The sequence below is a fragment of the Streptomyces sp. NPDC019224 genome, from assembly GCF_040632605.1.
Classification (GTDB): domain Bacteria; phylum Actinomycetota; class Actinomycetes; order Streptomycetales; family Streptomycetaceae; genus Streptomyces.
Window position 1 is genome coordinate 1 of sequence record NZ_JBEYCF010000034.1, and the last position, 56153, is coordinate 56153.

Below are 56153 nucleotides of genomic sequence, written 5' to 3' on the forward strand. Positions count from 1 at the left end.
AACAACACCCCCTCCTAAACTACTTCCCAAAACCCTCCCCTCTACTTTTGTTGTTTGGGGGGGGGGTGGGCGGGGGGCGCCCGCCCCCCCCCCCACCCCGGTGCTGCTACGCGGACGGGTCGAGTGCCTCAGTCGTCATCGCCGATGTCGACCATCAGGCCGAACTCGGGCAGTTCTTCGGTGACCTGCTCGATCTCCGGCTGCTCCATGGGATCCACTCCTTCGATGGGTTCATCCGTGATGGACGGCTCTCGCCGCCGGTCGGCCAAGGGGCTACCCAGCGGCCACCACGTTGAAGAACACGGAGGGGGGAAGCAGCCGCAAATCCGCCACCGTCGAAAGCTCTCGCTTCTCGCACCGCCATGCAGAAAAGTGCTGAAGTCCGTCCAGGAGGCACGGCTGCCAGTGGCGGATGTGACAAGGGGGGCACGGGTGTACAACGCGCCGGGTGGCGTGACTGCCCGTCGATACCCATTCCGCCGAAAGAAAGTGTCCTGATAGTCACCGTATTGACACAAGCCCGGCTTCCAGTCGCCCCATCCCGGTCCGCCTCCCCCGGCGCCACCGGCCCACGCCGACGGCGGCCGCCGGCAGGCGAAGAGGAAGGGGCCCTGATCGCCCGCCCGGACCCCGGCTGCGCCCGCTGCCTCGGCGAGCAGGCCATGGCCCCCCTCAAGGGCCGGCGCCTCCTGCGGAAGCTCCGGTGCAGGTTGCGTCCGTGACGAGGCTCCTGGTTTCCCTTCCCTGTCGGACCATTCCCCGACCAGGGCAGAGGGGAGGAGCGGGTCTGTAAGATACGAACTGGACGGTTTATTTACTCTCCCCGCGTTCGACACCCCAGGAGGGAGGAGGCAGAGTGGCTGAGCAGCTACGGGCCATCCGTACCCGGCAGACGATTCTTTCGGCGGCGGCCAAGATTTTCGAGGAGCATGGGTACCAAGCAGCCACGATCTCCCAGATCCTCACCGAGGCAGGGGTGACCAAGGGCGCGCTGTATTTCCACTTCCACTCCAAGGAAGATCTTGCCCAGGGCGTTCTCTCCGAGCAGGACCAGCGCATCATCGTGCCGATACGGGCGTCCAAGGTGCAGGAGGTCGTGGACGTTGTCATGCTGCAGGCCCACCGGCTCCAGACCGACCCGATGGTGCGAGCCGGTGTCCGGCTGGCGATGGACCAGCTGACGCGGAACCTCGATCGCAGCGGCCCCTTCCTGCGGTGGGGCGAGGTCGGTCTCGGGCTGCTCCAGCAGGCGCAGGCCCAGGGCGAGTTGCTGCCGCACATCTCGCCGCCGGAGACGGCCGAGGTCATCGTGGGCTCCTTCGCGGGTATCCAGTCCATGTCGCAGGCCGTGTGCGAGTACCGCGACCTGGTGGTGCGGGTGTCCGCCCTGATGCGCCATCTGCTGCCCAGTGTGGTGGTGCCGTCGGTGCTGGCCTCGCTGGACCTGTCCGAGGGCCGGGGGGCCAAGGTGTACGAGGAGGCCCTGAAAGCGGCCGATCTGCGCGACGTCCTGGAGACCGCGAACTGAGAGCAACGGCGTGCCCCGAATCCCGTCGGTCCGCCCGGCAGGGGCGCCCGGTCCGAAGTACGCGGTCGGCCCCTGCCCGAGCGCGCAGTCGCCGGGCGCCCGGGCGAGGTAGCCGTCGGGCCGCAGCAGCGCCGCCTCGTACGGCACGTCGGGGGTGGGCCGCACCTCGACGATGCGCAGGATTCCCGCCCGGTCCCGGGTCGCTTCCCGGCGCGGAAGACGGCTGGGCCCTCGCACCCCGCGGCCATGACCCGTACACCGTCTTCGTCCTGGACGACGTCGGTGACACGGGGGCCGCGCAGGATGCGCGCCCCGGCCCTGCGCGCCCGGGCCTCCAGGTGCCGCTCCGGGCCGGTCTGGGCGCACTTGAGGACGGGAGCCGGTTCGTGCGGGGGAGCGGTGACGGCCAGGCCGGGGCCCCGCGAAGCGGAAGGTGCTGGAGGTGGGTTCCGGCGCGTACGAGGGGTGCGGTCCGCCCGGCAGACGGCCTCGGCGGGCCGGCGACTGCACCGCCCGGGCGTGCAGCGGGGTCGTCTTGGGCTGGTCGGAGACCTCGGTCCTGGGTTCGAGGAGTGCGGCGTGGACGCCGTACGCGGCGAGTTCGGCCGCGACGAGCATCCCGACCGGACCTCCGCCGGCCACGACCACCTGGGCCCGGATGGGAGGTTCCCCTGCGCGGCCGTACCTTTCTGGCCGAGGTCCTCACCGACGGGCACGAATATACCGGGCATGCTGTTTTTTTTATCTGTCCCGGCCGAGGTCCGGCCCCGGTGCGGAGGCGGGTGCAGGGCTATGGCCGCAGCTCCCGGGCGGCGGACGAGGACATCGAGCCGCCATCCGAGCGTCGGTCTTGCGCCCCTTGCTGCCCGGCGCCAACGTCCGTACGTCCACGGCCTCGGCCGGCACGCCCCGCGCGTACAGCTCCTCGGGTTCGGTGACGCCGGCTCCACCCCTTCGCGGATGTGCGCCGCGAAGGCTCTCGACGAAATCGCCGGAACGCCCTCATGCCGGCACCAGCGCTTGTACGCCGCGTAGAGCTGCGCCTGTTCGGCCCGGAGCCCGGCGTCGAGCCGGCAGGTCTCGCCGACGAAGCGGCCGGGGTGGCCCTCGGTCTCCACGTACCCGTTCGTCGCGATGCGTACGCGCTCGGGGCCGGAGAGGTCCTTGTCGCCGCCCGGGCAGCGGCGGGCGCCCTCGATCAGCCGGTTGAGGATGGCCGGGCCCTCCTGTGCGACCAGGATCTCCGCCAGGTTGTCGATCGTGCGGTCGTCGGAGACGACCCATTCGAACGGGATGAGGCGTATGCGCCGCCAGAACGCGAAGCCGCCCGTGCCGACTTCGGGGCGGTGGTTGCCCAGCGCCACATCTTGTGCGTCGCTCGAAGCCGAAGAAGTGGTTCTTGCCGGAGCCGAACAGGAACGGCATCACCTGCTCACCCGCGTCACCGGTGAGGGAGTAGCCGAGCAGCAGTCGCCGGAAGGAGGTCATCTCCTTTCCCTCCGGGCCCTCGCCGAAGGCATCGGCCAGGAAGCGGTCCCGGCGCGGCGTGGGCATCGCCCGGTCGGCTGAGCCGGGTGCGGTTCGGCGGCGACGGACGGCTGGGTGGCGCGGTTCCCGCGGATCCGGTCGTAGACGGCCCGAGCATGTTCTGCCCGAGCGGCCTGGGGCCCAGGGCCGGCCGCGAGACGGCCCGCTGGAACAGTGCGCCGCCGTGACGAGCCGGGCGATCCCGAACGGCTCATCCTCCTGCGAGGATCCGGCCCAGCCGGACGGACGCCTCGCTGATGGCGGTGGAGTGTTCCGCACCGGTGTCGACGACCTTCGCGAGGAGCTTCGACCAGCCGTTCAACCGGCCGCTGGGCGCGCATCCCGCGCCGGGATGCGGGGTGCGGACCGGCAGCACGGTGTGTGTGATGCCCGGCGAGACACCGTCAAGCCGCAGGCCGCCTTCGATTCCTGCCGCGGCACGTACGTCCACCACTGCCATCCGCTCGACCGGTCGGCGAGGGGCATGAGGGCGCAGCTGCGGATCCGCTGACCCGTCGCCCCCGGCCACCACCGTTCAAACATCGCTCGACGACCGCTGGAGGAACGCTCGCGATCCTCTCCAGGGCGGCCCAGCGGCCCGCCGAGGGAGGGGAAGTACCTCTATCCTCGTGAACAGCGCGCCTTGGCAACCTACTTACGAACCGGACCAGAGCGAGGACGTACCGATGACCCCCGATCCGCATGTGCAGCAGTACGGCCCCTCCGGTGCGCAGGCCCCGTCCCAGCAGCAGGGGGGCAGGCCCGGCGACGTCCCCGCGCCGCAGCCGGCCGGCCGGCCGAGCAAGGCCGCGGGCCGGCTGCACATGGTGTCGGTCCTCACCCTCGGTCTCATGGCCGGCCTGTTCTTCGCCTACGACGTCTCGGTCATGCCCGGCCTCGCCAAGACCGACGACCGCACCTACGTCGCGGCGATGCAGCAGTTCAACGCGGAGATCGACGGCAACGGCCTGTTCGCCCTCATCTTCATGGGCGCGATCCTCGCGGCGGGCCTCGCGGCGTTCCTGGAGTTCCGCCGGGGACACAAGACCATCGCCCTGTGGGCCGGGCTCGCCGCCGTGCTGTACCTCGCCGTCCTGATGCTCACGATGGGCGTCGAGATCCCGCTCAACACCCAGCTCGCCGACCTCGGCGACCCGGCCAAGGTCCACGACTTCGCCCTCGTCGACAAGTTCAAGGGAACCTGGGAGACGGTCAACATCTGCCGTACGCTCCTCACCACGGCGGCCCTGGGCTGCGCGGCGTACGCCGCCAGGCTGCACGGCCGCGCGGAGGCACTGCTGACCGCGGGCCGCTGAGCGCGACCGGCTGGCAAGGGCGGGCACGGGGCGAAGGCCCGGATCCCGCCCTTCGCCGTGTCAACTGCCGCCGTGCAGCACGAGGGCCCAGACCGGCAGTCCGGTGGCGGCGGTGCACAGCAGCGCTGGAGCCCGGCCGCGAGCCCCGTGAAGAGGAGGGCCCCGATGCAGCCGAGCACGAACCACCCGTTGAGGATGGCCACGTCGACCCGCCGCATCACGTCGATGAGCGTGCGGTCCCGCGCAGCGCCGGCATGGCGGAGACGGCGAAGCCGTAGAACAGCCCGCTGACCAGCCCCGTCGTTACCGTGGCCGCGATGAGCGCGAGCGTTGGCGCGATCTCCATGCCCGGCCCTTCAGCTTCTGCCGGTTCGGCGGTGCTTGCTCAAGTCAACTCTCCTCTGCGCAAAGGGAATGCAACAGGAAGGTCAAGTGCCGGAGCCCAGGGTGGGGGTGCCCGCGGCGGCGGGATGTGATGGTGGCATCCTGCCCGGGTGGATGATCTCGTCGGTACGCAGACCCCGGCCCGCCGCCTCACCGACCCCGCCGAGGCGGTCGCGGAACTCGAACGGGTGCTGCCCGGCCTCGCGGCGCACCGCCTGCCGACCCCGCCGGGCGTCGACTGGCCGCGCCTGGAAGCCGCGCTGGGGACGGCGCTGCCCGCCGACTACAAGCTCCTGTGCGACCGCTACCCGGCGTTCGAGCTGAGCGACTTCCTGAGCGTCGGACGCCCGACACCGGGGAACGAGGTCGCCTGGGCCGAGGACACCGACGACCTGGAGATCCTCGCCGAGTGGTGCGAGGACGCCGACCTGACCCTCCCCCTGCGCCCGTACCCAGCCCCCGCCGGCCTGCTGCCCTGGGCGTCCTCGAACCAGGGCGACCTCTTCCTGTGGACCACAGGCCCGGGCGGCCCCGGGGACTGGACGGTGACCGTCGCCTCCCGCAACGGGGCCTGGTGGCACTACACCGGAGGAGCCGTGCAGTTCCTCGCCGATCTGGCCGGCGGCGTCCTGGAGCCCTGGGCCCTGCCGAGGATCCGCCCCGAGATCACCTGGGTCCACCGGCAGTAGGGCGCCCGCGGGCCGGGACTCCGCGCCGGCAGCCTCCGGTGCGGAGGCCGGGCTGGCACCATGAACCCATGGATACGGGGGAGTACAGCGCTCTCGTCGTACGCCGCGCGCTCGCGGCGGAGGCGGAGGCCCTGGCGGGGATCGACGCGGTCGCGGCCGGGGGCGACGCCGGACGGCGGGCGAGCATCGCGACGTGGTGCGAGCGGGGACTGGCGTACGTGGCGCAGGACGGGTCCTTTGGCCCGCTCGGGTACTGCGTGCTGGAGTACACGTTCTTCGAGCAGGGCTTCGTCACCATGCTGATGGTGGCCCCGGAGGCACGCGGCCGGGGTGTGGGGCACCGGCTGCTGGACGCCGTGGCGGCCACGTGCACCACCCCGAAGCTGTTCACCTCGGCCAACGTGTCCAACCAGCCGATGCAGCGGCTGCTCCAGCGCGCCGGCTGGACCCCGGCGGGCCTGCTCCACGGCCTCGACGAGGGCGACCCCGAGCTGTTCTACCTCCACCGGCCGCGCAGCGGCCCCGCGTACCCGTGACCCGGTCCGCCCTCGGCCCTACCCCACCGGCGCCGACTTCCGCCCGGCATCGGCACCGGCGTCCGCAGTCCTCCCCGCACCCCGCAGCCACGTCAGCGACAGCAGGCCCGCCCCGGCCATGACGGCGGCCGCCCCGACGGCCGCGATGCTCATCCCGTGCGTGAAGGCGTCGCGCGCCGCCGTCAGCACGGCGTCGGCCGACGCGCGCGGCAGCTGCGCGGCGACGGCCGTGGCGCCGCCCAGCGTCTCGCGTACCGCGTCGGCCTGCGGTACGCCGGAGGGCAGCGCTCCGGCCATGTCCCGGCTGTAGGCCGCCGCCCCGACGGACCCCAGGATCGCCATGCCCAGCGCGCCGCCCAGCTCCTGGCCCGACTCCAGCACGGCCGCCGCCGCCCCCGCGCGCTCCGGCGGGGTCGCGCCCAGGGCGAGTTCGTTGGCCAGCGTCATCGCGGTCACCAGGCCCCCCGCGTACAGGGAGGCACCGGCGAGGGTGAACCAGAGCGCGGAGTCCGGCCGGACCTGGGACAGCCAGAGGAACCCACAGGCGGAGACGAGGAACCCGCCGCCCATCACGTACGCCCGGTCGACACGTTGCGCGAGCGCGGCGCCGGCCGGGGCCGCCCCGGCCACTCCCACGGCCGGCACCAGGCTCCACAGCGCGGCACGGAACGGGCTCAGGCCGAGGACCGACTGCAGGTACTGGGTGAGGAAGACGGCCATCCCGACCGTGGCGAACATCGCGAGGAGATTCGCGAGCACCGGCCCGCCGAAGGTCCGCGGGACGCCTGAGTAAATCGTAGGCTCCTCCCCATGCCGAACTCGCCTCCGTTGACCGAATCGCTGCTCTCCGCCGTGGGCGCTCTCCCCGGGCAGGCCGAACCCCTGGACAGCAGCCCGCGGTTCCGGGTGCGGCGGGCCGACGGGCGGCCGGTGATCGTCAAGCGGATCACCGACGAAGGGGATGCCGGCACCGACGCGGACGCGCGCTTCGCGCGCGAGCTCGCCGGACTGCGCCTGGCGGGCCGGGGCACCGGGCCCGCCGTGGCCCCCGAGGTGCTCGCCACGGACCCTCGTCGCGCGTGCCGACGGGGGTACGGCGGACCAGCTCGCCCGGTGCCCGTGGAGGACTTCGAGTGGGCTACGTCTCCGCCCGCGAACGCCTCGTCCACCGCCTGGTCGTGGTCGCCGACCTGCCCTGCCTCCCCAACCTCACAGGGCAATACGACCAGGGACCTCTTGCAGGTCAGGGTCGGGTCCGCAGCCCCTGGCACGGCACCCCCGGGTGCTCATCACCCGTACGGCCCGATTCGGTGCGCGCACGCTCCGGGTAAGGACGGCCCGTCCACCCCCGAGAGCCTCCTGGAGGCATCCGTGCCCGACGTGAACAGTCCCTACAAGCCCGGCACCCCCTGCTGGATCGACCTGATGGCCCCCGACCAGCAGGCGGCCCTCGACTTCTACTGCGGCCTCTTCGGCTGGCAGGGCGAGGTGGGACCGCCCGAGCAGGGCGGCTACGCCGTCTGCACCCTCAAGGGCAAGGCGGTTGCCGGGATCATGAAGGCGATGAACCCGGACGGTACGGTGCCGGACCCGATGCCGCCGACAGAGTGGACGACATACTTGTCGACGGACGCCGTCGACTCCACCCTCGAGTCCGTGACCGACGCCGGCGGCACGGTCCTCGTGGGCCCGATGGACGTCATGGACCTCGGCAGGATGGCCGTGGCCACCGACCCGGCGGGCGCCGTCTTCGGCCTCTGGCAGCCCGGCACGTTCGACGGCGCGGGCATCGTCAACGAGCACGGCGCGCTGATCTGGAGCGAACTGACCACGCCCGACCTGGCGGCGGCCTCCGCGTTCTACTCCGCCGTCCTGCCGGTGACGACGGCGCGCTCCGAGATGGAGGGCGCCGAGGGCTACGTGGAGTTCCAGGTCGCCGGACGGGCGGTGGGCGGGATGATGGACATGAGCAAGCTGCCGCCGGGCGCCTCGCCGCACTGGCAACCGTACTTCGCCGTGGACAACGTGGACGACATCCAGGCCGCCGCCGTCCGCGCCGGAGCAACCGTCCTGGCCCCCGCCTTCGACATGGTCGCCGGTCGCATGGCGATCCTGGCGGACCCCCAGGGCGGCTCGTTCTCGGTCCTCACCCCAGCGATGCAGGAGGGCTCGGCCTGACGTGAACCGGGCGCGCGGAGGACATGGTCCTGCCGCGCCCCGGTCGGGAACGGTCGGGGTGAAGGGCTGTCCGGATCACTTGGGCGTGGGCCTGGACTTTTTGGGCGGGGAAGGCCGGTGTGCGGGGGTGGCGCCGCTTCGGTCCGTCCTCGGGCAACGACCCGAAGCTGAAGGATCCGTTCGGCCGGTACGTGCTGACCACGTTCGTGAGGGGCACCAATTCGGCGAGTGCTCCCTCCACGAACTCGGCATCCGGCCCGAGGTGTACGAACCCAAACTCGACGTCGACTTCACCCAGCTCCGTGACCAAGACCTGACCGCCGTCGGCGGAGGGGTAGCGGTTGGCCATCGAGCAACCCGTTTCATAGGCGGTCGCTCGTGAAACAGACGATTACCCAGCTGTTCACCTGGGCCCCCTGGCGGGCTCCCCCTGTCGCACCGGTAAGGGCAAGGGGGCGATCCAGTACCACGCCGCCCGCTTCCGCCTCGTGCCCCGACTCGCCAAGGTGCTCAGCGTGCCAACCGTCACGACAAGGACCGTTGCGGTCACTGGTCCGGGCTGTGCGCGGACGCCTCCTTCGAGGCGGTGGCCGACGCCGGGACGACGGCGCGCTGCGGGCCCGGGGAGCCCTCCGCAGCCCCGGACCCCGTCAGCCGCAGGCCGGTGAACACGGCGGTGGCCAGGGTGATCGCGCCGGCCGTGGTGAAGGCGCTGTCGAGGCCGGCCTCGAAGGAGGCGCCGCCGGACTGCCGGGTGCGGACGACGGCTCCGAGGAGGGCCACGCCGAGCACCGCGCCGATCTGCCGGGTCGTGCTGCTGATGCCCGACGCGAGGCCGCCCTCCTGCGGGCTGACGGCCTGGATGGCTGCTCCGGTCAGCGGGGACATGGTCAGGGCGAAGCCGGTGCCGGCGACCGCCAGCCGCCACCACACGTTCCCGTAACCGGTGTCGGCGTGCACCGTGCCGAGCGCCAGCAGTCCCAGGCCGGCCAGGGCCAGGCCGGCGGTGACCACGACGCGGAAGCCGTACCGGGCGGCGAGCCGGCCCGCGTACGGGCTGACGACCACCATGGAGAGGGACACCGGCAGCGTCTGGAGACCGGCGCGCAGGATCGAGCTGCCCTGGACGTACACGAAGAACTGGGAGAAGAAGAACGACGAGCCCATGAGCGCGAACCCGACCACGGCCATGGCGGTGTTGGACACGGTGAACAGCCGCTCCCGGAACAGCCGAAGCGGCAGCATCGGCGCGGAGCGGCGCGCTTCGACGGCCACGAAGACGACGAGGAGGACCGCCGCGGCGGCGAAGCCGCCCAGGACCGGCGGCGAGGTCCAGCCGCGGGCACCGCCCTCGATCAGCCCGTAGGCCATCGTCCCCACCCCCAGAACGGACAGCACCGTCCCCGGCACGTCGATGGCGGGGGCGCCGGGATTGCGGCTCTCTTCGAGGCTGTGCAGCCCGGCCACCAGGAGGATCACGCCGAGGGGCAGGTTGACCAGGAAGATGGCGGGCCATCCGAACGCGTCCGTGAGCGCGCCGCCGGCCACCGGGCCCGCGGCGAGACCGATGCCACTGATTCCGGCCCACAACCCGATCGCCCTGACGCGTTCCCGCGGCTCCGGGTACGCGGCGGCGAGCAGGGCGAGCGAGGCGGGGCTCAGCGCGGCGGCCCCGATGCCCTGGAGCACCCGGCCGGCGATCAGCCAGCCGAGCGAGGGCGCGACGGCACACAGCGCCGAGGCGGCGGTGAACACCGCGACGCCGGTCAGGTAGACCCGCTTGCGGCCGAACCGGTCGGCGAAGACGCCGCCGGACAGCAGCAGCATGGCGACGAGCAGGACGTACACGTCGACGATCCATTGCAGACCGGTCAACCCGGTGTGCAGGCGGTGCTGCATGTCGGGCAGCGCCGCTCCGACGATCGTGTTGTCGAGCAGGACCATGAACTGGCCCAGGCAGGTCACCGTGAGCAGAACGGCCCGGTGCGAACGACTTCCTACGGCCGCAGGCGCGACTGTCATGCGGATTCCTCTCGGTCGGCATCCGCGGCCGGCGGACACCGGACGCTTTAACGCAGCCGAAAGCTGCGTTTGGCGACTCTAGGGCGGCCGGTCATGTAAACGCAAGCAGCTACTGCGTTAAGGTGGTGGGATGAACGAGCAGGAGCGGGCCCGGCGGCCCGGCGGGCGCAGTGCCCGCGTCGGCGCGCAGGTGCATCAGGCCGTCACCGAACTGATCGGCGAGCGCGGTTACGGCAACTTCACCGTCGGCGAGGTGGCGGCCCGCGCGGGCGTGGCCGACAGCAGCGTCTACCGCCGGTGGGGCAACCTGGAGGCGCTGCTCGGCGACGTGGCGCTCACCCGCCTCAACGCGCGGTCGCCGATGCCCGACACCGGCAGCCTGGCCGGCGACCTGCGTACGTACGCGGCCCAAGTGGCCCGCGAGATCACCGGCCCCGACGGCCCGGCGGTACTGCACCTCGCCGTCGCCCTGGCCGGTACGGGGGAGCAGGGCGTGCGGGCGCGGGAGAACCTCCGGACCGAACGCACCCGGCAACTGCAGTCCATGCTCGACCGCGCCCGCGAACGCGGCGAGGACGCGCCCGACGCCTTCGAGGTGCTGGACCACGTCATGGCCCCGATGTACATCCGTGTCCTGTTCGGCATGGGTCCGCTCACCCCGGAGTACGTCGACGCACTGGTCGACCGGCTGCTGGAATTCCGGCCCGCCACCCCTGACCGGCCCTCATGAGTGGCTGGGAGTCACCTCGGGCTCCGGGCGCGCCGTACGGCTCCGCCGCCCCGGAAGCAGCAGCGGCGTGGCCAGGATGAGCACCCCCGCCACCGCGAGGGCCGTACGCGGCCCGGTGACGTCGGCGAGCAGTCCGGCGAGCGCGGTGAGGACGGCGATGGACGCCTGCTGCCCGATCGACCAGGCGGTCAGGGTGCGAGCGACGAGGTGCTTGGGGGTGTGTTCCAGCCGGTACGTGGAGAGCACCGGCCCGTACAGGCTCATGTTGACGATGATGGCCAGCTCGACGGCCATCACCGTGACGAGCCCGACGACACCCGGCCGTACGAACACCAGCCCGATCAGCCAGACCGCGCGCAGGGTGCCGACGGTCCGGAAGACCCGGTCGCGGCCGAAGCGGGCGACGACCCGGCGGGCCAGCCGCGAGCCGATGAGCCCCCCGAGGCACGGGGCGGCGAAGGCGAGACCGTACTGCCAGGGCGGGAACCCGAGCCGGCGCAGCAGGAGCACGGCCAGCAGGGGCTCGGTGGCCATGATGAGGCCGGCGACGAGGATCTGGTTGAGGTAGAGCGCCCGCAGCACCGGATGACCCAGGATGTGCCGCCAGCCGGCGAGCAGCGCGCCCGCCCGCAGCGGGCTGCCGTCCTTCGGCCGTGGCGCCTCCTCCTTGCCCCGGATCGCGGTGATCCCGAGCGCGGAGAGCAGGTAGCTGAGCGCGTCGGCCACCACGGTGGTGACCGGCCCGAAGAGCCCGATCGCCGCGCCGCCGAGGGGCGGGCCGACCGCGATGGAGCTCCAGTTCGTCGACTCGAACCGCGCGTTGGCGACGAGCAGGTCCTCCGGCCGCACGAGGGCCTTCAGGTACGCGCCGCCGGCCGCGCCGAACGCGATCTTCGCCGCGGCGATCACCGCCGAGACCACCAGCAGCTGGACGAACCCGAGCATCCCGAAGGCGTACGCCACCGGCACCGACGCCATGGCCGCGAACCGGACCAGGTCCATCCCGATCATGACCGGGCGCTTACGCCGGAACTCCACCCACGGCGCGAGCGGCACCGCGATCAGCGCCCCCACCGCCGGCCCCACGGCCGACAGCGCGGACACCTCGGCGGGCCCGGCGTGCAGCACCAGCACGGCGAGCAGCGGCAACGCCCCGAAGCCCAGCCCGGACCCGTACGCGCTCACCGCGTACGCGGCCCACAGCAGGCCGAACGGCCGGCCCAACGCTCTCCTGCCCACCACGCCTCACCCGAACAACCAGAAATTGACCCGAGAGAGCTAACCCCTGGGAAGAACCCCAGGTCAAACAACCATCGAGCCCCATCCCCACAACCAGCCGTTGTTCACTAGGCTGGCTCGACGTGGACCTCCAAGCAGTACGCACGTTCGTCGCCGTCACGGAAGCGGGCGGGTTCCAGAAGGCCGCCGCCGACCTGTCGGTCACCCAGCAGGCCGTCTCGAAGCGCGTCGCCGCGCTGGAACAGGCCCTCGGCGTGCGGCTGTTCACGCGCGCCCCGCGCGGCGCGGAGCTCACCATAGACGGCCGGGCGTTCCTGCCCCACGCGCGCGAACTTCTCCGCGCGGCCGAGCGCGCGAGCGCGTCCGTACGCCCCGGCAGCCGCCCGCTGCGCGTCGACGTGATCGCCTCGCGCACCGCGCAGTCGAGCCGGATGCGCGCCTTCCACCGCGCGCACCCCGAGATTTCCCTCGACGTGATGATGCTGGTCAGCATGGACACGGCCGTCGCTGCCCTCCGCTCCGGCGAACTCGACGCGACCTTCCGCGCCGTCGGCGCCCCCGGCCGGCCCCTTCCCGACGAGATCGAGTCCGCCCGGGTCCTCGACGAACCCCTTCACCTCCTCACCGGCCCCGACCACGCCCTGGCGGACGCCCGCTCGGTGACTCTCGCCGAACTCCTCGGGCACCGGATCTGGATGCCCGGCATCGCCCCGGGCACCGAGTGGGGCGCCTACTACGACGACCTGGTCGCCGAGTTCGGCCTCACCATCGAGGCGACCGGCCCCAACTTCGGCTCCGACGTCCTGCTCGACACCATCGCGGACACCCCGGCCCTGGCCACCTTCATGGGCGAGCACTCCCGCCTCATCTGGCCGGCCGGCCATGACCTCCGCCGCATCCCGGTCACCGACCCGACCCCGGTCTACCCGCACTCGCTCCTCTGGCACCGGGACAACCCGCATCCCGCGTTGAGCACGCTGCGGGCGTACCTGGCGACGACGGCGGGCGACTGCGGCGCTGCGGGGACCTGGGTGCCGGGGTGGGTGGCGCGGGGCTGAAGGGGCTCGCGCGGGTCTCGTGCCGAGCGAAGGCGAGCGGATGATGAGCGGACCACCCTCGCGAGGACCTCGTCGCTCTTCCACGGGAGACCGACGGTATCGAGCGCGAGTACGGAGACGGCGTGGACCACCTTCCCCGCTGACCTCGGCAGCTGATCCGCGCCGCACGAGCGCGGTGGCCCCCCTCCGTCGGGGAGAGGGGCCACCGTCGTGTCCGCAGGGGCGATGCCCGCTGGTCAGCCTTCGAGGAGGGCGATGCGGATGGCCCGTTCGACATACGCGGCCGTGTTGGCGTGGCCCTCGGCGTTGGGGTGGACCAGGGTGACCTTCTTGCCGACGACGCCGCAGTTCAGCGCCGTGCCGGGGAGCCTGGCGGGCCAGTAGTCCTCGGCGTCGCCGCAGATGCCCTCGACCCACTTGATGTCCGCCGGCTGGCAGACGTCGTGGCCGACGCTGGAGGAGTAGACGTCCACGTAGCGGTCGCCGAAGAAGCTGCTCACCCGCTCGATCGTGCTGTTCAGCGGCTGGAGGACTTCGTCGCGGAGCCAGTCGACGTCGGCGTGGGTGATCAGGCTCAGCTCGGTGAGCGCCAAGCGGTTGCAGTCGCCGCTGTCCTCGGGGAGGACGGCGGGGTAGCCGACCGTGACGACCTTGGCGTTGGGCGCTGCCTGGTGCACCTCGGCCAGCATCCGAATGTACTCGTCCTGGACCCGGGCGAGCCTGTCCTGAAGGCTCTCCTCTCCCTCGGGCGGGTTGGTGAAGTAGTCGCGGCAGGACTGGCCGGCCGCGCCCTTCTCCAGGCACTTGGCCAGAATGTCGGCGAACGGCAGGCTGTTGCCGCCGACGCCGACGGTGACGACGTCCGTCCCGTCGTCGAGTCCGGCACGCTTGATCTGCGGGTCCACCGACGGCCAGCCGGTGGCGGGCGGCTGGACCGGGCTGATCGGGGTCTGCCGGGTCGTGGCGATGTCGGAGATGACGGCGGCACCACAGCTCACGTTGGTCAGGTTGACTGGCCTGCCCGGCGGGAACTCGGCGAGTTCCTGGTCCACGATGTCCGGGTACGCGTCCGCGGTGCGGTCACAGCCGTCCCGCGACGCGTCGCCGAGCGGCGGCTGCGGGGTTCCGACGAAGACGCCGGCGGTGTACGAGTCGCCCAGCGCGGCCCACTCGTACGAGTCGGCCGCACCGGCGGAGCCGGAGGGCAGCAGCGCGGACGCCGCGAGCGCGAGCCCGACGGCCAGGGCGCTCGTGCGCAGGCGGGAGGAACGGTGGCGCATTTTTCTCCAGGATGGGCGAAGGGCGCCCCGGGGCCGGTCGGTTCCTCCGGGGCGGAGGGCACCTCGTCCAAGATCATCCACCCTCTCCGGCCGATATTCCGGCGAATCGTGCTAACTACCCCCGATCGGGGCAAAAGGTCAGATCTATGGATCGCCGCCGGTTGACGTCTCCCGCTGGCGCCGCCGTGCCGGTAGGTGTGGTTGAGCCGCATCGCTCGAGCCTTGCCGGGGGCAAGGCAAGGCGTGAGCGTTCTCAGCCGTTGGGCGTGATGAGGTCGAACGCGTGGTCGGGGTGTGACCTGTAGTGATCGACTGCGGCGGCTTGGTTGCGCCAGCCGACGAGGTGGGCGAGTCCGATCGCGAGGTTGCGGAAGGTGGCCATCGCTCGGGGTGCGTTCCCGGTGTGGATCTTCGAGGCGTCTTCGGCGAGTGTGGTGTCCCTGACGTTGTGCAGGGCCTCGATCTCCCAGTGTCCGCGTACGAATTGGGCGAGTTGGGGTGCGGTGGCCAGGTGCATGGTCAGGTCGGTGACCGCGTAGACGCGCTCGATGCTGACCTTGCCGGTGCGTAGGTCGCGGCGGCGTCGGAGGATCTGCAGGGCCTGGTCGGCGTAAGGGAAGGGCAGCCCGCTGACGGATGCCGCCTTGAGCCGGCGGATCTCGTCGCGGCCGTGGCCGCGCTCGCGGGTCCGGTCCAGCAGTGGGACCTCGCGCCAGGGAAGTTGCTTCAGCTGGGCCTGGAGAGTGGGGTGATTGCCCTTCACGACCGCCACGTAGTGCGCGTTCTTCTCCTCGACGAGGAAGTGGGCATGGTCGTGCTGGGTGTGGAGCGCGTCGAAGGTGACCACCGTGTCCCGGAGGTCGAGAGACTCGTGCAAGGGGCGGAAGGCGGTGATTTCGTTGCTTTTGGAGGCGACCTGGCGTTGGGCGAGGACGGCCCGCTCGCCATGGAGGAGTGCGGCGACCAGATGGACCGCGGCCGTGGTGGCGGTGCGTGAGCCGCGCAGGGCCTTGCCGTCGACGGCGACGGCTCGCAGCGGCGGCCTGCTTGCGGCCGGCGCCGGGCTGTCGTCGCCGAGTTGCAGGGCCATCCAGGTTCCGATGGCTGTGTCCAGAGCGTCGCCGTCGATGCGGGCCAGGAGTCGGCCCAGGGTGCAGGAGCGGGGGACGCCTCGAGGGAGGCCGAGACGCTGTCGCAGGTCAGGGTCGAGGCTGGTGGCGAAGCGGGTGATCGCGGCGAGCGTGACCGCTCCGGCCAGGACCGCGGCACTGCAGAGCATGAGGAGGGCTCCGAGCCGATAGCGCCGGCCCTGTCGTCTGCGCGGGTCCGGCAGCCGGTCGAGGAAATCGGCAAGCGTGACATAGCGGTCCGGATCGACGGCCGGTTCGGGAAGATCCGCCTGGTCGAGGTGGCGCGAGAGGACAGGTATCGGAGAGGATGGCATGCGGCACGGCCCTTGTGGTGATCTGGCTTAGACACCTTGATCATCAAGGGCCGTGCTCTGTTTTCACCACCCCGACAAGCAGGACAACCCGCCCGTCGGCGGACCAGCGTGACGTCTCATCAGTCGAGAACGCTCAAGCCCTGGGGGGCAAGGGCGGGGTGGCGGCGACAGCGGGCCTGGACGGAGGTCTTCTCGTCGGCGCTGATCACGTACTCGCCATCGCCCGGCGGAACCTTGTTGAAGGTGCGGCTACAGGTCCAGGAGGCGGACGGCTTTGGTGCCGAAGTCGGGGTCTGGGGGAAAGATCCGGGAGCGGTGCTGCCAGTCACCCCAGGTTGTTCCCCTGGTGGAGTCGGCGAGCCTGCCGGAAAGCAGTGATGATTTCTGAGATTTGCGGCCGGTGAAGCGGGAGAAGGATGACATGCTTGCGACGGAAACGGAATGAGGTGAGTAGCCTGATCCCGTGCTTGCATTGCAGGTACCCGAGGGTGCCGGGCACGTTGACCGCATACGTTCTCATGAATTCAAGGACTCATGCGCGTTTGTGGGTGTCCACGCCTATTCGTCCTTCACCGTGAGGCCGAGGACCTGAGCGAGTGCCGGTGCCAGCTCCAGGAGCTGATAAGTGCTGATCATTGCACCCTTCAAGGCTTCGAGTCCGGAAGCGATGTTCAGCCCGCCTGCCCCTCGCAGGTCGACCTTCGTCATCTTGGAGTTGTCGAAGTGTGCTCGCTCCAGGGTGGATCCGGGGAAGGAGACATTGGTGAGCACGGCTCCGCCGAAGTCCACGTCGCGCAGGAGACAGTCCACGAACGAAACATTCTTCAGCTTGGTCAGGCGGGCGTTGACCGAGTCGAACTTGCAGTTGTAGAAAGTGACGCGGTTCATGTGGGAGCCGGAAAGTTCTGTGCCGGCGAGGACCGCCTGGTCGCACTCACTGTCCATCCAGGTGGTCTCTGAGAGGTCGGTCCCCACCATGCGCACGGTGTGCAGCCAGACGTCGTCGAACTGGGAGCGCCGGTAACGGCCCCGAGTGAAGGTGACCGCAGAGAATGCGGATTCAGTGAATCCAGAGCTGCCGCCATCTACTTCCTCGAAATCGCAACCCTCGAAGTGAATCCATTCGTAGGAGCCCTCCCTTTCCATCTCTCCGGTGAATGATGTAAGGCGATGCAGGTACGGGAGCTCATTGAGATCGCGGGGTGTGCGGGCTCGCATCAGGTGTCTCCAGGAGATGGGCGCTTCAATATTGCAGGGCAGGTAAAGGCTTGCGCGATCGCCGCGTTGAGGTGGCTTGGGGCGAAAGTGGAGTCCTATGCCTATCGCGACTCGCGGCACTCTGCCCAATCGCCAAGATCTGGAAAGCCGTCGACCTGGTAGACGGCGTCACGCGGAAGCCGAGAGGGCATAATGTGACAAATGCCGCATAAGGCATCAGGTTCATGGGGTCCAGTCTGCAGGCAGGGCTGCCGTGCGCGCCCGGGAAAGCGCCTAGGCGTATCCAACTAGCCCTGTCCTACGGGTACTTGATTGGCCATCTACCGGCGGTCGAGTGCCGCTCCGCCCCGAGGGGCGAGTTCCCTGAAACTCATTTTGCGCTCGGCGCTCCGATCGCCCGATTCCGCTACCTGTCTCACAATCGTTCTGGGTGAACATCGCTGCCTGTGCGGGCGACGCGTTCGCCGGGCCGATGAGCATGGAGGGCATGGAGAGGAAGGGCCGTCCACGCCTTCTGTGCCGCGGATCCCTTCCCCGGCACGCCCTCGCCCGGCGATGTGGCCCTTCGCTTCCCCGTAGGATTTACGCCCTCGACCACTTGGCGCGATGGCCCTTCCGTGTCGGAGGGGGCCATCGTCCCGTGCGCGGCGGGCCCGGTCGTCGCAACACGCAGAGCACCCCATGGAGGTAAGCCGTGTTCAGCGCCGTCCGTACCGTGATGACCTTCGCCGTGGACCCCGAGGCGTCGGCCCGGTGGTGGGGCGGGCTCTTGGGTGTCCCCGTGAAGGTGGAGGTCGGCGACGGCGGGGCCGTCTACGCCTGGGTGGAGGCCGGTGGGGTCGAGATCGGTTTCCATCCGGCCGACGACGAACGCAACCCCCAGGGTGGCAGCCCGGTCGTGTACTGGGGCGTGGAGGACCTCGACCGGGTCCGCGAGCGGCTGCTGGCGGCCGGCTGCGAGCATCACCGCGGCCCGCTGACCATCGGACCCGGCCGCAGGATCGCCCAGCTACGTGACCCGTTCGGCACGGTCATCGGCCTCGAAGGCCCGTAGAACGCAAGGAAACACGACCGGAAGCGCGATCTGGTTCAAGTCCTCGCACGGCGACGCCTCCGGCAGGGCTCACCCCCTCGCGAGCCGCCCCGCCCGACCGCTCAGTACGCCTGAGCGAGGCGCTCAGTGGGCCGGGCGCCGGGACATGGGCGGCAGGGGCGGGGAGAGCAGGGGCTCCAGGAGCTGCGCGAGCTGGTGGCGCTGGTGCGGATCGAGCCGGTCGGTGGCCGGTGACAGTTCCTCCCGTCCTTGCTCGTAGAGCCGGTCGATGAGGTCGCGCCCCGCGTCGGTGATCAGGACGACCACGGCTCGCTTGTCCTCGGGGCTGGTGCCCCGGGTCAGCAGACCCCGGCGTTCGGCCCGGGCGATGAGGCCGGACAGGGTCGACTTGTCCAGGCCGAGGAAGGCCGCCAGATCGCTCATGCGGGGCTCCCGGTCGCGCAGGATGCCGAGCACCCGCAGCTGGGTGAGGGACAGATCGTGCTCGGCGCCGATGCGCGTGAGCACGCCCATGATCTGGAAGGCACTGCGGACCAGGCCGTCCAGCAGGGCGTCGGTGGAGTCGTCGGGGGCCATGGCTCCCACCCTACTTGACATTGTTGGCATTACGAACAACTCTGGTATTGATTGGTAATGCAAACCAAACCGGCGAGGGAGCCCCTCATGCACGCAGCAGTCATCACGGCCCACGACACCCCGCCCGTCCACCGTGAGCACCCCGACCCCGTGGCCCGGGGCGAACACGAGATGGTCGTGGACGTCCTCGCGGCGGGCCTGCACCATCTCACCCGGTCGAAGGCCGACGGCACCCACTACTCGGCCACCGGCGTCTTCCCGATCGTGCCCGGCGTCGACGGTGTCGTGCGCGAACCCTCGGGCCGCCTGCGCTACGCGGTCCTGGACGACACGGCCCTCGGTACCTTCGCCGAGCGCACCGTGATCGACGTACGCCGCAGCATCGTCCTCCCCGACGGCGCGGACCCGGTCCAAATCGCCGCCGCGATGAACCCGGGCATGTCCTCCTGGGTCGCGCTGCGCCGCCGCATCACCTTTCGCGAGGGGCAGCGCGTCCTCGTCATCGGCGCCACCGGCAGCGCCGGACGCATGGCCGTCCAGATCGCCAAGCGGTTCGGCGCGGCGGAGGTCTTCGCCGCCGGCCGGGACACCGCCCGGCTGGCGGCGCTGCCCGGCCTCGGCGCGGACCGCGTGCTCACCTTCGACGAGATCGCCGCCGCGGCCGACGTCGACGTCGTCCTCGACTTCGTCTGGGGCGAACCCGCCGCAGGCGCCATGCTGCCCCTCCTCACCGCGCGTGCCGACCGCTCCGCCCCGCTCACCTGGGTCCAGATCGGCTCCATGGCGGGTCCGGCCGCACCCATCCCCGCCGCCGCGCTGCGTGCGGCCCGGCTGCAGATCGTGGGCAGCGGCATCGGATCGCTCTCCCCCCGCGACTTCATCGCCGAACTCCCGGAACTGGCCGCGGCGGTGACCGAGGGCACCATCGACGTCCGGGCCCGGCCCGTGGGGGCGGCCGGGATCGGGCAGGCATGGAACGACCACCGGAGCGACGAGCGCCTCGTCTACGTTCCGTAGACCCTCGCGCCCGCGGGGCGGCCCCTCGTGCACCCGGTCGATAGGCTCACCGCCATGGGCCTGGACCTCACCACACTGATCGCCGACTGGTCGTGGCTGGCCGAGGTCCCGCCCCGGGAGCGGCTGCCCCGCCTGCGGGATGCCTGGTACGACGACGCGACCGGGCTGTGGGACCGCGAGGCGCCCGGGACGGACGGCGGCTGGGAGTGGCCGCGCGGGCCCCACAGCGTGCACTTCGGCGTGTACGAGTTCCCCGGCACCCTCGGTTCGTTCAAGCCGCACTTCTGGGCGGGGGAGGGCTGGGAGAAGGTGCGGGAACACGCCGACCCGGCCGCGCGGGTGGAGCTGGACGCGCTGCTCGGCGGGCTGATCTGGGACGGGCCGGACTTCGACGACGAGGAGAGCGAGGACCGCGCCTTCTTCTCCCACGACCGCATGCTGGTGGCGTGTTCACCGGAGCGCGTAAGGGAACTGCTCGCGACCTGGGAGCGCGTACGGTCCCGGCTCGACGAGCTGCGCGCGCCCTTCGAGGAGTACGCCGCCCAGCCCATGGGGTGGATCCGCGACTTCGACGCCTTCGTGCGCCTCCTGACCGACTGGGGAGGCGTCCTGGCCGAGGCCGCCCGGCGGGGCTGGGGGGTCGTGGGCGTGAGCGGGTAAGGGCTGCCGCCTGCGGGAGCCCCCAGCGCGATCAGGTAACGCTAAGTCACCCGGCCGCCGTGGCGCCCGTCGATCAGGTCGGCGGCCACGGGGGCCACGTTCCGGGCTTCCCGCCACGGCTCTGCCGAGCCCCCGGGCTCGGTCGTCAAGTTGTTCGATGACCGCTGCCCCGTCGAGGAAGCGCGGGACGGGAGCCCTGCTGTCGGTGATCACCAGGCCGGTTACGGCGAGGCGGTGGTGTGCAAGCCGGCCGCGCGTCGCTCCGCCGGCACCGACCGGCCGGCCGGCGCCCCCCTTGCGTTTTGGTACAAGGGGGACGCCGGGGCCGATGCTCAGGACAGGCAGCGCCCGCCGGGCGACGGCTCCAGGGCCGTGACCGTGCGCGGCACCTCGATGGACTGTCCCGGAGCCACGGAGAAGTTGAACTCGCCGCCCACGCAGTACGTCACCGACGTGTCGTTCGAGATGCTCGTGACCTCGGACGCGCGCAGGAAGGTGTACGAGTCCCCGCCGGCGACCCAGACGGTCGGCTGGTAGACGTCGTTCACGGTCATGCAGACGTATCCGTCGACGTGGCAGGCGATGGAGGAGGCCGACGCGTCGGCGGCGCTCGCCGCGCCCGTACCGAACGCCGTCAGGCCGGCCAGGGTGGCGCCGACCAGAACTCCGCGCCAGGCGTTGTGTCGCAACATGAAGGATTTCCTCTGCAGTTGAGCACGGATGGGGGCCGCGCATTCCGAACATCGCTGACCTGCAAGGGGATTGCCCGGGGGGTCAGCTGGCGTCAGGACGCTAGGAGAGGGCTGTTACAGATGCGTTACTGCCACTCCGGTACTGCCTCGGTGGCCCAACCGGCCCTGTACCAGCGGTCGAAGGCGTCTTCGCGGGGGTGGAGATCAGGCCCGGGCGGCGAGGAGCCGAGCCCGAGTGCTGGAATAGCCCCATGCCTGCCCGCCCGCCCCACGCCGACCTCCTCGTCATCGGCGGCGGCCCCGCCGGCTGCGCCGCCGTCCGGATGGCCGCCGGACTCGGGATGCGGACGGTCCTGGTCGAGCCGGACCGCCTGTGCCGGAACCTCTGGCGCATCCCGGCCCTGAACAACGTGCTCGGCGGTCACACCGGCGGCCCCGAGCTCGCCGACGCCATCACCGCGGAGATCGAGGGCACGGAGCTGTGCCGGCTCGAACTGGGGCGGTACGTCAGTGGACTCCGCGCCCACGACGACCACGTGGCCGTCACACTCGACACCGGTGCCCGCCTCACCGCCCCGTACGCCGTCGTCGCCACCGGCGTCGGGCCGCTCCAGCCGCGCGACGCCGCCTGGATCACCGCCCCGGACGGGCTCACCCTGCCGCCGCTCCGGCAGGCCGAGGCGGACGACGCCGAAGGGCGCGTCCTGCTCGTCCTCGGTGGCGACCGCCCGATCGGGACCTTCCTGCGCGCCCACCCGGACACCGGCACCCGGCTCCTCGTGGCGTATCCGGCGGCCGACGCGTACAAGACGGAGGAGATCCGCGAGGACCCCCGGGTCACGCTTCTCGCCGTCGAACATCTGACGCTGGGGCCCACGGGCTCGGCGGAAGCGGTGGGTCCGGACGGCGAGCGGTGGGCGGTGGCGGCGGACGCCGCCTACCTCAGCCTCGGCAGCGCGCCGGCCGCCCCACCCGGCGACCTGGTCCGGGGCCCGGACGGCTACTGCGCGCCCGCCGACCAGCACCCCCGCGTCCTCGTGGCCGGAGACCTCCGCTCCGCGCGCTACCAGCGGATCATGACCGCCCTGGGCTCCGGCGGCGAGGCCGCGCTGCACGCGTACTACGCGGGCCGGGACCTGCTCGGCAGCGGGTGAGCCGAGCCCGCCGCCGGTAGGCCCGTGGGACGACACCACCCCCGTGCATGCGACCCCGGAGGTACCAAAGGGCGGTCTTTGGGCGGACGTTGAGGCACCCGCGCCGCGCCTGGCGTTCGGATCATGAGAACTCGTCACCGCGGCCTGGCCGCCTCGCTCCTCGTTTTCGCCCTGGGGGCCACGGCCGTCGCCCCGGCCGTCGCCGTCACCCCGTCGCCCGCCGGGGACGGCCCCGCGCTCACCGCGATCGCCCCGCAGCTGCGACTGCCCGCGCCGGGGAGGGGACCGTAGGCCGTCGGCGAGAGCACCCTGCACCTTTGGGACACCGGCCGCGCCGACCCGTACGTACCGGAGGCCGGCGGGCGCGAACTGCTGACGTCCGTGTTCTACCCGGCACGGGCCGGGAGCGGTGTGCCCGCGCCGTACATGAGCGCGAAGGAGGCGGAACCGCTGCTGGAGTCCCGGAGGTCTCGTTCCGGGCGTCTCAGCCGGATCCGGTGCACGTGCCGTAGCGGTTGCGCGACGCGGGGGCCTGTCAGGCGGCGCCGGCGGTCTCCGGGGCCGGGTCGTTCGTCGTGGCGGCCGGCTTGACGTGCTCGTTGACGCGTTTGCCGAGCAGGATGAAGAGCAGGACCAGCCCGACGGTCAGCAGGATGTGCCCGAGCCCGGCGGTCAGCGGCACGACCTCGGCGATGTGGTCCTCGTCGCGGCCGAGGACGGTCAGGATGCCGTGGACGCCCATCATCGTGGTCGAGAGGGCGATGCCGATGTTGTAGAACCAGAAGAACGCCGTGAACAGCTTCGAGCCGGACAGCCCGAAGGCTTTGTCCAGGGCGAGGACGATCAGGAAGACGAGCATGCCCAGCGCCAGCAGGTGGGTGTGCATGAGTGCCAGCTGCGTGTCTCCGTGGAAGTCCTTGATCTTCGTGAACTCCCGGTGGAAGAGGCCCGAGATCACTCCGACGATCATGTAGACATGCGCTGCGTAATACGACTTCCGCATGGCGGCGTCCGTTCCCCTGAGTCAACTGCCCTACCGATCAAGGCCATTCAAGCACCGGGACCTCGTTCGGCGGGGCGCTTCATCCGGACCTCTCCAGTCACTTCCGAGCGCCTTTCGAGCACTCCTCGTACGAACTCGGGCGGTTCCGTGCACCCGGTTGTACGAGACGGAATCGGGGAACGGTCGTTCCGCGACTACCTGCGCGCGGACGAGGTGACCCGGCGCGCTGGGGGCGAGTTCAAGCAGCGTCCGGCCGTCGGCGCGCCGGACCTCGCGGACTACGGCCGGATCAAGGCCCCGGCCACCCTGGTCCTGACGGCCGCGGCGTAACGCGGGGCCACCGGGACGGGGTGGCGCCCGGCCCCTGCGGTCAGAAGTGCGTCCTGATCCCGAACGCCTCGCGCAGCCGGGCCATGTCGTGGAGATCCCGCGCCCTGGGCTCGTAACCCTGGTGGAAGAAGACCTGCTGCCCGGCGGACAGGCACGGCACGGTGCGGCCCTCCACGCTGCCCGTGACGAAGCAGTCCGCCGGATACGCGAACGGCTTCCCGGGCTCCAGTGACTCCTGGAGCGCACCGCCCCCGGACCCGAAGACGAGAGGGTGCAGGTCGATCCGGCGCCCCGCGGCGTCCGCGACGACGAACCGGACGGGCCGCCAGTCGAGCGTTTCGGCGAACCCGGTTTCGGCGAGAGCGGCGACGACGAGCGGCTCCTGCTCCAGCCTGTGCATCAGATCCAGGTCCTGATGCTCCCGGGTCTGCCGCCCCACCAGCGCGTCGATGCCCCACCCGCCACCGATCCAGACCTCCGCCCCGGCACCGCGCAGCACGTCCAGGATCTCCAGCACGTCGTCACCCGTCACAGCGGCGACCCTACGAAGGCGCCGTACAGTCCGCACGGCGTTTTCCGCGCGGCGTTTTCCGCGCGGCGTTTTCCGCGGTGACGGAAGCTAACCGAGGTGAGAGGTGTCGCCCCAGAGCCGAAGGCCCAGACGGCGGCCGTCCCCCCACCAGTGGGAGAGCGAGGCATGGGGCACCGGCGGCACGCTCTCGGGAGCCGCCGTCCCGGGACCGGCCAGGACGAAGCGGACGGCGACGACCACCGCGTCATGAGCGACGAGCAGCACGCGCCGCCCGGGCGCGGCCCGTTCCAGCTCGGCCAGGAAGCCGCGTACCCGCAGGGCGACATCGGCGAGCGATTCCCCGCCCGGCGGCCGGTAGAACCACTCGCCCAGCCGTTCCCGCCGCGCGGCCTCCTCCGGGTCCCGCGCCGCCAGCGCGGCCGGCGGGTGCAGCTCGAAGACCCCCATCTCCCGGTCCCGCAGCCGCTCGTCGACCAGAAGCGGAAGCGGCGCGACACCCTCGCCGGCCGCGTGCCCGGCCATCACCTGCCAGGTCTGCCGGGCCCGTACGTACGGCGAGCAGACGACGAGGTCCAGCTCCCCGCCGTAACCGGAGAGCCACCGCCCGAGTGCCCGCGCCTGCGCACGGCCGTGGTCGGACAGCGGTACGTCGCAGTCGCGTCCCGCCACGCGCGGCGCCCCCGCCCCGGCGCGCTCGGCCTTTGCGAAGGCGACGTTGGCGGTGCTCTGCCCGTGCCGCACCGCCCACAGCCCACCGAGCGCGTTCGGTACGACGAGCGGAGCACCGTCCGGCCGCCCCTCGGGACACCAGGGCACCGTCTCACCGCTCCCCCGCACAGCCTCCGTCATGCCGTCAGGCTAAGGGCTGTCCCGTCATCCCTGGCGGGCGCACGACGACAGCTACGCCATCTCGCCGCGTTGTCGGAACGCCCGGATACATCCAGTATGCGGACGCCCCTCGGCCTCGCGACGCACCGCATCCGACGCCGCGCGCCGATCCACCAGGGATGACGGGGCAGCCCTTGGCGCCGCGGCACCGGCGATGACCTCCACGCGATCAGGCCGTCGTCGATCACCGGCCCGGACTTGACGGGGGCCGGAGCGAACTTCGTCGGCAGACGCGGCGGAGGCCCCTGCGCCCACACCCCCCGCAGCGCCGAGGCGGAGATCCGCCCCCGGCCGTCCTGACCAGTTCGGTGGGGGGAGTGCCCGGCGGAGACGAAGACGCTCTTTGAGCCGGCCACGAGGACATGGGTGCTCAGCAGGGCGCCACGGCCCGTGGCCCTGTCGCCAGCTGTCGCTGCGCCGCTTCGTCATCCAGGGCGCGGGACTCATACATCAAGCGAACTTGAGGTCAAGGTGCGCTTGCCGCGACTGACTGTCAGACCCGCCTGGGATGCTCCGGGCATGGAGCTGACAGTGCAACTGACGATCGACTGCGCCGATCCGCAGCGAATGGTGGCCTTCTGGGCCGAGGCCCTGGGCTACGTGCCCGAGCCCCCACCGGCCGGGCACGCCACGTGGCGCGCCTACTGGGAGGGGATGGGGGTGCCCGAGGAGGAGCTGCCGCCCGGCGCCGGGGACGTACCGGAGTCCATCATCGATCCCGCGGGACGCGGGCCGAGGGTGTGGTTCCAGCGGGTGCCGGAGCCGAAAGCCGCCAAGAACCGATGGCACTTCGACCTCAAGGCCGGCGGGGGCCGCGACGTCCCGCTGGGCATCCGCAGAGAGCGGGTCGACGCCACGGTGGCACGGCTGGTCGAGGCCGGCGCCACGGTGGCGCGGATCAGGGAGGAACCGGACATGGAGTTCTACGCCGCCGCCATGGAGGACCCCGAGGGCAACGAGTTCGACGTGGTGTGACGCCGCCCGGCCACCGCCGTTCGTTCGCGGCGGTGGCCGTCAGGTGCAGCCGCATCCGCTCGGTGAACCGTTCCTGCGCGTTCACCACGGTCACCTGCACCGCGTCGCGGCGCTTCCTGGTCCGGGCCGCCAGCTGAATGGCGGCGGCCATGCCCGCGTATCCGGCCCCCAGGATCACTACGCGGTGCGTGGCCGCCGTACGGCTCTCCTGCTGCGCGCTCATGCTCGGTCCCTTCCTCGTCCGTCGCTGACGAACCAGTGGATGGAGGCAGGGCCCTCGGATGTGACATGGCACGACTGTGACGCGCGTCACCTGGGAAGGGGGGCGTGTCAGGCGACGGCCCAGGGCGTACGACCACGGGTGGCGGTGTCCGACGACGGGGAGAGACCGGCAGGTGGAGAAGCAGACGCATTCGCGTCGTCGAGGGTGAGGAACGGAGGGGCGCGGCCGGTGACGACGGCGCGGGCGCCTTCGACGGTGAGGACGGTCCTGTCGGTGAAGCGGTTCATGCCGGTGTTCCCACCAGGGTGTGCGTGAGGTGGTCGCCGAGGTGGGGCAGCCAGTCGGGCCGGGCGTTACCGAGGAGGTGGTCGCCGTGAGGGACGGACAGATAGGTGCCGTGCGGTGCCAGACGGGCCAGGGGCTCGCCGTTCGTCACGCCGGGGATGACGTCCTGGTCTCCGTCCACGACCAGCAGCGGGGCCGTGATGCGGGGGGCCAGGGCGGCGAGGTCCACGTGACGTACGAACTCGTGGGCTGCGTCGGAACCCCCCGCGCGTCGTGTCATGATCTCCTGTACCGGCGGGGGCAGTTCCTCCCAGTCGAGGCGGAAGGGACCGCTGACGGTGGCGACGGCCGCCACGCGCGGCTCCAGCGCCGCGGCGCGGGCCGCGAAATAGCCGCCCAGGCTCATGCCGACGAGTCCGATGCGTGCGACGCCGAGGGCGTCGACGACCCGGCCCACGACCCGCTCGTAGTCCGGCACGAAGGTCGTGGTGGCCGCGAGCACGCCCTGCCCGGGGCCGTCCATCGCGAACACCGCGAGCCCCCTGGCCAGCAGCACGGACACCAGATCGAGGAACTCCTCCTTGGCCGAGTCCAGGCCGGGGACCACCACCACGGTCCCCTGCGCGTCGGCGGGGCCACGCAGCCAGCCGGTGAATCCCTCGCCGCTCACCCGCCGCGCACCGGGCTCCAGCACCGTAAGCGCCCGGCTCAGGGCGTGGTCCGCCTCGACGGCGGCACGGGGTGCGTCCGCGTACGGTGCCAGGGTGGCCAGGTGGAACCACCGGGCCGCCGTCAACAGGTACTCACCCGCGGAGAGGGACGATCCCGCGTCCTCCGCGCGCTGCAGGTATCCGTATCCGGTGCGCAGGAAGGATGGGCCCCAGTCGGCGACGGAGGCGAGGCCCTCGGTCACGCGCCGGTACTCGTGAGGGTCCACTCCTGTGCCGGTGGCGCGTGTCCACAGGGCGTCGGCGAAGTCGGTGGTGCTCATCGTGCTCCTCCGGTCAGCAGGACGGCCTTGCCGCGTATCCGGCGCTCCCGGAGGTCGACCAGGGTGCCGGCGGTCTGTGCCCAGTCGGTGATGCGGTCGATCTCCGGGTGCAGCCGGTTCTGTTCCACGAGGCGTACCAGCGCTGAGAGATCGGAGCCGTACGGGGCGTCGGCGTAGTGGAAGTGCTGGATCGTGACGCGCTCGGGCCCGCCGAGGAGTTGGAAGAAGTCAAGGGTCACCGGGGTGCGGCTCGCCTGGCCGAACCAGACGAGCGTGCCGCCCGGGCGTACCTTCGACAGGGCGAGGGCCAGAGCCGGCCCACCTGTGGATTCCAGCACGACATCGAACGGTCCCTGAGCCGCTTCGACCTCGTGCACCACGTTCGCGCCCAGCTCTGCGAGCCGTTCGCCACGCACCGGCGTGGCTGTCACCGCGGTCAGCTCGGCTCCCGCGCCGACGGCCAGCTCGGTGACGTAGTGACCCACCCCGCCCGAGGCGCCGGTCAGCAGCACCCGTCGGCCGGCCAGGGAACCGGCCGTACGCAGCAGTCGCAGGGCAGTGATCCCGGCCAGGGGCAGAGCCGCCGCCCGTACGCTGTCGATACTGTCCGGCAGGACCGCGAGCGAGTGCGTGGGCACGGCTGCGTACTCGGCCCAGCCGCCCTGTGCCGGATGCCCGACCACACGGGCACCGATGCCGGGGCCGGACCCGTCGGCCGCCGCCTGTACGACGAGCCCTGCGATGTCCTTGCCGGGAAGCAGCTCCGGCCGGGGGCGTTCGAGAAGGAATGTCTCGCCCCGGTTCGGGGCGAACGCCTCGACCTGGATCAGTGCCTCACCGGACTGCGGCACGGGCTGGGGGACCTCGGCGAAGGCGACCGGACGCGCCGCTTCCCCTGTGGGAATCAGTCTTTGCATGGAGAGATGCAACCCCCGAGGCCGTCCCGCGATCCAACAACGAACAAGCGAAGCCGACATCTTTCGGTTGTCACCTAGGGTGAGAGCCGTGGATCTCGACATGGCGCAGGTACGTGCCTTCGTGCGCACCGCCGAGGAACTGCACTTCGGCCGGGCAGCCGGGACGCTCGCCATCTCCCAGCAGGCGCTGTCCAAGAGGATCGCGCGGCTGGAATTCCTGCTCGGCACCGAGTTGTTCCAGCGCGGTGGCAACGGCGTACGCCTCACCGAGGCCGGCCGGCGTTTCCTCCCACCGGCCCGGCAGACCGTGGCTGCCGCCGACGCCGCAGTCGCGGCGGCGGTCGGCGAGGACCGTCCGCTGCGCGTGGACGTCTGGGGTCACCTCTACGCGCCGATGCGGACGCTCGCCCAGGTCGCCGGACGGGCCGGAGAGCTGGTGTTGGGGCACGGGCGTGATCTGCCGGCAGCGACGACGGCACTGCTGCACGGCGACATCGACGCCGCCCTGGGCCGGGTCCACCCCCCGCTGCCCGCGGGGCTGGCCCACCGCCTCGTCCGCCTCGAACCGGTGGACGCCGTACTGAGCGCGGACCATCCGCTCGCAGCCGAACCGGCGCTGCGGCCGGACCAGTTGCGCGACAGCGTGCTGTGGGCGCCCGGCGCGCTGGACCGGCTCGACTTCCTCCACCGGTTCGCCGACCGATTCGGCATTCAGGAAACGGCCACGAGCGTCAACCTGGGGCTCGCCCACTTCCTCGCCGGGGTGGCACAAGAGCCGCGACGCTTCTCGCTGGTGCCTGCCGATGTGCCCCTGCCGGAGGTCACCGGGGTGCGCTCCGTCCCGTTGGCCGATCCCACGCCGCTGTATGCCTGGTCGCTGCTGTGGCGTGCCGGGAACGGGCGCCCGGGCCTGAACAGCCTCCTCACCGCCTGCGCCGAGGAAGCAGGACAAAATCGATGGCTGGAGTACGACCCGACCCGCGACTGGCTGCCCGAACCACCCGTGAGCGGTCCCGGTCCCGGCCCGGAATGACCTCGTCGAGGGGGCGGAGCAGTCCGCCCGAACGTGAGGCGAGACCCCCGAAGGGGCCGGCGTCACCACCGGCACGAAGCCGGGCCGGCACCCCTCACCTGCCACCGTCATGCGGATGCTCCGCGAACATGACGAGCAGCCGCGGTCCCGACGAGCGCATGACCTCGGTCGCTACGCTGCACCGTGGGTCGGAGACGGGAGACCGGGGTCCTTCCGGTGTCCCTGCTGGGGGCGCTCCTGGACTCGGCGCTCGCGTTCACCGGGAGCCCCGGGATCTCAGGGCCCCCGCGTGAGCGGCTGTGCGCGGGGTCAGCGTGCGAACTTCGCGAGGGCCGCTGGGGTGACGGGGGTGAAGAAGTTGACGAGGTTGCCGTCGGGGTCGCGGACCAGCAGCGACCGGTTGCCCCAGGGCATCGTGGTGGGCTCGGTGACGAAGTCCGTGACGAAGCCGGTCAGGTTCTGGTGAACGCCGTCCACGTCGTCGACGAGGAACTCGGTGATCACGCTGTGGTTGTCCGCCGGGCGGGCAGAGCCCGGGGCGAACAGCGGGACGGTGCTGGTGTCGCCGATCGCGAGGGCGGCGCCCGCAGTCCTGAGCTCGGCGAAGCTTTCGGTGGCCCACGTGGCCCGCGCCCCTGTGGCTCGCTCATAGAACTCGACGAGGCGCGCTACGTCGCCGGTGATGATGCGGATCGAGACGAACTCCACGGGATTCTCCTTGGCTGTGCTGAAGGCGTGCACGTCGCAGGCTAGGAGAAATAGTGGACAGAACCGGTCCTGTATTGGCGTTAGGCTGCCGACATGCCTCGACCCACCGGCCGCGTGCTGACACTCCTGGAGCTGCTGCAGTCGGGCGGCACCCGGACGGTGGCCGAACTGGCCGACCGGCTCGGCGTCGAAGGACGCACCGTGCGGCGGTATGTGGCCCAGCTCATCGACCTGGACGTGCCCGTGGAATCGGTGCGCGGCCGCTACGGGGGGTACCGGCTCGCTCCCGGGTACCGCCTGCCTCCGCTCATGCTCAGCGACGACGAGGCGCTGGCCGTGCTGCTCGGCCTGCTCGCCGGCCGCCGGGCGGGGCTGACGACGACGCAGCACACGGCGAACGAGACGGCATCGGCGAAGATCCGGCGGGTGCTGCCCAAGCACATCGCCCGCCGGCTCGACGCACTCCTGGAATCCCTCGCCTTCACGGAACGGCCCGGAGAGTTCGACACTCCGGACGCCGGGGTCCTGCTCACCCTCGCCGATGCGGTGCGCCACCACCGGCCGGTCGCCCTTCGCTACACCGACCGCGACGGACGGCGCAGCGAACGCACGCTGCACGCGTACGGGATCGTCGCGCATGCCGGCCGGTGGTACGTCACGGGCAAGGACGCCCGGATCGGCGAGGACCGCACCTTCCGGCTCGATCGCATCGCAGATGCGCGGACCCTGCCCGGCTCATTCGAAGCGCCCGGGGGTCCCGGACCGGCAGAGCGTGTGCTGTCGGCGTTCGCCACGGCCGAGTACCGGCATGAGGTGACCTTGCGGATCCACGGGACGGTCGAGCAGATCCGCGCCCGCCTGCCCGCCGGCATCGCGAGCCTGGAGGAGTACGAGCCCGCGGCAGGCCAGGACCGGGCGACCGAGCGCTGGCTGCGCGTCGAGCTGCGGGCGGAGCGGCTCGACTGGTTGCCTCCCGTACTCGCCTCGCTCGACCGGCCGTTCGTCATCGAGCGCCCCGACGAACTGCGCGACCTCCTCACCGAGCTCGCCGATCGCCTTGCGTCCTACGCTCGCCGAGCCTGACCGCGAGGAACCGCTGTCCTGCGAGGGCACAACTCATGTGGCCCCGGGGCACCCCTTCTCGCGTTCCTGGACAGCGCTGCTCGACGCCGTGGCGGGCCTTCCGGAGGAGGACTTCGACAAACCGTCCGGCTGTACGGGGTGGCTCGTCCGGGACCTGGTGTGCCACCTGGCCAGGGTGCCCAGGACGTCCTGGGCACCCTGGCCACCTCCGCCGACGCGCCCGGCTACTGGAACCTGCTCCCCGGACCCCCGAAGGGCGACGGCTCGCTGATCCCGCGGCCGGCAGGGCCTTCGGCCCCCGTTCTCCCCCCGGGCCCGTACCCGCACGGGGCCGGGGGACCGATTCCGCGTCCTGCGGCCAGACCACGGCACCGGGCACCGGGAGCGGCACCCGGCCCCGTCTCCGCCGTCTACTCGCCCCCGGCCACCGCCTCCGCCGCGTGCTGCCGCAGCGCCACCCGGGCCGGCACTCCGGTGGCCACCAGCGTGAGACCGCTCGCCGCAGCGAGCACCGCCACGTAAACCGCCGGCGGGATATGAGGGGCGGCGCCGGTCATACCGCTGCTGAACGCCGTCAGCGTGACCACCGACAGGGCCGTGCCGAGCACCGCGGCGATCGCCAGTGCCGTCAGGGTCTCCAGGCGGAGCATCCGCAGGACCTGCCGGCGGGTGGTGCCGACCAGCCGCAGCAGGGCCAGCTCACGGGTGCGGTCGGTGATGGACATGGCGAGGGTGTTGACCACCGCGATCGCGGTGAAGGCGATGATCAGCCCCATGGCGACGTAGTTGACCTCCGCGTCCGGAGCGGCCGCCTCGACCGCCTCCGCCCGGTCCAGGACCGAGGCCCCCGGCACCGCGGCCGCCACGTCCGTACGGCTCAGCCCCGGAGCGGCGACGAGCAGCGTGCCCGTCGGATCGTCCACGTGCCGGGCCATGAGCCCGTGATCCAGGGTCAGCTCACCGAATCCGAGGCCGCGCGCGTACACGGCGACCACCCGCAGCCGGACCGGCGTGCCGTCGCCGAGGGTCAGGCTCACGTTCTCGCCGACAGCGACCTTCAGCCGGTCGGCCGCGTTCTCGCTCACGGCCATGGTGCCCTTGCCGAGCCGGTCCAGGGACCCCGACGTCACGCCGAGGTCCGACGTCCGGGCCAGGCCCTGCGACGTCACCCCCTGCGCCCCGTACTTCGTCAGCCCCACCCGCACCGAGGTGTGCAGCACCTCGGTGACCGCCTCGACCCCGGCCCGCTCCCGCAGCCGCTCCGCCGAAACGGAAGGGACGTGCGGGCCCAGCACGAAGTCCGCCCGGTTGCCCGCCTCCGCCTCCGCCCGCGCCGCGTGCCCCATCGTCGTCGGTACGAACAGGATCGTGCAGGTCAACCCGATCATCAGGGTCAACGGCGCCACCACGGAGGCCAGTCGGCGCGCCCGGGCCCGCAGGTTCGCGGCGGCCAGATAGCCGCTGGTCCGCGAGGTCCGCAGCACCACCCCGAGCAGGGCCACCGCCGCCCGCACCACCAGCGGGCCCAGCACCGAGACCGCCACGGCCCACAGCAGGGCGGTGACCATGGTCAGGGGACCGGAGGCCGCCTCGGTCGTCAGCGTCGACAGGACCAGCGTCAGCGTCACCGCGCCCGCCGTCACCAGGACCCCCGCCAGCAGCCGGGGCCACGGCAGCCGCGCCGTGGGCAGCGCCGCCTCGCCGAGCGCCTCGACCGGCCGGATCCGCGCCGCCCGCCGGGCCGACAGACGCGCCGCGGCCCAGGCCGCCACCAGCGTGGCCAGCACCGCGGCCGCCGCCGGGAACGGGCTGACGACCAGCTTCAGCTGCTCCGGCATGGCCCCCAGTTCCACGAACTTCGACCGCAGCCAGAACCCGACGCCCAGTCCCGCCCCCGCACCGCACACCGAGGCGACGGCGGCGACCAGCAGCGCCTCGCCGCCCAGCAGCCCGCGCAGCTGCTTCGGCGTCGCCGCGACGGCCCGCAGCAGGGCGATCTCCCGCTGCCGCTGCTGCACGGACAGCGCGAACGTGCCCACCACCACGAGCACCGCCACCAGCAGCGCGGTACCGCCCAGCGCACCGCCCAGGCTGATCAGCTTGATCCGCGCCTGCTCCGCGTCGAAGAACTCCGCCTTGCCCCGCTCCTCACCGGAGTACACGAGTACCTCACCGGACCGCTCGATCTTCGAGACGTCCACGTGCGGGAAGACGCCGAACGCCGTGACCTGCCCGGGCCGTCCGGCCAGCCCGGCCGCCTGGGCGGGGGAGAAGAACAGGGTGCTCCGGCTGCTCAGCCGCTGCCGGGTCACCCCCACGACCCGGTACGAGCCGGGGCCCGCGGGCGTCTGCAGCTTGAGCCGCGATCCCACGCGCTGCCCGGACGCGGCGTCCACCACCACTTCGTCGGCGGCCTTCGGGGCCCGGCCGGCGGCCAGGGTGAACGGTGTCAGGGCCGCCGAATCCCAGCCGTGGCCCAGCGCCTCGCGCCCGCCGTCCTCGCGGACCGGGAAGGTCACCTCGGCGACGACCTTCCGGACACCGGGCAGCTCGCGCAGCTCGTCCGCCAGCGAGGCGGGGATCCAGCGCCGTTCGGCGATCTGCTTGGCCTTGTGCTTCGTCTTGCCCTTCTTCTTGACGACCGTCCGATGCACGTACTGGTCACCGGCGACGACGACCGGCGTCCCCGCGTACCGCTCGGGCGCCACCTTTCCCCGCAGCCCGGTCTCCAGCAGCATCCCGCAGCCGGTCACCAGCGCCGCGGCGCACAGCAGGGTGACGAACGCCCCCGCGAAGGCGGCCTTGCGGTGCCGCAGCGTCTTCAGAGCGAAACCCATCATCACGTCCACGCCCCCAGTCGGGTCATCCGCTCGGCGACCCGGTCCGCCGTCGGTTCCGTCATCGCGTCCACGATCCGGCCGTCGGCCAGGAACAGCACGGTGTCCGCGTACGAGGCCGCCATCGGGTCGTGCGTCACCATCACCACCGTCTGCCCCATGGCATCGGTCACGTCGCGCAGCAAGGTCAGCACCTCCCGGGCCGTCACCGTGTCCAGCGCGCCGGTCGGCTCGTCACCGAAGACCACTTCGGGCCGGGTGACGAGCGCCCGCGCGATCGCCACACGCTGCTGCTGACCGCCGGAGAGCTCGGCGGGGCGGTGACCCACCCGGCCCGTGAGGCCCACCCGCACCACGATCTCGTCCAGCCACGCCCGTTCCACGCGGGCACCGGCCAGCCGCATCGGCAGGGTGATGTTCTCCAGGACGTCCAGCGAGGGGATCAGGTTGAACGACTGGAAGACGAACCCGACCCGGCGGCGCCGCAGCTTCGTCAGCTTCGTCTCGTTCATCCCGGCGAGCTCCGTGTCACCGAGCCGTACCGACCCCGACGACGGGGTGTCGAGCCCGGCCGCACAGTGCAGAAACGTACTCTTGCCCGACCCCGAGGGCCCCATCACGGCCGTGAACGAACCCGACGGGATCCGCACCGACACCTCGCGCAGAGCGGCGACCGCGCCCTGCCCCTTGCCGTAGACCTTGCTCACGGCTTCCAACTGCACTGCATCCGTCATGTGTCCAAGACTGCTGACCTGCGGGGACCAACCCCACAGACCTCGTCCTGCATCTACCATGACCTCGTCATGATCCGGACACCGCCGCCCATTGCGCCGGACCGACGAGAGGCCCCCAAGGTGATACGCGTACTGCTGGCCGAGGACCAGCACGTCATCCGCACCGCGCTGGCGATGCTGCTCGGCCTCGAGGACGACATCGACATCGTCGCGGAAGCCGACACGGGCGCCGCCGCCCTCTCCAAGGCCATGGTCCACCGGCCCGACGTGGCGGTCCTCGACATCGACATGCCCGGCGAGATGGACGGTCTCGACGCGGCGGCGCACATCACCGCGAAGGTCCCCGGCTGCAGGCTGCTGATGCTCACCGCGTACGGCAAACCCGGCCACCTGCGCAGGGCACTCGCCGCCCAGGTCCAGGGCTTCGTCCTGAAGACCGCGCCCCCCGACGAACTCCTGGCCGCCGTCCGCAAGGTCGCCGCCGGCGAACGGGTCCTCGACCCCTCGCTCGCCGTCACCGCCTGGGACCTGGCCGACAACCCGCTCACCTCCCGCGAGGCCGCCGTACTGCGACTGGTGGCGGCGGGCGCGGAGGCGACCGAGGTCGCCGCCCAGCTGCACCTGTCGGCCGGCACCGTACGCAACTACCTGACCGCGATCGTCGCCAAGCTCAACGCACGCAACCGCACCGACGCGGCCCGCATCGCCTCCGAAGCGGGCTGGATCTAGGGAGCGCAGGCAGGGTCCGGCGGGGCGTCCCGCACATCGGGTGCGGCGGCCGGCAGCCATGCCTCCAGCGTGAACCAGCCGTCCGCCGCCCCCGTGGTCAGCGTGCCGCCCCGGGCCGCCAGACGCGTCGTCAGGTTTCCGATGCCGGACGAACCGGGACGGCCGCCGATGCCGGACACCCCGTCGTTGCGGACCCGCAGCAGGGTGCCGCCGGCCGCGGACTCCGTACTGATCTCGCAGAGCGTGGCTGAGCTGTGCCGCAGTACGTTGGTCACGGCCTCACGCAGCCCGGCGCTCAGCACCGTCTCCGCCGCCGGCCCCAACGCGTCGTGCTCCAGACGCACCTTCGCCTCGATCCCGGCCGCGACCACCACCGCACGCGCGGACTCCGCCTCCGAGGCCAGCGCCATCCGCACCTCCCCACCCGAGGCCGCCCGCAGATCCGCTTCCCCGCGCGCGGTCATGGTGAGCACGTCGGCCAGCTCCCCCCGCGCACGCTCCCACGGCAGCCGGCGGGCCAGCTCGCACTTGAGGAGGATGGCCGCCAGACTGTGCCCCAGCAGATCGTGCAGGTCACGGGCGGCGCGCAGCCGCTCCTCGACCACCGCGGCCCGGGCCTGACGATCCCGGTCCAGGTGCAGCTCCCTGACGATCTGCGCCTGCCGCAGCAGCCCGTACATCACCAGACCCGTCACCACGCTCGACACGGCGTAGTTGGCGACGGTTCCCGCGGGAAGCCCGATCCGCACCGCCATCCAGGCCACCGCACCGGACACCGCGACCACCGACGGCCACGCCAGCCGCCAGGGCAGGGCCAGCAGCAGCGGCCCGGCGACGAATCCGGGAACACCCAGCCACGCCTGCCCGAACACCGGTACGGGAAGGAACGCGAGCAGGGTCATCACCGCCAGCTTGTACGGATGCCGCCCGTGCACCGACGACATCTGGAGGTAGACGATCAGCGCGAGCCCGGCCGCCGCGGGCAGCAGCTGAGAAGCGTCCAGCATCAGCAGCGCCTTGGCGCAGAACCCGACGAGGACCACACCGAGCAGAACGATCGACAGCCGGTACGCCCGCCCGTCGTCCACGGACTCCGGCACGCCGGCGACCGCTCCGGGCAGGACCGCCTCGGTGAAGTACCGCCCCTCGGGAGTCAGCCCGGTGGTCACGCGCCCGCCGGCCTCCGCAACCCGCCCCGGTACGCCCCCGAGGATCTCGTCGTCGGCGGTCCGGGCCGAGTCGCTGACGACGCGCAGCCCCACCCGCCCGTGGGCCGCGTAGGTCTCGATGCGGCAGTTGGTGGCCCCCCGGCGCACCACACCGGTCACCGCCTCGCGGAGCACGTGGGCCAGCAGGGCGCCGGAAGAGCCCAGCGGCTCCGTGTGCCCGGTGCGGACCTCCGCCTCGATCCCGGCGGCCGTCAACAGGGCACGTGCGGTGGTCAGTTCCGGCGCGAGCGACATGGCCCGGTACGAGGCCGCCGACTGCCGGGCCGACGCGAGGCAGGCCCGCGCCGACTCGGTGACCTCGGCGAGCACGGCGGCCGCACGCTCCGGGCGGGCCAGCACGGCCCGCGCGCCGGTGCCGATCTCGGCGAGCCCGCGCCCCAGTCCGTCACCGAGCTCCAGGGAGATCCGCAGCCGCTCCTCGGCGACCGCCGCCATCACGCCGCCGACGCGTGCGGCGTCCGCCTCCTCGGCGTGCTCGGTGAGCCTGGTCAGCCCGTACACCACCAGGGAGGCCAGCACCATGCTGATGGACGCGTCCAAGGAGCCGAGGATCACCGCGCTGCCCGCGGCCGGCAGGGCCAGCAGCGGCCAGGGTTGACGGCACAACAGCAGGGAACCGCCGAGAAATCCCAGGACGCCCACGGACGCGCCGGAGACCAGCACCGCGCCGTACCCGGCACAGGCCTGCGCGACCAGCAGCCACGGTCCGCGGTACCGGCGCAGCACCGGCAGCACATGGAAGAGCTGCAGCCCGAACACCATGAGGGCCGCGGGAGACCCCGCGAGCACGTAGACGGACGCGAAGGCGGCCAGCACGGCCACGGTGCTCGCCCGTGCAGCTCTCGTCATAACGCCCCCGCCCCCAACGATCCAGGGAGATCCTATGCCGGGCGGTACGGGCGACCGCGTGGCCGTCACCGAGCCGGACATCACCGGAGCGGCGGCTGCCCGCCCGGCCCGGCCCCCGCGGTGGCACGTGATGCACACCTACGGGGCGGCGGAAGGCCGTTGGGCCGCTTGTGCCGCGTGCGCGGGTCATGGCCGAGCGGCCTACTGGATGCTCCAGCTGTGCGGGTGGCCGGGCTCCTCGGGGCAGACGAAGAGGTTGAGCTCGCCCCAGCGGCCCACGGTGACCCCGGTCGGTGGAGAACACGCCGGCGTACTGCCGGAGCCCCGGAGCTTTCGGCGCTCCGGGGCCGGGCGGGGATTACAGCCGCAACAGCACCGCGCAGGTGCCCATCACGGGCATGTCCACGGTCATGACGCCCTCCCCGTCCGGCGTCAGGAGGTCACCGGCAGCGCCGAGGTAGTCGGCCGTGCGGGCCTCCGCGACGGGGAAGCCGGGGGTGATCCGGCAGGCGACCGGTTCCTCGGCGAAGGACTGGAGCCTGACAAGCACCTGGCCGGGGGCGGGAACGGTGAGCCCCACGACGCGCACGCGCCGGTCGCCGAGGGTCAGCAACGCGTACGAGGCATCCGGGGCCGTGCTCTCCTCGCCCAGTGCGCGGACGGCGAGCAGCGGACGGCTGCCGACGGCGGCCGTGTGCATGCCGAGCACGGGCCCACTGGTGTGCGCGGTCTGGCCGAAGGCCACGCTGTAGCGGAACACGTGGTCGAACGCCTGCTCGGAGGGGAAGTTGGTGTCCCAGATGTTGTTGTGGACCCAGGAGAACAGCGTGCCCGGCTCGTCCTGGGCGAGCGACTGAGGATAGGGCACGTACGGCACGGCGATCCCGCCCACCTGGACGAGCGGGGCGTCCTGCGTGGCCACCGCCGCGACCACCGCGTCCTCCTCGAAGCTCACCCAGCGCCGTACCGCGCGCATGTGCTGCGCGGACCCCGGCACGGTCGGCAGACCGGTGCCCGTCATGCCGCCGGTCGCCTCCATCCGGACGGCCGGCTCCCGCATCGCGAAAGGGAACGCGAAGAACGCGCTCTCCTTGGTGAGCGTCGCGGGCTTCGCGATCCGGTTCTCCAGATCGATCCGGGCCTGCCCGTGCGGCAGGTGGACACGGACCCGCAGCCGCTCGGTGCCGGCCGGGGAGCACTCGTAGACCAGCGTCTCGCCCGTGGCGTCGCGGAAACGGTCCACCAGCGCGGCCGGGGGCGCCGCCGTCCGGGAGGCGAGGAGATGCATCGACCCGTTCGCCGTGGTCTTGCTCGACTGGTGGTTGAAGCCGCCGGCCGTCGCGTACTCGTCGTACACATAGGCGTTGAGCCCGACCGTTGCGTCCTGCCGCACCAGTTCCCGGCCGGTGCGCTTGTCGACGACCGAGCCGATCCACGCCGCCCGCAGGTCCACGCTCACCCGCAGGAACTCGTTCTCCAGGACCGTCGGCTCCCCGAAAAGGTCCTCGGGGACCTCCGGGGGCCCCTGTGCCGGGACGACGTCCACCCGTACCGCACCATGCGCCGGCACCTCCGCGAGCCGGAACAGCAGGAAGCGGCCCGCGGCCCGGTGCAGCTCGTTGGACTGCGCCTCCTCCGTGTGCGCCAGCACCGAGCCGTCCCGCGCGTCGAGCACCCGGACCGGGTCCTCCAGCGCGACCGTGCTCTCGGGGAGGAAGAGGCGGACCGCCTCCGACCGCGGCCAACTGCACGTATTGGTGACGTAGAAGCCAGCGAGCGTGCCCTCGCACGGGGAGAGCCGGCCGCCGAGGGCCGCGCCCGCACCGTCCAGGAGCGTCTTCGCCTCGTCGTGGGCGCGCAGCGCCTGGGCGTACTTCCAGTGCCACTGGCGCTCACCGGACGCGTGGCCGTGGTCGCCGTGCGTCCAGGGGTCGCCGCCGCCCCAGGTGTGCTCGTTGAACAGGGACGCCGCCCGGTAGACATCAGGAGCCGACGCCGTGATGCCCGAACCCGCCGCACCGAGGATCTCCGCGTGTCCGGCGACCGTCTGGGCGTCCGCCAGCGCCGCCTGGCCGTCACGGGTGGCGGCCAGCGGGACCGCGCCGGCGCCCACCCCGTCCACCCACCAGTCGCTCCAGTCACCCTCGAACGTCTCCAGCCGGTCCCCGTAACGCTCCTCCGCGTCGACGAAGAAGTCCTCGTTGCGTGAAGTGCGCAGGACCGGGAAGGCCCACTCCTCGTTCCACCTGCGCACGGTGTCCGCGATGATCCGGCGCGGCGGCCCGTTGTCCGCGAACTTGCCCAGCACCCGCAGGTGCAGGACGTCCCACGGATACGGGTCGCCCTTGAACTCCTCGTCCAGGACGGGGAAGCCGGGGATGCCGCGCCCCTCGTGCGGGTACTGATGAGTGGCCAGCGCCGACAGGTAGTGCGGCAGGAGATCGTCGACCCGGTCGTACGACTCGTCGAAGCCCAGGATCGAGCCCTCCATGTACGCCAGCCCGTGCGGGGTGTCGGTGCGCCACACCAGGACGCTGCGGCCGCCCGGCGCGCGCCACCGGAACAGCCGGGGCAGCGCCCCGCCGCCGGTGTGGTGCGGCACCGCCCGCCCCGCCCAGTTGTGGGCGACCGAGAGATAGCGGATGCCGCTGTCCGCGAGCACGTCGGGCAGTCCCACCACCTGACCGGGGACATCGGTCTGCATGGCCGTGGTGACGTCGATGCCGTGCCGGGCGCGCAGTTCGCGCACGGGGCGCAGGAGCTCGTGCAGTTCGTCCGTCGAGCAGGTTTCCGTGTGCAGGTTGAAGGGCATCGCGGTCAGCTCGATACGGCCCTGGCGCACCCGGTCCAGGAACTGCGCGACCTGCTCGGGCGGACGGTTCGCCGACCAGTTCTCGAAGCTGAAGAACCCCTCGACGGCCCAGCGGAACTGCGACGCGTCGGGGCGGTCGTCCGTCGCGCGGCACAGTTCGAGCAGGGAGTCGAGGTACTTGCGGCCCTCAGCGAGCACGGTGCCCTGGGGGTCTGTGTAGCCGATGTCGAGATGGGCGTGCTGCACCAGGTGCAGGGTCCAGTGCCGCTGCGGAGTCAGCAGCACCTCGACGTGCTCGCCCGGCGCCAGGTCGGGCAGTTCGACCAGTACGGGCAGCGGGGCGTCCACCTCTGGGACCAGCATCCGGGTCTCGCCGGCCGGTCCGGGTATCAGCTCGCTGCGCAGGGAGGTGCCGGACAGGGTGGTGACCACGGCCCGGTCGACGGGGCGGCCGGCCTGGATCCGCACGGACTGCAGGAGCCCGCCGTCGCCGTCGTGGCGCAGCAGCGGTTCGCAGGAGAGCCGGACGGGGTGTCCGCCGAGGACTCCGGTGGCGCTCACGCCGCGGTCACGCAGGATGCCGCGGGCGATGTCGGAGTCCCACCAGGAGGGGCGGGACAGGTCGGGGCGGGGCATGGAGAGTGTTCTCCGCTCTGGCATGGTGCCGGTTCGGTGCGTCGGTCGGGCGGGGATGTGCGGGGTCAGGAGGCGTCGGTGGCGAGGCCCGCGAAGATCTGGACCATCGCGGACTGCTCGAGGGTCTCGGCGGAGGCGTCCGGGTCGTAGGCGCCGCCGCCCGAAGGCTGGAACCGGAAGAGACCGGTGGACGGATCGCGGTTCTCCTTCCAGACACGCTCCGCGTACGCGCTCTCCGTCTGCCGGTAGGCGGGGGCGGGGGCGGGGCCGGCCTCGTCCAGGATCCGGAGATTGTCGAAGTAGATCGCGTTGAAGATCGCCGGCTGGTCGTGCAGGCGTTCACCCTGCTTCCAGTACGCGAGCGACCCCTCGGCGTCCTGCACGGCACGCTTGAGATACGTACGGTCCCCGGTGGCCCGGTAGAGGATCGCGGCGGTGCCGACCATGGCCCCGGAGTTGTACGTCCACAGGGTGGAGTTGACGGAACCGTCGTCGCCGAGGCTGTTGCGGTACAGGCCGGGGGACTGGCGCAGACACGACCAGTTCCACTCGTACCACCGCTGCGCACTCGTCAGGTAGCGGCTCCGGCGCGTCTCCTGGTGGAGCCGGGCGGCCAGTTCCGCGGCCAGGCCCGTGACGTTGGCGGCCCGCATGTTGTTGGCCGGGGAGTCGACCCAGTCCATCCCGCCGGGGCACTCCTTGGCCGGGTCGTCGTCCCAGCCTCGGCTGACGACGTCGAAGGTCAGCTCGGCCCGGCGCAGGTAGGCGGCGTCCCCGGTGGCGCTGTACTGGTCCAGCAGCGTCAGCCCGACGACGGAGTTGTCGTCGTAGAAGACGTCACCGCCCTGCCCGAGCGGTGCCGGCAGGTACGAGTCGTATCCGGGCCGGCCGTCCCGGGGCTCGAAGTACAGCTCCAGGGTGGTGAAGCGTTCCGCCGCGTCCGCCGTGTAGCGCCTGCCCGATCCGGGAAGGCCGGCCATGTCGACCGTCGCGGCCGCCGCCTCCCGCATCGGCCAGAGGTAGGAGTGGGCGTTGTCGGTGCTGCGGTGGGGTGTCGCCTCCTGGTAGAGGCCGTGGTTCTCCTCGCCCTGGTACAGGTGCCGCTGGAGCGCGTCGTACGTGTGCACGGCACGGTCCTTCCAGGGGCCTGTCGCCGGGTGGCCGGCGGCGAGGGCGGGGGCGGGGCACAGGGCGGTGCAGAGCAGAGGAGCTGCGGCCAGGGCGAGGGCGGTGCGGGCGGGGAGTTTCACCGGGGTGCCTTTCGGGAATCGGCTCGGGTGCCTGATCGGCGGTACGGCGCGGCTCAGCCGAGCTTGAGGCTGCTGACGAAGAACCGCTGCGCCGCGAAGAAGAGGACGACGGTCGGCAGCGAGACCAGCAGGGCTCCACCGAGGACCACCGGAGGCCCGACGTTGGAGTAGTTGCCCTGGAGTTCGGCGAGCGCGGCCATCACCGGCCGGATGTTGCGGCTCGTGGACAGGGTGATGCCGAAGAGCAGGTCGTTCCAGACGGCGACGAACTGGAAGACGAACGCGGCGATCATCGCCGACCTGGACAGTGGTACATGGATCTGCCAGAAGACCCGCCACCAGGAGGCGCCGTCCAGCCGCGCCGCCTCGATCACCTCGCCGGGCAGCGTCTGCGCGAAGTTGCGCATGATGAAGTACGCGAACGGGATCGCCACCGCCGCGTAGATGAGGAACAGCCCGATCTGCGCGTCGTACAGGCCGGTGTTCGCGTACGCGAGGAAGAGCGGTCGCAGGAAGACCTGGAGGGGGAGCAGGGTGCCCGAGTAGATCAGCCAGAACCACATGGTCTTGCGCTTGACCGGCATGATCACCGTGGCGAACGCGGCGGTCGTGGCCACCACGATGGCCGCGGCCGAACTGGTCACGGCGTACAGCAGGCTGTTGCCCATGGCGGGGCCGAGCCTGGCCCGGGACCAGGCCTGGGACATGTTGTCGAAGAGACCGAAACCGCCGTGCGGCAGCCAGTGCGGCGCGCCGCCGTATTCGGAGGCCGGCACCAGTGCGTTGACCAGCAGAAGCCAGGTCGGTACGGCCCAGAGGAGCGAGACGATCACCAGGACGGTATTGCGGACGGCGGTGCCGGCGGAGACGCGGCGGAGGGACATGCTCAGGCGCCTTTCGGATTGAGCTGGCGCCGCAGATACAGCCAGGAGGCCAGCAGCACGATGACGGTGAGGACGACGGCGACGGCCGCTCCGGCGCCGGGGCGCAGCGCGAGGAAGGTCTCCTGGTACATCGAGACGGCGAGCGTCTCGGAGCTGCGGCCCGGACCGCCCTGGGTGAGGACCCAGATCAGGTCGAACGACTTCAGCCCGTTCACCAGGCTGCTCCCGACGACGATCACGGACACGGTCCGCAGCTGCGGCAGGACCACGTACCAGAACTTGCGCAGCCCGTCGGCGCCGTCGAGCGACGCGGCCTCCAGGGTCTCCGGAGGGATGGTCTGCAGACCGACCAGGAAGAGGATCACGGCCACCCCGGTCGCCTGCCAGGTGTTGGCGACGATCATGACGAGGGTGTTGCCCGGCCACTCCAGCAGCCAGCCCTGGGCGAAGGACCCGAGCCCCAGCGCGTCCAGCGCCTGGTTGGCCGCCCCGTCCGTGGTCAGGATGAAGTTCCATACGACGGCCACGGCCGAGCCGGAGATCGCGTACGGCAGGACGACCAGCAGCCGCGCCACCCGGGACCACCCGGAGCCGTTCGTCATGACGGCGATGCCGAGCCCCAGGACCAGCGGCAGGACGACCGTGCCGACCACCCACATCAGGGTGTTCTCCACCGACTTCGCGAGCACCGGGTCGCTGAAGAACAGGTCGTAGTTGGTGAACCAGCTGAAGCCGGAGACCCGGCCGTCGCTGAAGAAGCCGCGGTACAGCGTCATCACGAACGGCGTGAGCAGCAGTCCGGCCACGAGCAGGACGGCCGGGGCCAGGAAGCCCGCACCGGCGAGCCGGTCCCTGAGCCTGCGGGAAGGGGCGCGTACCGGGGGAGCGGGCGGGGCGGCGGGGACGGTGGAGGCGTCGGTCCGGGTGCGTCGCGCGTCGAGGGCCGATGTCATGACTCGTCCTTGTTCCACGCGGCCCACTCCTTGGTGGCACGGCTCGCCATGCTGCGCAGCGTCGCCTCCGGCGACATGGCCTGCGTCATGAAGGCTCCCAGGTCATCGGTGTTTCCCTGCATGAGATTGGGCGGTCCGGACTGGCCGTAGCGAGGCAGTTCGGTCCAGTGCTCGTCCAGCGCCCGCTTCCTGAGCCGGGCGAGGACCGGATTGGAGGTGACCGCCTTCGGGTTGGCCGAGCCGTCCTGGAGGAAGTCGGTCCACACCCGCTGGACCGAGGGGTGCAGCCAGTGGCCCGCGTTGGCCATGGCGGCGTCGTGGGACACGGCCTTCTCCGGGACGGCGAGCACGCCTGCCTCGGTGATCACGGACCGCGGGGTGGAGGGGGTGACGGGGGGCAGGACGAAGGCGTCGAAGTCCTCGCCCGGTTTCATGCCCGCCGCCGTCAGCCCCTGCGACTGCCAGGAGCCGTGCAGGAACATGCCGACCTTGCCGGTCTTCAGTGCGGCCGGACCGTTGTTCTGGTCGAAGTCGGCCGGCGTCATCCAGCCCTTCTTCATGAAGTCCTGCCAGATCTGCATGGCCTTGTGCGCCTGCGGATCGGTGTACCGGGCCCGGCCCGCGATCAGATCCGCGTAGAACACCGGGTCGACCTTGCTGATCAGCTCCTCGAACCACTCGTAGGCGGGCCAGTTGCCGTTCTGCGTGGCGACGAACGGGACGACACCGGACTTCTTGAGCACCTCGGCCGTGTGCAGCAGCTCGTCCCAGGTCTCCGGCGCCCGCAGCCCGTGCTTGTCGAACACATGCGTGTTGTAGAAGAGCACGTAGTACGACTGGTAGAGGGGCATCCCGTACACGGCACCCCGGTAGGACATCGCGTCGCGCAGGGACTTCGTCACCCAGCCCTTGCGTTCGTACGCCTCCCACAGCCGCGTCAGATCGCTGAGGCTGCCGGTGCGAGCGAGCTGCTTGAGGTTGTAGCCCGACTGCCACTTGATCAGATCGGTGGCCTTGGTCGTCTGCAGGGAGATCTGCGTGACCTGGGTGTAGGCGGTGGGATTCGGGTTCGACAGGGGGCGCAGGGCGTAGCCGGTGAGCTTCTTCAGCTCGCGTCCGGCGGCCACGTAGCCGTCGTCCCAGGTCGCGTTGTCGTTGGCCAGGGACGTCGTCCCCGGCTTCGCGGCGGTGCTGTCGCCCCGCGCGCAGCCGCCCGCCAGTGCGGCCGCCGCGCCGGCCCCGAGGCCGGCCAGCACGGTGCGCCGGCGGAGCGGGTGAGACGACCGCTCTGTCGTCTCGCCGGTTGATCTCATGGGCTCACTTCCCTCTGGACCCCCTGGGGGGTCCCTGGCTCCGGTGTGCGGTGAGGAGGCCACCGGAAGCGTGTACGGCGTGCGTTTCCGCGCTCCGGGTTGCGAGGATGTTAACGACACCATGTGGCCGAAACAAGAGCTTCTTCCGTGGAATCAATAAAACTGCTGTTGGAGAGGGTCTGTGTGGCGGCCTTTGTCATGCGTCTTGTTTGATCAGGGGTGTTATCGATACCATTCGGATGCTCGCCGGTCCCTTCCCCAGGAGCTTCTGTGCACCAGCCCCGTCCCTATGAACGCAACCCGCGCTACGCCGTCACCGGCGGCGCAGTCGTCACCGGCTGGGCCGCCGCGGTCGCGGCCGTGCCCACGACGCCCACCGTCCTCGCCCTCGACGGCCCCGCCGCACTCGACTGGGAGGAGGCCGCCGGCTCCCTCGCCGCCGCCCTGCGGACGCGGGGCATCCAGGTCACGCTGTGCGACGTGCGCGGCCTCTGGTCGGCCGAGGCCGTCCAGAGGCTCTGCGTGCCCGGCGCGGACGCCGATCCGTTCTTCCTGCCGCTCGCCGAGTTCTCGATGGACGACCTGTTCGAGACGCCCCCCGTCCAGCCCCGGCCGGACAGCGGCGTCCTGCTCGTCTTCGGCCCCGGCGCCGCACTCGGCGAGCCCGACCTGCTGTGGTGGGCCGACCTGCCCAAGCGGTACGCCGAAGAGGCCGTCACCCGCGCGGAGCTGCCCCTCGGGGTCAACCTGGGCCGCCCCGGTACCCCCGGTGAGCTGCGCAGCCTCTTCTACACCGACTGGCCCGTCGGCGACCGCCACCGCGACCGCCTGGCCCCCCGCATCGACCGCTGGATCGACCTCCAGGGCGAGAACGGTCCCGCTTCGCTGGACGGCACGGCCGTACGGGCCACCCTGGCCGCCCTGGCGTCGGGTCCCGTCCGAAGCCGCCCCTTCTTCAACTCCACTGCGTGGGGCGGTCAGTGGGCCGCCCGGGAGCTCGGCTTCGAGCCCCGCAACGGCAACACGGCCCTCGGCTACGAGCTGATCGCCCCCGAAGCCGGAATCCTGGTCGGCCAGGACGAGACGGCCCAGGTGGAACTGCCCTTCCAGCTGCTCTGCGAGCTCCACCCGGAGACGTTCCTCGGCCCGGACGTCCACCACCGCTTCGGCACGTCCTTCCCTATCCGCTTCGACTACCTCGACACCGTCGGCGGCGGCAACCTCTCCCTGCACCTGCACCCCCGGGAGCAGTACATGCGGGAGACCTTCGGCCGGCCCTACACCCAGCACGAGACGTACTACGTCACGGCGAGCGAACCCGGTGCGCAGGTCTACCTCGGGCTGCGGGACAGTACGGATGTGACGGTCATGCGCAAGGAGGTCGAGGCGTCCGCGGCGGACGAAGTCCCGCTGCGCGTCGAGGACCATGTGATGAAGCACCCGTCGGACACCGGGCAGCTCTACATGATCCCGGCCGGCACCCCGCACGCCTCCGGCGAGGGAAACCTGGTCCTGGAGATCAGCGCTACCCCCTACCTCTACTCCCTGCGTTTCTACGACTGGCTGCGCAAGGGCCTCTCCGGCGCTCCGAGGCCGCTCTCCTCCGCCCACGCTTTCGCCAACCTCGACACCGCGCGGCGCGGCGACGACGTCCTGAAGGAACTCGTGCAGGAGCCGAGGACCCTGCGCGAGGGGCCGGGCTGGCGCGAGGAGGTCATCGGCGCACTGCCCGAGATGTTCTACGCGGTGCACCGCTTCGTGATCGAGGGCACCGAGCCCGCCGAGGACGACACCGACGGCCGCTTCCACATCCTCAACGTCTCCTCGGGCGGCGGCGTCGTCGTGGAGACCGACCGGGGGGACCGGCACGATCTGGCCTTCGCCGAAACCCTCACCGTTCCCGCCTCCGTGGGCGGTTACCGGCTGCACCCGGTGGGAGGCGGCCCGGTGCACGTGGTGAAGTCCCTGGTGACGCCCGCATGAGCCGCGTCCCCGTGCTGGAGATCGGCGGCACCCATGTGACGGCCGCCGTCATCGACACCACCTCCGCCGGGCCCGCCCCCCTGGACGCCGTACGACAGCCGGTCCCCGCCGACGCACCGGCCGATGACCTCCTCGACGCGATCGCCGCCGTCGGCGCTCGTGTCGACGTTCCGGAGGGCGCCCACTGGGGCGTGGCGATACCCGGCCCCTTCGACTACGAAACCGGGATCGGCCGGTTCCGGGGAATCGGCAAGTTCGAATCGCTGCACGGCGTCGACGTGGGCGCGGGGCTGCTCGCCCGGCTCCCCGGAGCCCCCCGCCGCATCAGCTTCGTCAACGACGCCGACGCCTTCGCCATGGGCGAGTACCGGGCAGGCGCGGCAGCGGGGCGGAGCCGGGCCGTGTGCATCACGCTCGGAACAGGCGTCGGCTCCTCATTCCTGGACGGCGGACAGCCCGTGGTCGAGGGGCCCGAGGTACCGCCCGGGGGCCGCGCCCATCGGCTCACCGCCCACGGACTTCCCCTGGAGGAAGTGGTCTCGCGACGGGCGATCCGCAGCTTCCACGCCACCGCCGCGGCCCTTCCCGGCGACGGGCCGCACCCCGACGTGCACGACATCGCCGCCGCGGCCCGTGGAGGGAACGCGCCCGCCCTGCACACGATCCGGCACTGCTTCGGCGCGCTGGGACGGGCTCTCGCCCCCTGGTGCGAGCGGTTCGAGCCGGAGCTCATGGTCGTCGGCGGATCGATGGCCGGCTCCTGGGACCTCGTCGGACCCGCCATCCGCGAAGGCTTCGAATCATGGGCACCGGGGTCCGCGCCTGCGATGGTCCCGGCGCTGCGCCCGGCCGACGCCCCCCTCATCGGCGCCGCCCACTCGACCCTGCAGGGCTGCCGAGGCCCTTCGGGCACGGACCTAGAATGACCGCGTTCCCGACTCACAGGCCACCCCACGAATCCGCAGGAGAACCGCTCATGGCACAGCAGCGCGCGGGCGAGACCGGCGCCCCGACGATGCGCGACGTGGCCGCGAGCGCCGGTGTCAGTGCCATGACCGTCTCCCGCGTGCTCAAGGACGACGCCCGGGTCAGCGGCAGCACACGGGAACGCGTACTGGCCGCCGTCGAAGCACTGGGCTACCGGCGCAACGAGACGGCACGCAGCCTGCGCCTGGGCGGCAGCGGGATGATCGGACTGGTGGTCACCAACCTCGCCAACCCGTTCTACTCACGTCTGGCCCTCGGTGTGCAGGAGGTGGCATCCGAACACGGTCTGCGGGTCCTGCTCAGCAACACCGCCGAGCAGGTCGACAAGGAACGCGGCCTCGTCGCGGACCTGGCCGGCCGCCAGGTCGACGGCATGATCGTCGTCCCGGCGGGCAGCAGCCACCGGCACCTCGGCCCTGCGGCACTGCGCGGCATGCCCATCGTCCTGGCCTCCAGGCCGCCCGCCGGCATGGACGCCGACTGTGTCCTGGTCGACGACTTCGGCGGCGCCGAACAGGCCGTGGAACAGCTGATCGCGGACGGCCACAGCCGCATCGGTTTCCTCGGCAACCCGCCCGCCCTGTACACCGGCGCGGAACGGTTCCGCGGCTACTGGGCGGCCCACGAGGCGGCCGGGATCGAGCCGGCCGAGAGCCACGTACGGCGTGGCCTCACCGACGTACCCGCCGCCGAGGCCACCGCACGCGCTCTCCTCGACGCCCCCGACCCACCGACCGCGCTCTTCTGCACCAACAACCGGCTGACGCAGGGCGCCATCCGCGCCGTGCACGGACTCGGCCGCCCGGTCGCGCTCGCGGGTTTCGACGACTTCGACCTGGCCGACGTCCTCGGCCTGCCCCTGACGATCGTCTCGTACGACGCCGACGAGATCGGCCGACGGGCGGGCCAGATGCTCATCGACCGGATCAACGGCTCGTCCGCCGAGCCGATCCCGGCCCGCAGAACCGTCGTACCCACCCGCGTCATCCGCTACGGGACGCGCTGACCCGACTTCACCGCCCCCGCCACGGCACCGGTCTGCCCTCTCGCCCCCGCCATCCCCCCGGAGCACCCATGCACCACGACCGAACCGTCACCGAACGCCGGCTCGCCCGCGTACTCGACCTGCGCCTGAGGCCCGCCGTGTACCGCGAGAGCCTTCCGCTCGACATCGCCGGGTGGAGGGTTCCCGGCGAACCCGTGCCCGTCCACGAAGGGATCGCCGCCCCCTACGAACCGGTCCGCACGGGCGACCTGTGGGGCCCCGCCTGGTCCACCACCTGGTTCCGGATCAGCGGCACCGTTCCCGCCGGATGGGCCGGCCAGCGCGTCGAAGCGGTTCTCGACCTCGGCTTCGGCGCCACCCAGCCGGGCTTCTCCGCCGAAGGGCTCGTGTACCGGCCCGACGGAAGCCCGGTCAAGGCGCTCAACCCCCGCAACGCGTGGCTGCCGATCGCCGAACGCGCCGAGGGCGGTGAGGAGTTCGTCTACTACATCGAGGCGGCCGCCAACCCGGTCATCTTCGACTCGGGCAGCGGCGGCGACCCCTTCGTCCCCACCCGGGCCGGTGACGTCCCCTCCTGGCTGCGCGGTGAAACCGCACCGGACACACCGCTCTACAGGCTGAACCGGATGGACCTCGCCGTCTTCGACACCACCGTCTGGGAACTCGTACAGGACCTCGACGTCCTGTCCGGACTGATGCACCAACTGCCCGAGGACTCCACCCGGCGCTGGCAGCTGGTGCACGCGGTGGACCGCGCCCTCGACATGGTCGACCTCCAGGACATCGCCGGAACGGCCGAGCAGGCGCGCGAAGCACTCGCCCCCGTGCTCGCCGCACCCGCGCACGCCGGGGCGCACCGCGTCTCCGCCGTGGGCCACGCGCACATTGACACCGCCTGGCTCTGGCCCGTACGGGAGACCGTCCGCAAGGCGGCCAGGACCGTCTCCAACGTCACGGCCCTGATGGACGACCACCCCGGATTCCGCTTCGTCATGTCACAGGCCCAGCAGCTGGCCTGGCTCAAGGAACAGCGGCCCGAGGTCTTCGCCCGCGTCGTCGAGAAGGTCCGCACCGGACAGTTCATACCCACGGGCAGCCTCTGGATCGAACCCGACACCAATCTCTCCGGCGGCGAGTCCCTCGTACGCCAGTTCGTCCACGGAAAGCGCTTCTACCTGGAGGAATTCGGGATCGAGACCGAGGACATGTGGCTGCCCGACACGTTCGGCTACAACGCGGCCCTGCCCCAGCTCATGAAGCTGGCCGGCATCAAGTGGTTCCTCACCCAGAAGATCTCCTGGAACGCGACCAACTCCTTCCCGCACCACACCTTCTGGTGGGAGGGCATCGACGGAACCCGCATCTTCAGCCACTTCCCGCCCGTCGACTCCTACAACGGCGACCTCTCCGGCGCCGACCTCGGGCACACCGAGCGCAACTTCCGCGACAAGGGACCTGCCAATCGCTCCCTCGTCCCCTTCGGCTACGGAGACGGGGGCGGCGGTCCCACCCGCGAGATGCTGGCGCGGGCGGACAGGCTGGAGAACCTGGAGGGCTCGGCCCGCATCGAGCTGGAGGGCCCCGCCGAGTTCTTCACCAAGGCCCAGCAGGAGTACACCGACGCCCCCGTGTGGTCGGGAGAGCTGTACCTGGAACTGCACCGCGGCACCCTCACCAGCCAACTCGCCACCAAGCAGGGCAACCGGCGCAGCGAACACCTGCTCAGGGAAGCCGAGCTGTGGTCCGCGACGGCGGCCCTGCGTACCGGACTGCCCTACCCGTACGAACTGCTCGACCGGGTGTGGAAGACGGTACTGCTCCACCAGTTCCACGACATCCTGCCCGGCACCTCGATCGCCTGGGTGCACCGCGAGGCCGAGGCGGTCTACGCCGAGACCGCCCGCGAACTCGGCGAGGTCATCGAATCCGCCCAGCGAACCCTCGCGGCGGCGGGCACGGACGGGGCCGTCCTCGCGGACGGGACGGCCCAAGAAACCGTGTTCAACGCGGCACCGCACTCCCGCGACGGAGTCCCGGCGCTCGGCGCGTCCCCCCGCGCGCAGGCCACGCGCCCGGTCGAGGCCCGCCCCGCGCCCGGCGGCGGATTCGTCCTGGACAACGGCCTCGTACGCGTCACGGTGGACACCCGCGGCCTGATCACCTCCGCGTACGACCTGACCGCCGGACGCGAAGCACTCGCCCCGCACACGGTCGGAAACCTTCTCCAACTGCACCAGGACTTCCCGAACCAGTGGGACGCCTGGGACGTCGACGCCTTCTACCGCAACACCGTGCGCGACCTGACCGAGGCCGACGAGGTCGTCGCCGTCCCCGGAGGCATCCGGGTCGTGCGAAGCTTCAACGCCTCCCGCATCACCCAGGTCCTGCGCCTCGACGAGGGCGGCCGCCGCCTCGACATCGAGACCGACGTCGCCTGGCAGGAGCGCGAGAAGATCCTCAAGGCTGCGTTCCCGCTCGACCTGCGGGCGGCGGAGTCCAGCGCCGAGATCCCCTTCGGCCACGTCCGGCGCCCCACTCACACCAACACCTCGTGGGACGCCGCCCGCTTCGAGATCTGCGCCCACCGCTACCTGCACGTCGAGGAACCCGGCTGGGGCGCGGCCCTCGTGAACGACTCCAGCTACGGGCACGACGTCACGAGGGACGTACGCCCCGACGGCGGAACCACCACGACCGTACGGCTCTCCCTCCTGCGCGCCCCCGTCTTCCCGGACCCCGACTGCGACCGGGGCGAACATCGGCTGCGCTACGGGCTGGTCATCGGCGCGGGGCTCCAGGACGCGGTTCGCGAGGGGTACCACTTCAACCTCCCCGAGCGCGCCGTACCCGGCGGTGCCCCCGTCGAACCACTGGTCCGGCCGGCAGATGAGACCACGGCCGGTGTCGTCATCGAGACGGTCAAGCTTGCCGACGACCGCTCGGGCCGCGTGATCGTCCGCCTCTACGAATCCGCGGGAGGCCGCGCACGGACCACGCTCAGGGCCGGCTTCCCCCTGGCCGCCGTGCAGATCACGGACCTGCTGGAACGGGAACTGGCGGACGAACCCGCACCGGCCGTCGAGGGGCGGGACATCCAGCTGTCACTGCGCCCGTTCCAGATCCTGACCCTCTGCCTGACACCGGGGGAATGAGGAGACCGAGGCGGAGGAGGGCCCCTGGAATTCCGGGCCCTCCGGCCGGGATTGACACAACCGCTCGGTGGATCCTTGCACGTGCGAAAAAAGGCATCTGCACCACTTAACGGTGAACATTGCCGCTATGTCCCTTGAGAGGGCGGTGAGTTGGAAAGGCTGGCCGTGCTCCTCACATCAAAGAGGCGCACGGCCGACCCAAGGAGAAGACCTTGAAGCGTGTCTCGTTCCGTCGATCCGCAGGACTGATGGCTGCCGCCGCGGCCCTGATCGCCGGTCCCACCCTGTCCGCTCACGCCACCACCACCCCCGCCGCCCCGAGCGCGCAGCAGACCTACGCCGCCCAGGCGCGGGCAGCCGGTCTCACCGACCAGCAGGCCGGGCAGCTCCAGCGGCAGGTCGACGCGGCCCTCGCCCAGGATCCCCGGGCCCGCCAGACCTCGGCGAACACCCTCGCCATCCCCGGCGGCACCGTCACGCTCCCCGCGCCGGGCCAGGCCGAAACGCGCAACCTGGCCTCCCCCGGCACGGCCCTGGCCTGCGCCAACGGCCACCTGTGCATCACGGACGGGCGCGGCACCAACTACGACTACTACCGCTGCGGCTACTACGACTTCAACGGTGTCGGCGACGGCACCTTCAACAACAACCAGACCTCCGGCACCCGCGCCCGCTTCTACAACAGCGACGGAAGCGAACGCTGGTCCCACGTGGCCAAGGGCACCGGAACGGCCTCCTGGACCCCCGTCTTCCACATCCGCCCCTGCTGAATCCTGACGCTTCCCCCGCCCCCTCCGGCGGCGGGGGAAGCCAGACCGGCCGCGGCAGGGCCGTTCGGCGGGTGCAGGGACGTTTCGGCATCATGCGTACGAGTGACGCCGGGGTGCGGGCCGGCCCGTGAGGCAATGATCACCGCGGCAACAATCCATCAGCAGAAAGACATGCTCATGCGTCTGCGCTTCGGCCTCACCGCCGTCCTCGGTGCCGCCCTGCTCGCCGTCTCCGCCTCCGCGCCCGCTTCCGCCGCGTCGGGCCAGTTCCGCTACGACTACGTGACCGTCGATGGCTACGAAGCGTCGGGCTTCCTGAACAACCCCGCCGACGGCGTGTGCGTGAACCTTGCCGGTGTCGGCGAGGAGAACCCCGAAGCGGGCCACTCCCCGAAGAACCGCACCGACTCCTGGGCCACGGTGTACAGCGAACCGGACTGCGAGGGTGCCTCGTTCCCTCTGCGTCCCTTCACCGGTGGCGCCGGGGAGCGGCTGAAGGTGCGGTCCGTCGTCTTCGGCTGACGCTGACCGCTTCCGGGCTCTCCTCTTATCGAGAAACGATAGATTAGGATCGTCTTTCGATAGGAGGAGGGTCCATGGGAAAACTGACAGTGCTCACGCTGCGCTCCGTGATCGTGGCGTTGCTCGCAGGCGCCGGGTGCCTGCAGGTGGTGATGGCGGTGCTGCTCTTTTGCGAGACGGGGGGCGGCGACAGCGCCACCGCGGGCATCCCCCGCATTCCGGTTCTGCTGATCGGCATCCTGGGAATCGCCTGCGCCGAGACCGTTCTGGCCTGCATCTGGCGGCTACTGACGATGGCTCGTCGCGGCACGGTGTTCTCCCGCCCCGCCTTCCGGTACGTGGACGTCGTGACCGGCGCTTTCACCGGAGCCGCACTCCTGCTGTGGACGCTCGGGGTCGTCCTGGCGCCCGGCGAGGCCGTCGCACCGGGCGTCGTCCTCCTGATCGGGGTGGCCGGCCTGGCGGTGGGAGGGGTGGCACTCGTCGTACTCGTACTGCGCACACTGCTCGCCCAGGCCGTCGACCGCGACGTCCAGGCGTCCCGGATGCAGGCCGAGCTGGACGAGGTGATCTGATGCCGATCGTCGTCGACATCGACGTCATGCTGGCCAGGCGGAAGATGTCCGTGGGCGAGCTGGCCGACCGTGTCGGGATCACACCGGCCAATCTGGCCGTCCTCAAGAACGGCCGTGCCAAAGCCGTGCGCTTCGCGACCCTCGCCGCGCTCTGCGAGGTGCTCGACTGCCAGCCGGGGGACCTGCTGCGCTGGGAGGCCGCGGACGAGGCGGGCGCCGTACCCGCCCAGGACGCGCCGATCTCCCGCTGACGCGCCGACGCATGGAAAGCGGTGCCGGACGGGCGCGACGGAGACCGTCCGGCGGAAGCGGCCCGGCCGGACAGGTCACGTTCACAGCAGGACATGGTTAACCGATAAAAGAACACTGGGTATTCGTATTTCGAAGCCCCTCGGTTAGGGTGCCGGTTGTGTCAATACCTCTCGCCTTCCGGCATCTCGTGGACGACGCCGCGGTCTTCCCGCCCGGCCTGGCCCCGCTGCCGCGCGCCGTGGCCGAGCACGCCGGGCACCTCGCCTCCGCTCACGCCGCCCTCGTCGGCCCCTTCGTCATCGGCGCGGACCGGCTCGGCGAACTGGCCGGGCTCGCCGGGCCCGACCTGTTCCCGGACGGCCTACGGGTGAGCGTGGTGACCGCACCCGCCGCGATCCCGGCCGTCCTGGCCGCCCTCGCCGCGACCGACCGCCTCGTGCCGGCCGCCCTGGAGGTCAAGCCCGACCCCACGCTGCCCATCCGCCCCCAGATCGACGGCCTGGCCGCGCTCGGCCTGCCCGGCACCGTGTACCTGGAGGCCCCGCGCCCCGCCGCACCCGCGTGGGAGCAGGCCCTCGCCTCCGCCGTACGCCACGGCTTCCGGCTGAAGTTCCGTACCGGAGGCACCGAGGCGGCGGCGTTCCCGACCGAGGACGAGGTGGCGGCGTGGATCCACGACACCGTCGCCGCGGGCGCCGCCTTCAAGTGCACGGCCGGGCTCCACCACGCCGTCCGGCACACCGCCCCCGCCACCGGTTTCGAGCACCACGGCTACCTCAACGTGCTCCTCGCCACCGCACGGGCCTGCTCCGGCGCACCCGTGGCCGCCGTCCGCGCCGCCCTCGCCGAGCGCGACCCGGACACGCTGGCCTGTGCCGTCACCGCGCTCCCGGCCGCAGGCACCGCCGCCGCGCGGGCGGCCTTCACCTCGTACGGGTCCTGCAGCGTGCTCGAACCGCTGGAGGACCTGGCCGCCCTGGGCCTCCTCGGCCGGGCCACCACCTGACCGCCAGTCACCGATACCGAAGGACTCCGCACATGAGCACCCACCCCGACACCTGGGTCCAGGCCGCGGCCGGCAGCGCGTACGACGTCGACAACCTCCCGTACGCCGTCTTCTCCACCGCGGACACCGCCCCGCGCATCGGCGTCCGGATCGGCGACCACGCCCTCGACCTGGGCGCCGCGGCCGCCGCCCTGCGCCCCGACTGGATACCGCTGCTCGACGCCCCCGCGCTCAACCCCCTCATGGCCGCCGGCCCGGCGACCTGGGCCGAGGTCCGCGCCTGGGCCACCGAGCTGCTCACCGACACCGCGCACCGCGACCGCGTACGCCTGGTGCCGCTGGCCGACGTCACGCTGCACCTGCCGTTCGAGGTCGGCGACTACGTCGACTACTACGCCTCCGTG

General features: G+C 71.6%; 52 protein-coding genes and 5 pseudogenes (1 of these 57 running past the window's edge). 28 read left to right on the plus strand and 29 right to left on the minus strand.

Translation table 11 applies throughout. The features are described 5' to 3' along the window. The first annotated feature begins 856 nt into the window (after positions 1 to 856). A complete protein-coding gene (locus ABZ564_RS21295; protein WP_360858605.1) occupies positions 857 to 1528 on the plus strand; it encodes a ScbR family autoregulator-binding transcription factor in 672 nt (223 codons plus the stop codon). A gap of 564 nt (positions 1529 to 2092) precedes the next feature. Here ABZ564_RS21295 and ABZ564_RS21300 read toward each other — a convergent pair. The 4 genes and pseudogenes from ABZ564_RS21300 to ABZ564_RS21315 all read right to left on the minus strand — a co-directional run. Further along, positions 2093 to 2146 (minus strand): annotated as a pseudogene (locus tag ABZ564_RS21300) (hypothetical protein); the annotation flags it as partial. 123 nt (positions 2147 to 2269) lie between these two features. Beyond that, positions 2270 to 2434, minus strand: a complete 165-nt coding sequence (locus ABZ564_RS21305; RefSeq protein WP_360858608.1) for a hypothetical protein — start codon at positions 2432 to 2434, stop codon at positions 2270 to 2272. Between the two features lie 47 nt (positions 2435 to 2481). Then, positions 2482 to 3097 (minus strand): annotated as a pseudogene (locus ABZ564_RS21310) (hypothetical protein); the annotation flags it as partial. A gap of 169 nt (positions 3098 to 3266) precedes the next feature. Continuing rightward, a complete protein-coding gene (locus ABZ564_RS21315; protein WP_360858611.1) occupies positions 3267 to 3506 on the minus strand; it encodes a hypothetical protein in 240 nt (79 codons plus the stop codon). A 178-nt stretch (positions 3507 to 3684) separates the two neighbouring features. Between ABZ564_RS21315 and ABZ564_RS21320 the strand changes: the two genes are divergently transcribed. After that, complete coding sequence (locus tag ABZ564_RS21320; protein WP_360858614.1) at positions 3685 to 4371, plus strand: DUF1772 domain-containing protein; 687 nt, start codon at positions 3685 to 3687, stop codon at positions 4369 to 4371. 217 nt (positions 4372 to 4588) lie between these two features. Here the strand turns inward: ABZ564_RS21320 and ABZ564_RS21325 are convergent, their stop codons facing one another. After that, complete coding sequence (locus ABZ564_RS21325; RefSeq protein WP_360858617.1) at positions 4589 to 4717, minus strand: hypothetical protein; 129 nt, start codon at positions 4715 to 4717, stop codon at positions 4589 to 4591. 148 nt (positions 4718 to 4865) lie between these two features. Between ABZ564_RS21325 and ABZ564_RS21330 the strand changes: the two genes are divergently transcribed. Next, the gene (locus ABZ564_RS21330; RefSeq protein ID WP_360858620.1) at positions 4866 to 5444 is read left to right on the plus strand and encodes an SMI1/KNR4 family protein; all 579 of its coding nucleotides are present in this window, start codon (positions 4866 to 4868) and stop codon (positions 5442 to 5444) included. Positions 5445 to 5512: 68 nt separating this feature from the next. Further along, positions 5513 to 5980 (plus strand): GNAT family N-acetyltransferase, encoded by a 468-nt coding sequence (locus ABZ564_RS21335; protein ID WP_360858623.1) that lies wholly within the window; start codon positions 5513 to 5515, stop codon positions 5978 to 5980. 18 nt (positions 5981 to 5998) lie between these two features. Here the strand turns inward: ABZ564_RS21335 and ABZ564_RS21340 are convergent. Beyond that, positions 5999 to 6757 (minus strand): annotated as a pseudogene (locus tag ABZ564_RS21340) (MFS transporter); the annotation flags it as partial. Positions 6758 to 7360: 603 nt separating this feature from the next. Between ABZ564_RS21340 and ABZ564_RS21345 the strand changes: the two are divergent. Further along, on the plus strand, positions 7361 to 8158 hold the full coding sequence (locus ABZ564_RS21345) for a VOC family protein (RefSeq protein WP_360858784.1): 798 nt from the start codon (positions 7361 to 7363) through the stop codon (positions 8156 to 8158). Between the two features lie 546 nt (positions 8159 to 8704). On the opposite strand, the gene ABZ564_RS21350 is transcribed toward ABZ564_RS21345, so the two are convergent. Beyond that, entirely contained in the window at positions 8705 to 10180 is a 1476-nt protein-coding gene (locus ABZ564_RS21350; protein ID WP_360858626.1) for an MFS transporter, read from the minus strand. A gap of 130 nt (positions 10181 to 10310) precedes the next feature. Here ABZ564_RS21350 and ABZ564_RS21355 point away from each other — a divergent pair, with 130 nt between their 5' ends. Then, positions 10311 to 10910: a TetR/AcrR family transcriptional regulator gene (locus tag ABZ564_RS21355; RefSeq protein ID WP_360858629.1), complete on the plus strand. Its 600-nt coding sequence runs from the start codon at positions 10311 to 10313 to the stop codon at positions 10908 to 10910. Here the strand turns inward: ABZ564_RS21355 and ABZ564_RS21360 are convergent. Further along, positions 10905 to 12152 carry an MFS transporter gene (locus ABZ564_RS21360; RefSeq protein WP_360858632.1) on the minus strand — a complete coding sequence of 416 codons (1248 nt, stop codon included), beginning with the start codon at positions 12150 to 12152 and terminating at the stop codon, positions 10905 to 10907. The two genes, ABZ564_RS21355 and ABZ564_RS21360, sit on opposite strands and share 6 nt — an antisense overlap. 119 nt (positions 12153 to 12271) lie before the next feature. Between ABZ564_RS21360 and ABZ564_RS21365 the strand changes: the two genes are divergently transcribed. Next, the gene (locus ABZ564_RS21365; protein WP_360858635.1) at positions 12272 to 13207 is read left to right on the plus strand and encodes a LysR family transcriptional regulator; all 936 of its coding nucleotides are present in this window, start codon (positions 12272 to 12274) and stop codon (positions 13205 to 13207) included. A 236-nt stretch (positions 13208 to 13443) separates the two neighbouring features. Here the strand turns inward: ABZ564_RS21365 and ABZ564_RS21370 are convergent, their stop codons facing one another. From ABZ564_RS21370 to ABZ564_RS21380, 3 genes are all read right to left on the minus strand, one after another. Continuing rightward, complete coding sequence (locus ABZ564_RS21370) at positions 13444 to 14487, minus strand: SGNH/GDSL hydrolase family protein (RefSeq protein ID WP_360858638.1); 1044 nt, start codon at positions 14485 to 14487, stop codon at positions 13444 to 13446. A 253-nt stretch (positions 14488 to 14740) separates the two neighbouring features. Then, on the minus strand, positions 14741 to 15931 hold the full coding sequence (locus ABZ564_RS21375; protein ID WP_360858641.1) for an ISAs1 family transposase: 1191 nt from the start codon (positions 15929 to 15931) through the stop codon (positions 14741 to 14743). Positions 15932 to 16489: 558 nt separating this feature from the next. Further along, on the minus strand, positions 16490 to 17149 hold the full coding sequence (locus ABZ564_RS21380) for a pentapeptide repeat-containing protein (RefSeq protein ID WP_360858644.1): 660 nt from the start codon (positions 17147 to 17149) through the stop codon (positions 16490 to 16492). Between the two features lie 694 nt (positions 17150 to 17843). Between ABZ564_RS21380 and ABZ564_RS21385 the strand changes: the two genes are divergently transcribed. Continuing rightward, positions 17844 to 18203, plus strand: coding sequence for a VOC family protein (locus ABZ564_RS21385; RefSeq protein ID WP_360858647.1), 360 nt, complete (start codon positions 17844 to 17846; stop codon positions 18201 to 18203). Between the two features lie 123 nt (positions 18204 to 18326). Here the strand turns inward: ABZ564_RS21385 and ABZ564_RS21390 are convergent, their stop codons facing one another. Further along, complete coding sequence (locus ABZ564_RS21390; RefSeq protein ID WP_360858650.1) at positions 18327 to 18779, minus strand: MarR family transcriptional regulator; 453 nt, start codon at positions 18777 to 18779, stop codon at positions 18327 to 18329. 87 nt (positions 18780 to 18866) lie between these two features. On the opposite strand from ABZ564_RS21390, the gene ABZ564_RS21395 reads away from it, so the two are divergent. Both ABZ564_RS21395 and ABZ564_RS21400 read left to right on the plus strand, forming a co-directional pair. Next, complete coding sequence (locus ABZ564_RS21395; RefSeq protein WP_360858653.1) at positions 18867 to 19796, plus strand: zinc-binding alcohol dehydrogenase family protein; 930 nt, start codon at positions 18867 to 18869, stop codon at positions 19794 to 19796. A 54-nt stretch (positions 19797 to 19850) separates the two neighbouring features. Continuing rightward, complete coding sequence (locus ABZ564_RS21400) at positions 19851 to 20456, plus strand: hypothetical protein (RefSeq protein ID WP_360858656.1); 606 nt, start codon at positions 19851 to 19853, stop codon at positions 20454 to 20456. A gap of 332 nt (positions 20457 to 20788) precedes the next feature. Here ABZ564_RS21400 and ABZ564_RS21405 read toward each other — a convergent pair whose 3' ends face one another. After that, complete coding sequence (locus tag ABZ564_RS21405; protein ID WP_360858659.1) at positions 20789 to 21148, minus strand: hypothetical protein; 360 nt, start codon at positions 21146 to 21148, stop codon at positions 20789 to 20791. A 251-nt stretch (positions 21149 to 21399) separates the two neighbouring features. On the opposite strand from ABZ564_RS21405, the gene ABZ564_RS21410 reads away from it, so the two are divergent. Together ABZ564_RS21410 and ABZ564_RS21415 are read left to right on the plus strand one after the other, a co-directional pair. Then, positions 21400 to 22302 carry an FAD-dependent oxidoreductase gene (locus tag ABZ564_RS21410; protein ID WP_360858662.1) on the plus strand — a complete coding sequence of 301 codons (903 nt, stop codon included), beginning with the start codon at positions 21400 to 21402 and terminating at the stop codon, positions 22300 to 22302. Positions 22303 to 22425: 123 nt separating this feature from the next. Continuing rightward, entirely contained in the window at positions 22426 to 22593 is a 168-nt protein-coding gene (locus ABZ564_RS21415; protein WP_360858665.1) for a hypothetical protein, read from the plus strand. A gap of 244 nt (positions 22594 to 22837) precedes the next feature. On the opposite strand, the gene ABZ564_RS21420 is transcribed toward ABZ564_RS21415, so the two are convergent. Then, a complete protein-coding gene (locus tag ABZ564_RS21420; protein ID WP_360858668.1) occupies positions 22838 to 23305 on the minus strand; it encodes a DUF2871 domain-containing protein in 468 nt (155 codons plus the stop codon). Positions 23306 to 23452: 147 nt separating this feature from the next. Between ABZ564_RS21420 and ABZ564_RS21425 the strand changes: the two genes are divergently transcribed. Continuing rightward, positions 23453 to 23635 (plus strand): hypothetical protein, encoded by a 183-nt coding sequence (locus ABZ564_RS21425; RefSeq protein WP_360858670.1) that lies wholly within the window; start codon positions 23453 to 23455, stop codon positions 23633 to 23635. 40 nt (positions 23636 to 23675) lie between these two features. Here the strand turns inward: ABZ564_RS21425 and ABZ564_RS21430 are convergent, their stop codons facing one another. Together ABZ564_RS21430 and ABZ564_RS21435 are read right to left on the minus strand one after the other, a co-directional pair. Beyond that, on the minus strand, positions 23676 to 24167 hold the full coding sequence (locus ABZ564_RS21430; protein WP_360858673.1) for an amino acid transporter: 492 nt from the start codon (positions 24165 to 24167) through the stop codon (positions 23676 to 23678). Between the two features lie 87 nt (positions 24168 to 24254). Continuing rightward, on the minus strand, positions 24255 to 25016 hold the full coding sequence (locus ABZ564_RS21435; RefSeq protein ID WP_360858676.1) for a histidine phosphatase family protein: 762 nt from the start codon (positions 25014 to 25016) through the stop codon (positions 24255 to 24257). Between the two features lie 558 nt (positions 25017 to 25574). Here ABZ564_RS21435 and ABZ564_RS21440 point away from each other — a divergent pair. Continuing rightward, the gene (locus tag ABZ564_RS21440) at positions 25575 to 26030 is read left to right on the plus strand and encodes a VOC family protein (RefSeq protein ID WP_360858679.1); all 456 of its coding nucleotides are present in this window, start codon (positions 25575 to 25577) and stop codon (positions 26028 to 26030) included. A gap of 31 nt (positions 26031 to 26061) precedes the next feature. On the opposite strand, the pseudogene ABZ564_RS21445 reads toward ABZ564_RS21440, so the two are convergent. The 4 genes and pseudogenes from ABZ564_RS21445 to ABZ564_RS21460 all read right to left on the minus strand — a co-directional run. After that, a pseudogene (locus ABZ564_RS21445) lies at positions 26062 to 26253 on the minus strand (FAD-dependent oxidoreductase); the annotation flags it as partial. Between the two features lie 107 nt (positions 26254 to 26360). After that, positions 26361 to 26540 (minus strand): hypothetical protein, encoded by a 180-nt coding sequence (locus tag ABZ564_RS21450; RefSeq protein WP_360858681.1) that lies wholly within the window; start codon positions 26538 to 26540, stop codon positions 26361 to 26363. Beyond that, entirely contained in the window at positions 26537 to 27529 is a 993-nt protein-coding gene (locus ABZ564_RS21455; RefSeq protein ID WP_360858684.1) for an alpha/beta fold hydrolase, read from the minus strand. The genes ABZ564_RS21450 and ABZ564_RS21455 overlap by 4 nt, the downstream gene beginning before the upstream one ends. Beyond that, positions 27526 to 28446 (minus strand): zinc-binding dehydrogenase, encoded by a 921-nt coding sequence (locus ABZ564_RS21460; protein ID WP_360858687.1) that lies wholly within the window; start codon positions 28444 to 28446, stop codon positions 27526 to 27528. The genes ABZ564_RS21455 and ABZ564_RS21460 overlap by 4 nt, the downstream gene beginning before the upstream one ends. An 88-nt stretch (positions 28447 to 28534) precedes the next feature. Between ABZ564_RS21460 and ABZ564_RS21465 the strand changes: the two genes are divergently transcribed. Continuing rightward, entirely contained in the window at positions 28535 to 29479 is a 945-nt protein-coding gene (locus tag ABZ564_RS21465) for a LysR family transcriptional regulator (protein ID WP_360858690.1), read from the plus strand. 309 nt (positions 29480 to 29788) lie between these two features. Here ABZ564_RS21465 and ABZ564_RS21470 read toward each other — a convergent pair whose 3' ends face one another. Then, on the minus strand, positions 29789 to 30187 hold the full coding sequence (locus ABZ564_RS21470; RefSeq protein ID WP_360858693.1) for a VOC family protein: 399 nt from the start codon (positions 30185 to 30187) through the stop codon (positions 29789 to 29791). Between the two features lie 93 nt (positions 30188 to 30280). On the opposite strand from ABZ564_RS21470, the gene ABZ564_RS21475 reads away from it, so the two are divergent. Both ABZ564_RS21475 and ABZ564_RS21480 read left to right on the plus strand, forming a co-directional pair. After that, entirely contained in the window at positions 30281 to 31270 is a 990-nt protein-coding gene (locus ABZ564_RS21475; protein ID WP_360858696.1) for a WYL domain-containing protein, read from the plus strand. 76 nt (positions 31271 to 31346) lie between these two features. Then, a pseudogene (locus ABZ564_RS21480) lies at positions 31347 to 31531 on the plus strand (maleylpyruvate isomerase N-terminal domain-containing protein); the annotation flags it as partial. Between the two features lie 149 nt (positions 31532 to 31680). Here the strand turns inward: ABZ564_RS21480 and ABZ564_RS21485 are convergent. Both ABZ564_RS21485 and ABZ564_RS21490 read right to left on the minus strand, forming a co-directional pair. Continuing rightward, complete coding sequence (locus tag ABZ564_RS21485) at positions 31681 to 34110, minus strand: FtsX-like permease family protein (protein ID WP_360858787.1); 2430 nt, start codon at positions 34108 to 34110, stop codon at positions 31681 to 31683. After that, on the minus strand, positions 34110 to 34841 hold the full coding sequence (locus tag ABZ564_RS21490) for an ABC transporter ATP-binding protein (RefSeq protein ID WP_360858699.1): 732 nt from the start codon (positions 34839 to 34841) through the stop codon (positions 34110 to 34112). The genes ABZ564_RS21485 and ABZ564_RS21490 overlap by 1 nt, the downstream gene beginning before the upstream one ends. A gap of 69 nt (positions 34842 to 34910) precedes the next feature. Here ABZ564_RS21490 and ABZ564_RS21495 point away from each other — a divergent pair, with 69 nt between their 5' ends. Next, positions 34911 to 35570 (plus strand): response regulator transcription factor, encoded by a 660-nt coding sequence (locus tag ABZ564_RS21495; protein WP_360858702.1) that lies wholly within the window; start codon positions 34911 to 34913, stop codon positions 35568 to 35570. Here ABZ564_RS21495 and ABZ564_RS21500 read toward each other — a convergent pair. The 6 genes from ABZ564_RS21500 to ABZ564_RS21525 all read right to left on the minus strand — a co-directional run bounded on the left by ABZ564_RS21500 (position 35567) and on the right by ABZ564_RS21525 (position 45496). After that, complete coding sequence (locus ABZ564_RS21500; protein ID WP_360858705.1) at positions 35567 to 37648, minus strand: histidine kinase; 2082 nt, start codon at positions 37646 to 37648, stop codon at positions 35567 to 35569. The two genes, ABZ564_RS21495 and ABZ564_RS21500, sit on opposite strands and share 4 nt — an antisense overlap. 358 nt (positions 37649 to 38006) lie before the next feature. Further along, positions 38007 to 41096, minus strand: a complete 3090-nt coding sequence (locus ABZ564_RS21505) for an alpha-mannosidase (RefSeq protein ID WP_360858708.1) — start codon at positions 41094 to 41096, stop codon at positions 38007 to 38009. Between the two features lie 65 nt (positions 41097 to 41161). Continuing rightward, on the minus strand, positions 41162 to 42346 hold the full coding sequence (locus tag ABZ564_RS21510) for a glycoside hydrolase family 76 protein (protein WP_360858710.1): 1185 nt from the start codon (positions 42344 to 42346) through the stop codon (positions 41162 to 41164). Positions 42347 to 42399: 53 nt separating this feature from the next. Further along, entirely contained in the window at positions 42400 to 43230 is an 831-nt protein-coding gene (locus ABZ564_RS21515; protein WP_360858713.1) for a carbohydrate ABC transporter permease, read from the minus strand. A gap of 2 nt (positions 43231 to 43232) precedes the next feature. Beyond that, positions 43233 to 44183, minus strand: a complete 951-nt coding sequence (locus ABZ564_RS21520; RefSeq protein WP_360858716.1) for a sugar ABC transporter permease — start codon at positions 44181 to 44183, stop codon at positions 43233 to 43235. Continuing rightward, positions 44180 to 45496, minus strand: coding sequence for an extracellular solute-binding protein (locus ABZ564_RS21525; protein WP_360858719.1), 1317 nt, complete (start codon positions 45494 to 45496; stop codon positions 44180 to 44182). Before ABZ564_RS21525 ends, ABZ564_RS21520 begins: the two co-directional genes overlap by 4 nt. Positions 45497 to 45766: 270 nt before the next feature. On the opposite strand from ABZ564_RS21525, the gene ABZ564_RS21530 reads away from it, so the two are divergent. The 10 genes from ABZ564_RS21530 to fahA all read left to right on the plus strand — a co-directional run. Further along, a complete protein-coding gene (locus ABZ564_RS21530) occupies positions 45767 to 47479 on the plus strand; it encodes a class I mannose-6-phosphate isomerase (protein ID WP_360858722.1) in 1713 nt (570 codons plus the stop codon). Further along, positions 47476 to 48405, plus strand: coding sequence for an ROK family protein (locus ABZ564_RS21535; protein WP_360858725.1), 930 nt, complete (start codon positions 47476 to 47478; stop codon positions 48403 to 48405). The genes ABZ564_RS21530 and ABZ564_RS21535 overlap by 4 nt, the downstream gene beginning before the upstream one ends. Before the next feature lie 50 nt (positions 48406 to 48455). After that, the gene (locus tag ABZ564_RS21540; protein WP_360858727.1) at positions 48456 to 49472 is read left to right on the plus strand and encodes a LacI family DNA-binding transcriptional regulator; all 1017 of its coding nucleotides are present in this window, start codon (positions 48456 to 48458) and stop codon (positions 49470 to 49472) included. Between the two features lie 68 nt (positions 49473 to 49540). Beyond that, positions 49541 to 52624, plus strand: coding sequence for a glycoside hydrolase family 38 C-terminal domain-containing protein (locus ABZ564_RS21545; RefSeq protein ID WP_360858730.1), 3084 nt, complete (start codon positions 49541 to 49543; stop codon positions 52622 to 52624). 212 nt (positions 52625 to 52836) lie between these two features. Further along, complete coding sequence (locus tag ABZ564_RS21550) at positions 52837 to 53394, plus strand: hypothetical protein (RefSeq protein WP_360858733.1); 558 nt, start codon at positions 52837 to 52839, stop codon at positions 53392 to 53394. A gap of 177 nt (positions 53395 to 53571) precedes the next feature. Further along, a complete protein-coding gene (locus ABZ564_RS21555) occupies positions 53572 to 53916 on the plus strand; it encodes a hypothetical protein (RefSeq protein WP_360858736.1) in 345 nt (114 codons plus the stop codon). 74 nt (positions 53917 to 53990) lie between these two features. After that, entirely contained in the window at positions 53991 to 54491 is a 501-nt protein-coding gene (locus ABZ564_RS21560) for a DUF2975 domain-containing protein (protein WP_360858739.1), read from the plus strand. Then, the gene (locus tag ABZ564_RS21565; protein WP_360858742.1) at positions 54491 to 54742 is read left to right on the plus strand and encodes a helix-turn-helix transcriptional regulator; all 252 of its coding nucleotides are present in this window, start codon (positions 54491 to 54493) and stop codon (positions 54740 to 54742) included. The genes ABZ564_RS21560 and ABZ564_RS21565 overlap by 1 nt, the downstream gene beginning before the upstream one ends. Positions 54743 to 54900: 158 nt before the next feature. Continuing rightward, positions 54901 to 55749, plus strand: a complete 849-nt coding sequence (locus ABZ564_RS21570) for a hypothetical protein (protein ID WP_360858745.1) — start codon at positions 54901 to 54903, stop codon at positions 55747 to 55749. Between the two features lie 32 nt (positions 55750 to 55781). Further along, on the plus strand, positions 55782 to 56153 hold the beginning of the coding sequence (fahA, locus tag ABZ564_RS21575) for a fumarylacetoacetase (protein ID WP_360858748.1). 861 nt of this gene lie beyond the right edge of the window; 372 of the gene's 1233 nt are visible here — the first part of the coding sequence; the start codon lies at positions 55782 to 55784; its stop codon lies beyond the right edge, outside the window.

Bases quoted from the DNA above. Each gene is read 5' to 3' on its own strand.
- ABZ564_RS21485 (WP_360858787.1), bottom strand. From the start codon at position 34,110: ATGATGGGTTTCGCTCTGAAGACGCTGCGGCACCGCAAGGCCGCCTTC.
- ABZ564_RS21380 (WP_360858644.1), bottom strand. From the start codon at position 17,149: ATGCGAGCCCGCACACCCCGCGATCTCAATGAGCTCCCGTACCTGCAT.
- ABZ564_RS21370 (WP_360858638.1), bottom strand. From the start codon at position 14,487: ATGCGCCACCGTTCCTCCCGCCTGCGCACGAGCGCCCTGGCCGTCGGG.
- ABZ564_RS21325 (WP_360858617.1), bottom strand. From the start codon at position 4,717: ATGGAGATCGCGCCAACGCTCGCGCTCATCGCGGCCACGGTAACGACG.
- ABZ564_RS21525 (WP_360858719.1), bottom strand. From the start codon at position 45,496: ATGAGATCAACCGGCGAGACGACAGAGCGGTCGTCTCACCCGCTCCGC.
- ABZ564_RS21450 (WP_360858681.1), bottom strand. From the start codon at position 26,540: ATGAACCGCTTCACCGACAGGACCGTCCTCACCGTCGAAGGCGCCCGC.
- ABZ564_RS21440 (WP_360858679.1), top strand. From the start codon at position 25,575: ATGGAGCTGACAGTGCAACTGACGATCGACTGCGCCGATCCGCAGCGA.
- ABZ564_RS21515 (WP_360858713.1), bottom strand. From the start codon at position 43,230: ATGTCCCTCCGCCGCGTCTCCGCCGGCACCGCCGTCCGCAATACCGTC.
- ABZ564_RS21460 (WP_360858687.1), bottom strand. From the start codon at position 28,446: ATGCAAAGACTGATTCCCACAGGGGAAGCGGCGCGTCCGGTCGCCTTC.
- ABZ564_RS21395 (WP_360858653.1), top strand. From the start codon at position 18,867: ATGCACGCAGCAGTCATCACGGCCCACGACACCCCGCCCGTCCACCGT.
- ABZ564_RS21475 (WP_360858696.1), top strand. From the start codon at position 30,281: ATGCCTCGACCCACCGGCCGCGTGCTGACACTCCTGGAGCTGCTGCAG.
- ABZ564_RS21555 (WP_360858736.1), top strand. From the start codon at position 53,572: ATGCGTCTGCGCTTCGGCCTCACCGCCGTCCTCGGTGCCGCCCTGCTC.
- ABZ564_RS21355 (WP_360858629.1), top strand. From the start codon at position 10,311: ATGAACGAGCAGGAGCGGGCCCGGCGGCCCGGCGGGCGCAGTGCCCGC.
- ABZ564_RS21505 (WP_360858708.1), bottom strand. From the start codon at position 41,096: ATGCCCCGCCCCGACCTGTCCCGCCCCTCCTGGTGGGACTCCGACATC.
- ABZ564_RS21535 (WP_360858725.1), top strand. From the start codon at position 47,476: ATGAGCCGCGTCCCCGTGCTGGAGATCGGCGGCACCCATGTGACGGCC.
- ABZ564_RS21415 (WP_360858665.1), top strand. From the start codon at position 22,426: ATGAGAACTCGTCACCGCGGCCTGGCCGCCTCGCTCCTCGTTTTCGCC.
- ABZ564_RS21540 (WP_360858727.1), top strand. From the start codon at position 48,456: ATGGCACAGCAGCGCGCGGGCGAGACCGGCGCCCCGACGATGCGCGAC.
- ABZ564_RS21350 (WP_360858626.1), bottom strand. From the start codon at position 10,180: ATGACAGTCGCGCCTGCGGCCGTAGGAAGTCGTTCGCACCGGGCCGTT.
- ABZ564_RS21520 (WP_360858716.1), bottom strand. From the start codon at position 44,183: ATGACATCGGCCCTCGACGCGCGACGCACCCGGACCGACGCCTCCACC.
- ABZ564_RS21375 (WP_360858641.1), bottom strand. From the start codon at position 15,931: ATGCCATCCTCTCCGATACCTGTCCTCTCGCGCCACCTCGACCAGGCG.
- ABZ564_RS21500 (WP_360858705.1), bottom strand. From the start codon at position 37,648: ATGACGAGAGCTGCACGGGCGAGCACCGTGGCCGTGCTGGCCGCCTTC.
- ABZ564_RS21565 (WP_360858742.1), top strand. From the start codon at position 54,491: ATGCCGATCGTCGTCGACATCGACGTCATGCTGGCCAGGCGGAAGATG.
- ABZ564_RS21400 (WP_360858656.1), top strand. From the start codon at position 19,851: ATGGGCCTGGACCTCACCACACTGATCGCCGACTGGTCGTGGCTGGCC.
- ABZ564_RS21495 (WP_360858702.1), top strand. From the start codon at position 34,911: ATGATCCGGACACCGCCGCCCATTGCGCCGGACCGACGAGAGGCCCCC.
- ABZ564_RS21560 (WP_360858739.1), top strand. From the start codon at position 53,991: ATGGGAAAACTGACAGTGCTCACGCTGCGCTCCGTGATCGTGGCGTTG.
- ABZ564_RS21335 (WP_360858623.1), top strand. From the start codon at position 5,513: ATGGATACGGGGGAGTACAGCGCTCTCGTCGTACGCCGCGCGCTCGCG.
- ABZ564_RS21490 (WP_360858699.1), bottom strand. From the start codon at position 34,841: ATGACGGATGCAGTGCAGTTGGAAGCCGTGAGCAAGGTCTACGGCAAG.
- ABZ564_RS21420 (WP_360858668.1), bottom strand. From the start codon at position 23,305: ATGCGGAAGTCGTATTACGCAGCGCATGTCTACATGATCGTCGGAGTG.
- ABZ564_RS21410 (WP_360858662.1), top strand. From the start codon at position 21,400: ATGCCTGCCCGCCCGCCCCACGCCGACCTCCTCGTCATCGGCGGCGGC.
- ABZ564_RS21390 (WP_360858650.1), bottom strand. From the start codon at position 18,779: ATGGCCCCCGACGACTCCACCGACGCCCTGCTGGACGGCCTGGTCCGC.
- ABZ564_RS21435 (WP_360858676.1), bottom strand. From the start codon at position 25,016: ATGACGGAGGCTGTGCGGGGGAGCGGTGAGACGGTGCCCTGGTGTCCC.
- ABZ564_RS21455 (WP_360858684.1), bottom strand. From the start codon at position 27,529: ATGAGCACCACCGACTTCGCCGACGCCCTGTGGACACGCGCCACCGGC.
- ABZ564_RS21405 (WP_360858659.1), bottom strand. From the start codon at position 21,148: ATGTTGCGACACAACGCCTGGCGCGGAGTTCTGGTCGGCGCCACCCTG.
- ABZ564_RS21545 (WP_360858730.1), top strand. From the start codon at position 49,541: ATGCACCACGACCGAACCGTCACCGAACGCCGGCTCGCCCGCGTACTC.